The following is a 55642-nucleotide window of genomic DNA, read 5'->3' on the forward strand; positions in this document are numbered from 1 at the left end:
GCCTCGTGCGCATCGAGCTTGGAGCGTGACGGCTGGCCCTGCTTGCGAGCCTCCGTCTCGCCGGTCTCGCGATAGCGGCGATACCAGGCCCCGGCCGTCGAGATCCCGATGCAAAAGCGCCGCGCCGCCTCGCGCGTCGAAACTCCATCCTCAATCGCCGCGATCACACGGCCGCGAAGGTCGCCGCTCAGGCTCCTCGACATCTTCACCTCCTGGCAAATCACCAGCAGCATCGAATCAGACAAGCCAGACCGCGTGAAGCCTCAAACCGACTCTAAGTTCATCGAAGATGCTCTAGCTGAGCTTTGCCTGCGCGTCGGCCCTATCCGCCGAGCGGGTCGATGACATGCAGGAAGGAGCCCACGACGGAGCCGCGGCGCAGGCCCGCCTCGCCGAGATCGGCGCCGGAAGCGTCCCGCACGCCAAAGAGCCGCTCGGCGGCGCCTTCCACGACGATGGAGGCGTAGTGGAATTCGTGGGCGGCGAGCGGGCCGGCGAAGGGCAGGTCGACGAGCGGGGCAAGACGGCGATAGCCCAGATGCAGCTTCGGATGCTGGAACGAGGTGACGAGCGGCAGGAGCCCGGCCATTTCGTGCGAAACCCCCTGCGCATCGATCAGCGCCTCGCCGAGCGCCATGAAGCCCCCGCATTCGCCATAGACGAGGGTGCCGCGCTCCGCCGCGCGGCGCAGCCCCTGCCGGAAAGAGGTGGCGGCGGCGAGGCGGTCGGCATAGAGCTCCGGATAGCCGCCGGGCAGAAAGACGGCGCCGACGCCCTGCGGCGGGCCCTCGCCGGCGAGCGGGGAGAAGAAGGAAATCTCCGTCCCGTCCGCGCGCCAGCCCTCAAGAAGATGCGGATAGGCGAAACGGAAGGCGATATCGTTTGCAACCGCGATCCTCTGGGCCGGCGGGGGCAGGCCGGGGGCGGGGCTTGCAGGCCCGGCAACCGGCGCGGCGGCTTTGAAGATGGCGTCGAGCGCGGTGTGGCGCTCCATCAATTCGCCGGCGCGCGAAATCGCCTCCAACAGCCCGCGCTGTTCCTCCGCCTGGACGAGGCCGAGATGGCGCGAGGGCAGGGCAAGGTCCTTCTGGCGCGGGATAAGGCCGAGAAGCGGCACCTGCGTGCGCTCAAAGCCTTCGCGGATAAGGCCGGCATGGCGCTCCGAGCCGACGCGGTTGACGAGGGCGCCGATGAGCGGAAAGCCCTCGGCGAGACGCGAAAAACCTTCCGCCACCGCCGCCACCGATTGCGACATGCCGTCGGCTGCGACGACCAGGAGCACCGGCAGGCCAAGGGCACGCGCGAGCGCGGCGGTGGCGCCGAGGCCTTCGGCACCGCCGTCGTAAAGGCCCATCACCCCTTCCACCACGAGAAGGTCGGCGCCCTCTGCCTGGCGCGCGGCGAGCGTTGCCAGCCGCTCGGGGCCCATGGCGAAGGCATCGAGATTGACGGCCGGCGCGGCGCTCGCCGCCTCCAGAAAGCGCGGATCGATGTAGTCGGGGCCGGCCTTGGCGGCGCGCACGGCAAGCCCGCGCCGCTTGAGCGCCGCGATCAGCCCGGCCGTCAGCAGCGTCTTGCCGGAATGGCTGGAGGCGGCGGCGATGAGGATGGCGCGTGCAGGCGTGCTCAAGCCGTCCTGCCGGTGCCGTCCGCTTCGCGGCGAAGGGGATCGGGGTCAAGCGCGCGGCCGCAGAGCGCGCCGAGCCAGTCGAGGCCGGCGCGCAGCCTCACCACCTCGCCGAGGACGACGAGGGCGGGCGGCGTCAGGCCGGCGGCGGCGCAATCGGCGGCGGCGCGGCCAAGGCTCGTCTCCAGGACGCGCTGGCGCGAGGTGGTGGCGTCGCAGACGATAGCCACCGGCTCCTCGGCGCCGCGCCCGGCGCAAAGGAGCGCATCGGCGATCGTCTCAAGATGCTTGATCGCCATGTACATGACGATGACCGGAGAGGATTTCGCCAGGGAAGCCCAGTCGATGGAGGAGGGCGTCAGGCCGGTCTGGTCGTGGCCGGTCAGGAAGGTGACGGCGTGGTTGATGTCGCGGTGCGTCGACGGGATGCCGGCATAGGCGAGGCCGCCGACGCCGGCGGTGACGCCCGGCACGATGCGGAAGGCGATGTTGTGGGCGACCAGCGTCAGGGCCTCCTCGCCGCCGCGGCCGAAGAGAAGGGGATCGCCGCCCTTCAGCCGGCAGACGCGCTTGCCGGCGCGGGCGAGCTCGACCAGCCGCAGCGAGATGTCGCGCTGCTTGGGCGAGGGCTTGCCGCCGCGCTTGCCGGCATATTCGATGACCGCGCCGGAACGGGCGTAGGTCAGCACATCCGGATCGACGAGGGCGTCGTAGACGACATGGTCGGCCTGGGCGAGGGCGCTCGCCGCAAGCAGCGTCATCAGGCCGGGATCGCCCGGCCCGGCCCCGACCAGCCAGACGGAGCCCGGCTCAAAGACCGGCAGACCGGCAAGGAGGTTTCGACGCGCATCGTCCATCTGCCTCTTCTGGCAAGCGCCGGGCGCCAAGACAAGCCGTCTTGGCAAGCCGCGTTTGGCGGGTGCCGAAGGGCGGTCTATAGAGCGCGTTGAAGATCGGGGGAGCGGCTTCATGCCCAAGGTGATGATCCTCGGGGGAACGGCGGAAGCGGGCGAGCTGGCGGCAAGGCTCGCCGGGGACAAGCGCCTTGACACGGTGACCTCGCTCGCCGGGCTGACGCGGCTGCCGAATGTCGCCGGGCATGTGCGCCGCGGCGGCTTCGGCGGGCCGGACGGCCTTGCCCAGATGCTGCGCGAGGAGGGCTACGACGCGCTCGTCGATGCCACGCATCCCTTCGCCGCGCAGATCGCCCGCCATGCCGCGGAAGCGGCGGAGGCGGCCGGCGTGCCGCGCATCAAGCTGATGCGCCCGGCTTTCGAGCGGCGTCCGGGAGACGCATTTCTGGAAGTCTCCGACATGGCGGAAGCGGCCGCCGCGATCCCGCAGGGCGCCCGCGTTTTCCTGGCGGCGGGGCGACGGGAAATCCGGCCCTTCGCCGAACGGGCGGATCTGTGGTGCCTTGTGCGCATGCTGGAGCCGCCGGTGCCGGGCGAGAAGCTGCCGGCGGGCGAGCTTGTTCTCGGCCTGCCGCCGAGCGAGGCGGAGGAAGAGGCGGCGCTGCTCACGAAGCACGGCATCGGCTGGATCGTGTCGAAGGATTCCGGCGGGCGGGCGAGCGCCAAGATCGAGGCGGCGCGAAGGCTCGGCCTCAAGGTGGTGCTGGTGAAGCGGCCGGAGCCGCCGCCCGGCCCGCAGGCGGCTCAGCTGGAGGCGATTCTCGCCTGGCTGGAGGCGACGCTTTTCCCGCCGGCCGGGCAGGGCTGAGGCTTCGCCTGCCTGCGGCCGTCGCTCGCCAGCCAGCGGTCGAGAAAGACGCTCAGCCAGCGGCGCACCGGCGGATCGTAGCAGAACCATTTGGCCATGTGCTCAGAGCGCGGCTGCGCTCCCGGCAGGGCGAAGCGGGCGGCGCCGCGCACGGTCCAGCGGCAGGCCATGGCGTAGGTCAGCTCGGAATGGAACTGCACGGCGAAGGCCGCCGGGCCGAAGGAAAAAGCCTGGTTCTCAAAAAGCTCGCCGCGGGCGAGGAGCGTTGCGCCCCGCGGCAGATCGAAGCCCTCGCGGTGCCATTGATAGACATGGCTCGGCCAGTCCATCAACGCCCTGCCCTCGGGTGTCGGTGACAACGGGTAGAAGCCTATTTCGGCGCAGCCCTCGCCATGGCTCTTCACCTCGCCGCCGAGCTGCTTCACCAGCATCTGGGCGCCGAGGCAGATGCCGAGGAAGGGCGCTTTCTCCTTCAGGGCGACGCCGATCCAGTCGATCTCGCGCTTGACGAAATCGTCCGTGTCGTTGGCGCTCATCGGGCCGCCGAAGATGACGGCGCCGGCATGGCCGGCCATCGTCTCAGGCAGCGTGTCGCCGAAGCGCGGGCGGCGGATGTCGAGCGGATAGCCTTTCGCCTGAAGCATCTGGCCGAGCTTGCCGGGGCTGGAGGTCTCCTGATGCAGGATGACGAGGACGGGGCGGCGTCCCGGCGCGGATGGACCGGCGGGAGCCGCGTTCACGAGGCGTAGGGGATGGGCAAGGTCGCTCATCCGATCTTAGCCGGGTTCCTCTGCGATGCGGCGCTCGGCGACGGCGTGTTTGAGGGCAATGCGGACATTGCGGTCCACGCCGAGAAGCTCGGCGACCCGCCAGACGAGATTGTCTTCGAACTCATGGACTTCGCCATCGACATAGACGATTTCCCACAGCCGTTCCACCGCGCGGATGCGTTCCTCGATGCTCATCTGGCGTTTCAGGACGGAGGTGAAGCGGTAAAGGTCTATCGCCTCCGCATCGACCCGCTTCGCTTCCTCGATCAGCTCTTCGAGCGCGGCGCCGGAAAGCCCGTATTCCGCTTTCAGGATGGCGCGAACCTTGGCGAGCTCGCCCGCGCCGGCAACGCCGTCGACGGCCACGCAATGCACCATCAGCGCGGCGAAGGCGAGGCGCTTGTCGTCATCGGTGAAGGTCGGCGTGTCGTCGTCGGAGCCGACCGAGTTGAGAAGCTGACGCAATCTTTGCAGCATGATTCCGATCCGTTTGTGCCCAAAAGCTAGGGCAGGTTGGGCCCGCTTGCCAATGACGCTCCGGTAAGGTCCCGGCGAAGATGCGGCCGGAACTGCGTCAAAAGGGTGATCGCCGGCTTCCGGAGCGGCCACCCGTCGGAACGACTGGTCGCGGGCACGGGAAGCGGCCGGCCGGCTTTCGCTTGGGCGTAGGCGCCTTGTGGTCCATGATGAGACGGCGCTCCGGCGTGTCGCCGGGGCGGAGTTTGCTGAAACGAAGGGAAGGACGACGTGATGGCGAAACGGCTATCCTTCCTTGCCGCCCTCTTGCTGGCGGCGATGGCTGGCCATGCCGGAGGCCAGGAACTGGCCGGCTGCAGCGCGGCGGCGGCGGACGAACCACCACGCACCGTCTATCGCTGCGAGGGCGGTCTGGTGATCGAGGCGGAGGCCGCCACGGAGCTTCGCGCGGTTGCCGGCGCAGGCGGGCCGCAGCCGGCGGTCGTGGAGGTTGAGGGCAATGCCGTCCTCATTGAGGCCGGCAGCGGGCGCGGCGCCTTTCAGATACTCACCCCCCATGCCATCGCCTCGGTGCGCGGTACGGTCTATGCCGTGGAGGTGAGCGCGGGCTCCACGGCGGTCTTCGTCGTTGAAGGCCTTGTCGGGGTCAGCCGTCGCGACGGCGCCGAGGGGGTGCAGCTTGAAGCCGGTGAGGGCGTCGACGTGGTGCCGGGCGAAGCCTTGACCGTGCGCGAATGGGGTCAAGGCAGGGTCGACGAGCTCCTCGCCCGTTTCGGGCGTTGACGGCGAGGGCGCGGACGCGCCTGCCGTTGTGGGCGGCCGGCCTTGCGGCCCTCCTGTCGGTAGCGTGGACGTTTCTGGTCGGCTCGCCGCATCTTGCCGGAACGCGCAGCCTGCTCGACCGTCTGGAAGCGCCGCTCGCCGATCTGAGGCTCGTCCTGGCCGGGCCGCGGCCGGCGCCTTCGCAGGTCGTCATCGTGGCCATCGACGACCGCACCGTGGCCAGCGAAGGCGGATATCCGCTCAGCCGCGCCCGCATCGCGGAAATCGTCCGCAGATTGTCGGCCGTGGGAGCGAAGGTCGTCGCTATCGATCTTCTGTTTCTCGAACCGAGCGAAGAGGAGGCGGATAGGCGCCTCGTGGAAGCGGTCTCGGAGGTGCCGACGGTGCTTGCCGCAGCGGCGCGCTTTTCCCGGCCGCACATGCAGGCAAACGGACCTCCCCAGAGCACGCAGGAGCTCTGGCCACTGCCTTCGCTGCGCGCGGCCGCTTCGGTCGGCCTCGTCAACGTCTCGGCGGATGCGGGCGGCACGCCGCGGCACTTGCCGATGGTGTTCGTCACCTCGCAAGGCCCGGCGCCGGCCTTCTCGCTGCGCGCGGCGGCGCTCTTCCTGGGCGCCGAGCCGGTGATCGGCAAGGCGGCGCTGACGCTCGGCGGCCAAAGCGTGCGTCTCGATCTCGGCGAGCACCTGCCGCTGCGTTTCTACGGACCGGCCGGGTCTGTGGAGACGCTGAGCGCCGCCGATATCCTGGCCGAGGATGGCTTCAAGGCGCGGTTGGCCGGCCGGCTCGCCGTGCTCGGCGTGACGGCGACGGCCGTCGGCGACACCTTCAGCACGCCCTTCGATCCGGTCACGCCGGGCGTTGAGGTTCTCGCCACCGGTATCGGCAACCTTCTGGCGGGCGATGCGCTCATCCGCGACGCAGCGATACGGCGGATCGACCTTGTCATCTCAGCGGGGCTGGCGGCTGCGAGCGCCGTTGCCCTGGCGATCATGCCGCCGAGCCTCGGCATCCCGCTGGTCCTTCTCATCACCGGAGCCTGGCTCGGCGCGCTGGCGTTCTTTTTCGCCGAGGGATGGTGGCTGAGCGCGGCCCTGCCGATTGCGGCCGTCATCCCCTCCGCCACATTGGTGACGCTGGCAAGGCAGATACACGAGCGCCGGCAGGCCGGAGCGTTGGCGCGGGCGCAGGATGCGCTCGCCCGCCTGCAGCCGCCCGCCCTGGCGGCGGAGATTGCGCAAAACCCCTCCTTCCTGCGCCATCCGGTGGAGCGCAGCGTTGCCATTCTGTTTCTCGACCTTTCCGGCTTCTCGCGCCTCAGCGAATTCATCGGCCCGGCCAAGACGGGCGACTTCCTGAAAGAGTTCCATGCGCTGATCGAGAACGAAGTGGTCGCCCATGAGGGCATGGTGCTCGGCTTCATGGGCGACGGGGCGATGATCGTGTTCGGGGTTCTGGGCGAGCGCGCCGACGATGCGAGCCGGGCTCAGGCGGCGGCCTTGGCGTTGGTGACCGGCGTGCGCGGCTGGATCGGACAGACCGAGGGTGCGGGCGGGGCCGTCGATGTGCGCGTCGGCGCGCATTTCGGGCCCGTCGTTCTCTCGCGCCTCGGCTCGCAGACGCATGAGCACATCACCGCGGCGGGCGACAGCGTCAACCTGGCGAGCCGGCTGATGGAAGTCGCCAAGGAGGCCGGGGCCCAAGTGGCGGTCTCGGCGGAGCTTCTCGCCGCGATGGGGCCGCAAGGAGCCGAAGCCCGGCAGCCGGACGAAATGCGCGATGTCGATATTCGCGGACGAAGCCGGAAGGCGCGGGTCGGCCTTTATCGTTGGGAGCGCCGATGACGGTATGAGACGCCGGCACCGATGGCGGCGTGGGCGGGCAAGACCCGCGACAGGCATCCGGGCCGCGTGCCGGATTTGGGCCAGCGCTCAGTGCTGAAGGCAGGCGTTGCTCTGCCAACCGGCCCAACGCGGCTTCACAGATGCGGTGCGAATTCCGCTAATGTACGCCGGCACCGCCACTTTTTCCCGACCGAGATGGATACCTCCTACGCCTATTTCGCCGAAGTCGCCCGCCAGGGCTCCATCCGCCAGGCGGCGGAGCGGCTCAACATCTCCGCCTCCTCCATCAGCCGGCAGATCATCAAGCTGGAGCACGATCTCGGCGTGCCGCTGCTCGCCCGTCACGCCCAGGGCGTGAAGCTGACGGCGGCGGGCGAGATCGTGGCGGAGTTCGTCCATAGCCGGCATCGCGAGCTTGCCCGGCTGCGCGCGAGGGTCGACGAATTGAAGCGGCTGGAGCGCGGCCATGTCTCGCTCTACACGGTGGAAGGCATGCTCGGCGGCTTCCTGCCGCGCGCGATCGCCGATTTCTCCCGGCGCCATCCCGCCCTCACCTACGAGGTGGTGATCGCCGGGGCCGACGACGTGATGCGGGCCGTGGCCGACGACCGCTGCGACCTCGGCATCGCCTTCCAGCCGAAGCCGCGGGCGGATGTGGAAATCGTCGGGCATATGGCGCAGCCCGTGCTCGCGGTGGTGACGCCAGAGCATCCGCTGGCGCGGGAGGAATCGCTCAGCATCGCCGATCTCGTCGCCTATCCGGTCGGCCTGCCAGATCCGAGCTTCGGCATCCGCCATATCGTCGATCTGGCGACGGAAAGGGCTGCGATCGAGTTGCAGCTTCGTCTGGAAACCAACTCCATCGAGATGGTGCGCCAGTTCGCTCTCTTCGGCATGGGTGTCGCCTTCCTGCCGGAATTTGCCTTTCAGCGCGAGGCCGCCGCCGGCTCGCTGATCGGCATACGCCTCATCGAAACGGAGCTCGCCTCCGCCACGACACAGTTCTGCAAGCATGGCGAGTTCGATCTGACCTGGGCGGCGCGCAGTGTGCTGGAAGCTCTGGTGGAGGCGAGCGATCAGATGCTGGTGTTGCGCTGAACGCAACGCTCTGTGCCGCTCTTTGCGCTTCCTTCGCGCAGCCCGATTGCGCCACACTCTCCCGATACGCACCAACAGGGAGGGGTTACGATGAAAAAACAAAACACCACCACAAGGCCGCTATGGGGCGGCGCTGCCGGAAGACTGACCGCTCTGGCCTTGCTCGCCGGCGCGGCCGGCCTGACGCAGTCAGCCGCGGCGCAGGAAACGATGAAGGTCGGCGCGCCGCTGCCGCTGACGGGGGCGCTTTCCCCGGAAGGTCTGAAGCAGCAGCGCGGCTACGATCTGTGGGCCAAGACGGTCAACGAGGCGGGCGGGATCACCGTCGGCAACAAGACCTACAATGTCGAAATCGTCTATGTCGACTACGAGTCGCAAACCCCGCGCGCCGTCCAGTCGGCAGAGCGCCTCATCACCGAGGATGGCGTAAGCTTCCTCTTCTCGCCCTTCGGCTCAGGCGCCGCGAAGGCGGCGAGCAGCGTCTCGGAGCGCTACCAGATCCCGACCGTGGCGCCCACCGCCTCCTCGCCCTCGGTTTACGATCAGGGCTACCAATATCTCTTCGGCACCTTCACGCCGAATTCCACCCTGACGACGCCGCTTGCAGATATCGTCGCCAATTCCGGCGAGGAGATTAAGACGGTCGCGATCTATGCGCGCAACGACCTGTTTCCGCTCGCCATCGCCCAGGAAATGGAAGCCTCCGCCAAGGCGCAAGGGCTGGAGGTCATCTCCTTCGACGAATACGCCATCGGCACGATGGACCACGGCTCCGCCTTCACGCTGATGCGTCAGTCGCAGCCCGATTGGGTCTTCGCCACCGGCTACATCAACGACCTCATCCTCATCCGCAAGCAGATGGCCGATCTGGGCATCACTCCGAAAGTGCTGACGATGATCGCCGGACCGGCCTACAAGGAGTTCATCGAAGCTTCCGGCCCGCTGGCGGAGAACGTCTCCAGCGCCGCCTGGTGGCATCCGGCCGTCTCCTATGAGGGCGAGGACATTTTCGGCGCCACCACCGATTACGTCGCGGCCTTTGAGGCCGAGTACGGCTCCACGCCCGATTATGCCGAAGCCTCAGCCTCGGCCGCCGGCGCCATCCTGCAGGTCGCCATCGAGAAAGCGGGCACGATCGAGCCGCAGGCGGTGCGCGACGCGCTGGCCGGCCTCGACATCGTCACCTTCTACGGCCCCGTCCGCTTCAGCGAGACCGGCCAGATCAACTCGCTTGAGCCGCCCGTCTTCCAGATCCAGGACGGCACCGCCAAGGTCGTCTTTCCCGAAGACGTGAAGCAGGCCGATATGCGCTACGGCGACATCAACTAGGCCCTCACCGCAGCCCGCAAAGCTCCCGCGGAAGCCGCCGCGGGAGACCCTCCGGCACGACGAGCGAGACATGCTTTACGCGCAGATTCTGATCAACGGCCTCGTGCTGGGCGGCCTCTACGCCTGTATCGCGGTCGGCTTCTCCCTGGTTTGGGGCGTCCTCAACGTCATCAATATCCTGCACGGCACCTTCGTCGTGCTCGGCTCCTATATCGCCTATTTCTGCTACGTTCATCTCGGCATCCATCCCTTCCTGTCCATCATCGTCTCCGGCGGCATCCTCTTCGTCCTGGGCTTTTTGGTGCAGGCGGGGCTAATCAACCGGGTGATGGGGGCGCCGGTGCTGACGACGCTGGTTCTGACCTTCGGGCTGGAGCTCCTGCTCAACAACGGCATCCTCCTCGCCTTCTCCGCCGATTACCGCACCGTCCAGCTTGCCAATCCTCTCGGCAGCACCATCATCGGTGGCCTCGTCTTCCCGCTGGAGCGGGTGGTGGCGACGGCGCTGGCGCTCGGGCTCACCGTGCTGCTCTACGTCATGCTGGCGAAATCGCGGATCGGCCGCGCCATCGTGGCCGTGCGCATGGATGCAGAGGCGGCGGCGCTGATGGGCGTCAACGTCAAGCGCATCTACGCCGTCACCTTCGGCGTCGGTGCGCTCATGGCGGGTGCGGCCGGCAGCCTGCTTGCCATCGTCTTCCCGATCTCGCCGCTCAATTCCACCGAGTTCCTCGGCATCGCCTTCGTGGTCTGTGTGCTCGGCGGGCTCGGCTCGGTCGCCGGCGCCATGGTGGGCGGGCTCGCCCTTGGCGTCATCGAAAGCTTCGGGGCGCTGTTCATCGGGCCGGAGCACGGGCTCACCATCGCCTTCACGCTGCTCATCCTGCTGCTCATCTTCAGGCCGACCGGCATTATGGGGCGGAGGGGCTACGAATGACCCGCGTCCTGCCCGTCGTTCTCGTCATCGCCCTTGTCGCAGCGCTGCCTCTCCTTGGCGACAATTACCTGCTGCGCCTCGGCACGATGGGGGCCATGTATGCGGTGATGGCGCTCTCCTGGAACGTCATCGGCGGCTTTGCCGGCTATCCTTCCTTCGCCACCGCCGCCTTCTTCGGCCTGGGAGCCTATACCGGGGCCATCCTGCAGGGCGCGGGGGTCTATATGCCGCTCGCCTGGGTGGCGGCCTGTCTCGCCGCGGCGCTGTTTGCCGGCCTGCTCGGCCTCGCCATCCTGCATCTGAAAGGCCATTACTTCGCCATCGCCAGCCTCGTCGTCGCCGAGGTTCTGTTGGAGATCACCACCTCCTGGACCAGCCTCACCGGTGGCGGCATGGGGCTCAACCTGCCGATCCTGCGCATCTCCGTCGACGCGCAGGCGCGCCTGTTCTTCTGGGCGATGCTGGCGCTGGCGAGCCTGACCCTGGCGATGAACTGGATCGTCGCCAACCATCGGCTCGGCTTCGGGCTCAGATGCATCCGCCAGAACGAAGACGCCTCCGGCATGGTCGGCATCAACACCACCCTCTACAAGGTGATCGCCTTCATCCTCTCGGCCGTCTTCGTCGGCGGCGCGGGGGCGCTTTACGCCTCCTGGGTGTTCTATATCGAGCCGCCGGACGTCTTCGCGACGCTGACCTCGGTGAAACCGATCGTCATGGCGCTTCTCGGCGGCGCGGGCACGGTCCTCGGACCGGTGATCGGCGCCGTCCTCTTCCTCGTCATGGAAGAGCTCGTCTGGCGCAACCTCCTGGAAATCCACGCGGCGGCGCTCGGCATCCTCATCGTCATCCTGATCTTCTTCCTGCCCGGCGGCGTGCTCGGCCTGTTCAAGCGGCGGCGCAAGCCGGCCGCGCCGAGCCGGCCGCTGGCCAGCGCGGAGGCTGGACGATGACGGCGATCCTGAGCCTCGACAACGTCACCCAGCGCTTCGGCGGCCTGACGGCGCTCGATGCCGTCAGCCTCGACATCGCGCCCGGCGAGGTGGTCGGCCTCATCGGCCCGAACGGCGCCGGCAAGACGACGCTCGTCAACATGGTGAGCGGCGTCTACAAGCCCTCCACCGGCACGATCACCTTCGATGGCAAGCGCATCGACGGGCTCAAATCCTATCAGATCGCCCGGCTCGGCGTGGCGCGCACCTACCAGGTCGTGCAGCCCTTCCCGGAAATGACGGTGCTGGAGAACGTCATGTCGCCGGCGACCTTCGCCGCCGGCAATCTCGGCGTGGAGGCCGCGCAGGAGAAGGCGCTGGAGGCGCTGCGCTTCTGCGGCCTTGATGAGCAGGCGCAGATGCGCGCCTCGGAATTGACGCTGGCCGGGCGCAAGCGGCTGGAGCTCGCCAAGAGCCTCGCGATGGACCCGAAGGTGCTCCTCCTCGACGAGGTGAATGCCGGCCTCAACCCGGCCGAGATCGACCTGGCGCTCGATCTCATCCGACGCATTTCGGCAAAGGGCGTCACCATCGTCATCATCGAGCATTTGATGAAGGTGGTGATGAACCTTTGCAGCCGCATCGTCGTCCTCCACCACGGTGCCAAGATCGCCGAGGGCACGCCGGCCGAGGTGACCTCCGACCCGCATGTCATCGAGGCCTATCTGGGCAATCGCTACGCCAGGAAGCAGGCCGGCGAGGCGAAGGAGGGTGCCGATGGCTAAGCCGCTTCTGAGCGTTGCCGGGCTGGAGGCCGGCTATGGCGACATCCAGGTCCTTTGGGGCGTCGATCTGGAGGTGGCCGAAGGCGACATCGTCTGTCTCGTCGGCTCCAACGGCGCCGGCAAGACGACGCTGCTGAAGACGATTTCCGGCCTGGTGAAGCCGAGCGCGGGCTCGGTCCGCTTCGCCGGCGAAGAGCTCGCCGGCAGCGGTCCGGGCGCCATCCTGGGCGCCGGCATCGCGCAGGTGCCGGAGGGGCGGCGCCTCTTTCGCACGATGAGCGTGCGCGACAACCTTCTGATGGGCGCCTATCTGCGCAAACCGAGCGATCCTTCCGTGGGCGAGGATCTCGACCGGGTGATGCAGATGTTCCCGCGGCTTGCGGAGCGCGCGCGCCAGGATGCCGGCACCCTGTCGGGCGGCGAACAGCAGATGTGCGCTATCGGCCGGGGTATCATGAGCCGGCCGAAGCTCTTGATGATCGACGAATTGTCGCTCGGCCTCGCGCCGCGGGCGGTCGAGCTCCTCTCCGAATCGCTCCTGGAAATCAACCGGGCCGGCACCACGGTGCTGCTTATCGAGCAAGACGTGCTGACGGCGCTGGAGATCGCTTCACGCGGCTATGTGCTCGACCGGGGCCGGGTGCTGATGAGCGGACCCTCGGCCGTTCTCGCCGAGGCTCCCGAGGTGCGCGAAGCCTATATCGGCGCCTGAGACGACGGACACGTAAAGAGATGAAAGGTGATCCGAATGAGCGCGATTGAAAGCGCCCGCCCGCAGCGGCTGGAGAAGATCCTGGCGCCCTATGACGGTGCCGTCGTCGGCGAGATGGAGGTGGCTGGCGCCCAGGAGGTGGAAGCGGCGCTCGCCGGCGCGCTCGCCGCCTTCAAGGTGATGAAGCGGCTGCCACGCTTCGTGCGCGCCGATATTCTCGACCGGACGGCCGATATCATCGAGGCCCGGCGCGCCGAATTTGAGCGGCTGATCGCGGCGGAGGCCGGCAAGCCGCTCTACGATGCGCGCGGGGAGATGTCGCGCTCGCTGTTCAACCTCAGAAACGCGGCGCGCGAGGCGCGGGCCTTTTGCGGCCACGAAGTGCCGCTCGACGTCGATGGCGGGGTGTTTGAGTATCAGACGGCGACGCCGGACGGACGGGCGCTCGACCTCGGCAAGACCGATATCGACATGCTCGCCAATCTCGGCCGGCGTTTCGGCGTCGCCCGGCGCTTCCCGATCGGGCCGGTGCTCGCCATCACCCCGTTCAACTTCCCGCTCAACCTCGTCCTGCACAAAGTGGCACCGGCGATCGCGGTCGGCAATTCCGTCGTCCTGAAGCCGGCGCCGCAGACGCCGCTGACCAGCCGGCTGATGGCGGAGGCCTTCGCCGAGGCCGGCCTGCCGGAAGGGGCGCTTACCGTCGTGCATTGCGACGTTCCGCTGGCGGAGAAGATGGTGCGCGACGAGCGGCTGAAGATGGTCACCTTCACCGGCAGCGCGAAGGTCGGCTGGCACATCAAGGACATCGCCGGCAAGAAGAAGGTGGCGCTGGAGCTCGGCGGCAATGGCGCCGTGGTGGTGGCGCCGGATGCCGACCTGGAATTCGCGGCCGCCCGCTGCGTGCGCGGCGGCGTCGTCTATGGCGGCCAATACTGCATCGGCGTGCAGCGCATCTATGCCCATGCCGGGATCTACGAGCGCTTCAAGGCGCTGTTGGTGGAGAAGGTTGCGGCCTGCCGTACCGGCGATCCACTGCAGGAGGGCGTCGATGTCGGCCCGGTCATCGACGAGGGGGCGGCCAAGCGCATCGAAAGCTGGATCGAAGAGGCCGTTGCCGGCGGGGCGAAGCTGCTTACCGGCGGCAAGCGCGAGGGCGCGCTCATCCATCCGACGGTCATCACCGATACCCGCCCCGACATGAAGGTGGAGTGCGAGGAGATCTTCGGGCCGGTCATCACCCTGACGAAGGTGGAGACGGTGGAGGAGGGCGTGCGCCGCGCCGCCAATTCCCGCTACGGGCTGCAGGGCGGCTTTTTCACCAACGATCTGCGCGCCGCCTTCCGCTCGCTGGAGGATTGGGACGTCGGCGGGCTGATGATCAACGACGTGCCGATCTACCGGATCGACAACATGCCCTTCGGCGGCTGGGGGGATTCCGGCTTCGGCCGCGAAGGCACCCGCTACGCCATGGAGAGCATGAGCGACATCAAGTTCCTTGTCGTCAATTACGGGTGAGGGTGTGACGGGTCCCGCCAAGGTGGCCGTCGCCGGGCTCGGTGCCATCGGCTCCAAGGTCGCGGCCGCGCTTGACGCCGGTCTGCCGGGGCTGAAGCTCGTCGCCGTGGCAGCCGGCGAGGAGGCGGCGGCGCGCCGGCTCATCGCCTCCTTTCGCGAGGAGGTGCCGATCCTGGCTCTCGGCGAGCTGGCGGGCCTCGCCGATATCGTGGTGGAATGCCTGCCGCCGGAGCTTTTCGCCGAGCTTGCCGGCCCGACGCTCGCCGCCGGGCGCACATTGATCGCGGCGAGCGCGGGAGCGCTGCTGGCCAACGAGGCGCTGGTGAAGATGGCCGCGGCGCATGGCGGGCGCATCGTGGTGCCTTCCGGGGCGCTTGCCGGTCTGGACGGGCTTTCCGCCGCCGCGGAGGCGGGGCTCTTGAGCGTGCGCCTCGTCACCCGCAAGCCGCTTCGCTCCCTGGCGCAGCGGGTCGAGGTCGGCGGCGAGACCATCGATCTTCGAGATCTTGCCGCGCCGAAGCGTCTTTACGCCGGCTCGGTGCGTGAGGCCGTCGCCGCCTTTCCCGTCAACGTCAACGTCGCCGCCTCCGTCGCCTTCGCCGGGCTCGGGCCGGAGCAGACGCAGATCGAGGTCTGGGCCGATCCGGGGGCGAGCCGCAACCGCCATACCCTCTTCGTCACGTCGCGCGCGGGCGCCTTCACCGTGGAGGTGGAGAATCTGCCCGACCCGGCGAACCCCAAGACCAGCAGCCTCACCGCTTACAGCCTCATCGCCTGTCTGCGCCGGCTCCGCGCCCCTTTCGCGGTCGGTAGCTGACGGGCCAGTATCCAAGGAGAGAGACGATGACTTCGACTGCCGAAATGGCCGCCGGCGGCTATGCCTATATCCCGGGCGTCTTCCAATATTCAGCCGGCGTTGCCGCGCTGCCGGGCCACGCCATTGTGCGCGTGCGCTTTTCGGAGGTGGTGCCGCTGGAAGAGGGCTTCCGGCGCATCGCCGAGACGCTGGATGCGGCGGGGCGGCCGCGGACGGCCTTCTGCGCCTGCGAGTTGCGCTCGCCCGGCCAGTTTTCCGAAGAGGGCTTTACCGCCTTCAACGAGGCCTATGTGGGTACGCTCAAGTCCTGGGGCATCTTCAAGGACGGCGCCAACCCGGTGGCGCGCGCCAATGTGTGCCCGGAGATCGACCCGCCGGGCGTACCGGGCTTTCACGCCTTCTCCTATACGGTGGAGAGCGCGGCGGCGGAGCGAAGCTTCGTCATCGCCGGCTCGGGCGAGGCGCCTGAAGGCAAGGGCAATTATCACGACCAGATCGTGCGGTGCGGCGAGACCGGTCCGGAGGCGATGCGCGAGAAGGCGCGCTGGGTGCTCGGCGAGATGGAGCGGCGGATGGCGGCCTTCGGCGTTTCCTGGGCGGATACGACCGGGGCGCAGCTCTATACGGTGCACAATGTCCACGGCTTCCTCGCCGAGGAGATCGTCGCCCGCGGCGCCGCCCGGCACGGCCTCACCTGGCACTATCACCGCCCGCCGGTGGTCGGGCTGGAATACGAGATGGATTGTCGCCGGGTGCTGAAGGAGCGGGTGCAACCGGTCTGAGGGCCGCCGAGGCCCGGCGCGGCTGACATCGCAATGATTGCCCGGCCGCCCTGTGGGGCGGCGGGCGCCACTGGCGGCTCAACTGTCTTTGGAACGGCGATGGCCGGCTCGACCGCGGAACCGCTCGCGCGGGATATCACCGCGCCCGCTACGCCACCGAGGGCCGGTGAGGCAAGGCCTGGTGGGGAAGCGGGCGAGAAGGTTCAACGCCAACTTAGAGCGTGTCATGGGAAGGGAAGAGGCACCCAGCCGCTGATTTCCGGCCGTTAATTGGCGGCCATCGGCACGGTCGGAAAGGGCACCCGCCGCCGCCCGGGATGTCAGCCATCAATGGGGTTTGAGCGCTTGGCGCGGGGTGCGGCGCCGGCCGTCTGGAGGCTCTCAGGCATCGATGGGCGCTACCGCGAGGATCGTGGGGAAACACGCGGACGCGGTGACATGGAGCCTGCCGAACGTTCCGGCGGGCGGAAGACCAGGCGAGCCCGCTTACGGGCCTGATAAACCGAGGTATCGGAGAGTTGGGTGGTGCCGCATGCCGGACTCGAACCAGCGACCCACGCATTACGAATGCGTTGCTCTACCAACTGAGCTAATGCGGCTTCCCAGATGCAAGGCCCATCCTAGCGATCGCCCGCAGCTTCTGCCACCCGGCCGGGCCGGCTTGAAGGCTCAGCGCGGGGCGGAGCGCACCTCTTAGCGAAATCGGCCCTTCCCGGCAAGCGCGGCAATCGCGCCGCCGGCCTCGATGCGGGCAGGAGATGGCCAAGGCGGCGGCGCCGGTCAGAAGAGCCGGAAACGGCTCTTCTTCGCCTCGTCCTTGCCCGCCTCCGGACCCGGATCGTCGGGCGGGTGCAGATGGCCGTTCTTGGCGCCGTTGAGCTTCGGCGCGTGCCCGGTCTCGTGCGCGCCGGCGAAGGCCTTGCGGGCGGCAAGCTCGTCGCTTTCCGCCGCTTCCTCCTTTTGGCCCGCGCGGGCGGGCTTGGCGCTTTCGGGCCTGGAAGCGTCGCGCCCGGCGGTCTCGGCAAAGGCGGCTCCGGAAGGCGTTGCCTCCGGCGGCTTGGTCGCCGGCGAGGGCTTTGCGGGCGCAACGGAAGCGGGTGTGGCGGAAGCGGGTGTGGCCGAAGCGGGTGTGGCCGAAGCGGGTGTGGCCGAAGCGGGTGTGGCGGAAGCGGGTGTGGCGGAAGCGGGCGCGCCGGACCTTGCCTCGTCAGGCTTGGAAAGGGACACCTCGCCCGTCGCGCCCGTCGCGCCCGTCGCGCCCGTCGCGCCCGTCGCGCCCGTTTGCGGCTTGGGGTTCGGCGGAGCGGAGGCTGGCGCCACGGCAGTGTCCGGGGTCGCCGCTGCGGGTGCGGCAGCCGCCTGCGGCGGCGTTGAGGATGCGGCAGAAGCCGTCTGCCCCCTCCCCGCTTTCTCGGCCGCTGGTGCGCCCGGGGTCGGTGGCGCGGTTTCGGTGGGGCGCCCGTCCTTGACGGTGGACAGCTCCAGCGGCTTGAAGCTCTCCTCGTCGATATCGATCATCTTGCGGCTTTGCGGCTCCTCCACGGGAACGCGCCATTCCACCGCGTCGAGACGGCCGGTGACCGGCGAGATCGGCGCCCATTCCTCCAGGACGACGCCGTCGGCCGTCCAGGCCGGGTCGCGCGGCGCGTGCACGGCGCGCGACAGCCATTCGCGCATGCGGCCGCGATCGCCGTGCTCGCCCTCCTCGATCTCGGCCATCAGCAGCAGCGCGTTCTGCGTCGGATGCGTCCTCACCAGCGGGGTCAGCGCCTCGCGGGCGAGCGCCCAGTCGCGGGCATTGATGGCCGCCCTCGCCATGACCAGGCGGGCCGCGTCCTCGTTCGGGCGCAGCTTCATCAAGGTCTCGATGCGCTGGAAACGGTCGCGCGCGGAATCGCCGGGCCGTACATGGGCATAGGCCTCGGCGATATCGGGGTGCGGATTGGCCTTCCAGGTCGTCTCCAGGATCCTGGTGGCGCGGCGGATGTCGCCAAGGCGCGACAGAAGCCGCCCGGCGACCACCGCGGCCGGGACCAGACTAGGCTCCAGCCCATGCGCCTCGATGGCCGCTTCCTTGGCCTTGTCGGGCTCTGAATCCTCGCGCGACAGCGCCTCGGCGGTAAGAATGACGGCGCGCAGCCGGCGGGCGCTCTTGCGGTCGATCGCCTTGGATTCGGTGTAGCGCGACAAGGTCTTCAGCGCCCCGCCCCATTCGCCCTCGGCGGCCTGATAGCGCAGCAGCGCCTTGGAGGCCCAAGGCGTGGAGGCGGAAAGGTCGCGCGCCCGCTCCGCAAAGGCGCGCGCCGCATCGTGATCGCCGTCGCGCGCCGCCTCGATAAAGAGGCCACGCAGACCGACGATGCGCGTCGGCTCGTGCTCCAACATCGCCTGGAAGGCGGCGCGGGCGGCGCCGTGGTCGCCCTTCAGCTGCGCCGTCTGGGCCTTCAGGAGCAGCGTCAAAGGGTCGTCGCCGCGCCGGGCAAGCTCGTGGGTTGCCCGCTCGGCGGTGGCGATATCGCCGGCGGCAATGGCCAACAAACCGGTGGTGACGGCCTCGCGCTGGCGCTTGTCGCGCCGCTGGCGGAAGGCCTGGCGGGCGCGCAAGGGCATGCGCAGGACGAAGAGCGCAAGGCCGATGAGAAGAAGCGCAGCCGCCAGAAGGAGGACGGCGGCCAGCACGGCGCGGGCGAGGCCCAACGTATAGGCGGTGCCGTCCAGCACCAACGTTACCTCGCCCGGCGCGCCCTTCAGCCAGGCGAAGCCGAAGACGATGGCGAAGAGGGCGGCGATCAGAAGCAGGAAACGGATCATCTTGCGTCCTCAGCCGGCGGCGTTGAGGCGGGTCAGCGATTCATCGCGCAGGCGCGCCGCCAGCTCCTCGCCGGCCGCGCGCGCTTCCAGCCTGCTGGCCCATTCGGCCGAGGCCAGGCGCGCCGCCTCCGGCAGGCCCTGCCATTCGGAGAGCGCCTCGGCGAAGGCGCCGGCGCGCAAAGCCGCGGCGATGCGCGAGGTGATGGCGATGATGTCGTCGCCCTCGCGCGGCTCGGCCGGGCGGATCTCCACCAGATTGCGGGCGCTCGCGGTCAGCCGGTCGACAAGGCTGGCATCGGGGGCGGGCTTGCGCGCCACCTCCGTCAGCCGGCCGGAAAGATCACGGAAATCGGCGAGAAGCGCCTGGCGGGAGGGAAGCCCCTCCTCGGCGAAAGCCTCCAAGGGAGGGGGTATCTGAACGCCGAACGCCGCCGCCGTATCGAGCTCGGAGCGATAGGGGCGACCCGATTCCAGCGCCGTGTTGAGGGCTTGCGCGGCGACGGCCGGGGCGAGGGCGGAAGCGCGATCGCTCGCCGCCTGCACCTCGCGCATGCGCTCGGTGATCTCGCCGATCGCCGTGCGCAGGGTCTCCACCTCGGCGGCGGTGGCGGCGCCGGCAAGGGCACTCTCAAGCTGCGTCAGGCTCGCCGCGTTGGCGGCGATCGTGTCCTGGAGCGGGGAAAGGTCGACGGGCTCGGCGCCCTCCACGGCCGAGATGCGGCCGGCCAGATCCTCAAGCCGCGTCGACAGCGCCGTCAGGTCGCCCTCGCTGCCGGGGGCAAGGGTGCCCGGCCGATCCCTCAAGGCCGCGATCTCGCCGGAAAGGGCCTGAAGACGCTCGTCGACATCGCTGCCGGGCTCCGTGCCGGCGGCGACGGTCGCCTCCAGCTTGCTGAGACGCGACCATACCTCGTCGAGCGCTGCCGGGGCAGCGCCGCTGCCGGCTGCGGCATTTGAGGAAAGGGCGTCGACATAGGCTTCAAGACCTTCGATCTGCTGGCGCAGATCGGCGGGCACGCCGTCGGCGACCTGGCCCGCCAGCGCATCGAGGCGCTCACGCAGATCGCTCTGTGTGGCGTTGAGCGTCGCCGTCTGCGCGCCGATGCGTTCCTCCAGCGCGGCAAGGCGGGCCGCAGCGTCCGGGCCGCCCCCGCCGCCGGAAGTCCCGACGAGGCCGATGGCCCAGGCGCCGCCAAGCGCCAGGCCCGCGCCGAGGATGCCGGCGCCAAGGAGCGAGACGAAACCCGCGCCGCCGTTCTTGGGGGACGGCGCGGACGTGGGCGGTGGCGCGGTATCGCGCGCGGCGGCGGCAGGGCGTTCGCCTTCCGGCCCCTTGCCGGCGGGCTTTTGCGCGGCGGAGGCCGCCTTATCGGGCGCCTTTTGCGACCCTGCCGGCTTGTCGGCGGGGCCAGCCTCGTCCGCCGCCGTCTTGGCGGCGCCGGAGGGCCGCGTATCCGGCCCGCGGCTCGCCGCCCCGGTCTTCACGGCGTCTTCCTGATGCGGCTTGTCGGCGGACTTGTCGGCGCCCGCCTTCTCGGCAGCCGGGCCGGATGGCTTGGCTTGCCCATGGCTGGCCGAAGCGCCCGTCTTGGCCGGCTCTTCGGGGATATGCGAGGCGCCGGGCTTGTCCGGCTTGTTTTCGGCGGCAGCCGTCTGCGCCTTCTTGACCTCTTCCGCCTTCAGGTCGAGGGTGACGGGCTTGCGCTTTCCTGGTGAGGTGGTGCCGCCCTTGTCCTCAGGATTCTTGGCCAAATAACCCTCCTGCACCGAAATCGGGCCGCCGCGAGCGGCAGAGCCCTGTTATGCCCCAAGCTGGGCGTCGGCGAAACGCCTTGCCGCAACGGCGGTCCATCCGTCGCAAGATTCCTCGGCGTCGCAAGATTATTGGCGACCTTCGATCAGCTCAAAAAGCGACGCTTCGGTGGGGCGATTCGCCACTAGGATCGGACCCTCGGCGAGGTTTCGCAAGGGGGCGGCTACCGGCTCGGCCAGGCAAAACAGCGTAGCGGACTGTTTTAGCGGAAGAAGCCGCGCCGTTTCGGCGGCGCGGGCGAAGGCGGCGGCGCTGCGGGCCGAATAGAGGAGAATGCCGAGCGGGTCGGCATCCGCCAGGGCGGCCTCGGCCGCCTGCGTCAGCGTGTGCACGGCAAGCGAGCGGTAGATCTCCTTCAGGATGACGGAAAAGCCGAACTCGGCGAGCTCCTCGTCCAGCGGCGCGGCGCGGCGATCGGCAGCGAGATAGAGAAGGGGCCCGCCGGCCGGATCGAGCCGATCGCGGATGAGGCGGGTCAGGTCGGCAGCGGCGCCATCGGCGCTCTCCACCGAGGCGAAGCCGAGATGATGCGCCTCCAAAGCGGTACGGTCGCCGACGGAAAAGAGCGGCAGATGCTGCAGCGAGGCCAGCTCGTGATGCACCGCCAGGGCGCGCACGGCATTGGCGCTGGTGACGATGACAGCCTGCAGGCCTTCCCGCGGCAGGCAGACATCGATCGTCTCGATGCGGATCGCCGGCGACAGGATCACCTCATGGTCGCGCAGCCTCAAAGCGCGCGCGGTGCGGCTTGCATCCGGCTCGGGCCTGGTGACGAGGAAACGCATCTGGGCAGGCTCAGCCGATGCCGAGACGGGCAAGAAGCTCCTTGGAGGTTCGCCCGCGCACATCCCGGCCGATATCGCGGCCGATCTCTTCGGCCGAGGCGGCATCGCCGTTGCCGGCGCCTTCCACCACTTCCGTGCCGTCCGGGGAAAGAAGCAGGCCGCGGAAGGAAAGCGCGCCGTCTTCGATCTGCGCCCAGCCGGCGATCGGCGTGCGACAGGAGCCGTCGAGCGTGTCGAGGAAAGCGCGCTCGCAGGTCACGGCCGCGCCCGTCTCGCGATGATCGATCTTGGCCATGAGCTCGCGAACCGGGGCATCGTCCTCGCGGCATTCGATGAGCACGGCGCCCTGACCGCAGGCGGGCGGGAAGTCGAACGGGTCGAGCAGCGCGGTCGCATGCTCGTGCAGGCCGAGGCGCCTCAGCCCCGCATGGGCGAGGAGCGTGGCGTCAAGCTCGCCCTCCTCAACCTTGCGGAGGCGGGTCGGCACGTTGCCGCGCAGAAGCGCGATCTCAAGGTCCGGCCGCGCCCGGCGCATCAGCGCCTCGCGGCGCAGCGAGGCGGTGCCGAGCTTCGCCCCCTGCGGCAGCGAATCGAGGCCCCCGCCATGGCGCGAGATCAGCGCGTCGCGAATGTCGGCGCGGGGCAGATAGCCGGCAACCGCCAGCCCGTCGGGCAGGCGCGTGGGCATGTCCTTGGCCGAATGCACGGCGATATCGATGGTCTTGTCGAGGAGCGCTTCCTCGATCTCCTTGGTGAAGAGCCCCTTGCCGCCGGCCTCCAGGAGCGCGCGGTCGGTGATGCGGTCGCCGGTGGTCTTGATGACGACGATCTCAATCGCCGCTTCCTGAAAGCCGGCCGCCACCAGCGCGTCGCGCGTGGCGTGGGCCTGCCACAAAGCGAGGTCGCTGCCGCGTGTTCCAATCCTGAGCTGTTCCATTGCCCGTTCTGCCTGCCCGATGCTACAGCCGTGCGGTCTAACCAGCCAGCGGGACAAGTGCAATGGAGCGGGGCGAGGGGTGCGCCAGTCTGACCGTGCTCGGCATCGAAACGAGCTGCGATGAGACCGCGGCAGCCGTGGTCTCGCGCCATGCCGACGGGTCCGGCGCGATCCTCAGCAGCGTCGTTTTGAGCCAGGTGGCGGCGCATCAGGCCTTCGGCGGCGTGGTGCCGGAGATCGCCGCGCGCGCCCATGTGGAGGCGCTCGACGAGGTCGTCGCCGCGTCGCTCAGGCAAGCGGAAGTCTCGCTCGCCGAGCTCGACGGTATCGCGGTGACGGCCGGGCCCGGCCTTATCGGTTGCCTTCTCGTCGGCGTGACGACGGCGCGGGCGCTCGCCGCGGCGAGCGGCGTGCCGCTTCTCGGCGTCAACCATCTGGAAGGCCATGCGCTGACGCCGGCGCTGGCGGAGGGCGCGGCCTTTCCCTATCTTCTGCTGCTTGTCTCCGGCGGGCATACGCAGCTCATCGGCGTCGACGGCTTTTCCCGCTATCGCCGTCTCGGCTCCACCATCGACGACGCGCTCGGCGAGGCCTTCGACAAGACCGCCAAGCTCCTTGGGCTTGGCTATCCGGGCGGCCCGGAAGTGGAGAAGGCGGCGGCGGGCGGCGATGCCGGCCGCTTCGATCTGCCGCGCCCGCTTCTTGGCACGCCCGGCTGCGACTTCTCCTTCTCCGGCCTGAAGACGGCGCTGCGGCTCAAGGCGGAAGCGGCGGCGCCTCTCTCGGAGCAAGACGTCGCCGATCTGTGCGCCGGCTTCCAGGCCGCCGTCGCCGAGGTCGTGGCGGAGCGCACGGCGCACGCGCTGGCGGAGGGAGAGTGGACCGCTCTCGTCGCCGCGGGCGGGGTCGCCGCCAACAAGGCGATCCGACGGGCCCTTCAGGAGACGGCGGAAAGGGCGGGGGTGCCCTTCCTGGTGCCGCCGCCGGAGCTTTGCACCGACAATGCGGTGATGATCGCCTGGGCGGGGCTCATGCAGCTCGCCGAGGGCGCGATTACGGAAGAGGTGGTGGCGCGCCCGCGCTGGCCGCTCGATAGGGACGCGGAGCCGCTGCTCGGCTCCGGCCGGCTGGGAGCGCGGGTATGACGGGAGCTTCGACATGACGGCGAGCGCGCGCGGAAAGGTGGCGGTCGCCGGGGCCGGGGCTTTCGGCACGGCGCTCGCCCTCGTCGCCCACCGGGCCGGGGCCGAGGTGATCCTGTGGAACATCGATGCCGACATCGCCGCCAAGATCGCCGCCAGCCGTGAGAACAGCTTCTTCCTGCCAGGGCCAAAGCTTCCGGCCGAAATCGATGTGACCGGCGAGACGGCGCGTATCGGCGAGGCGGGCTATGTGCTTCTGGCCGCGCCGGCGCAGGCGACGCGTTCGCTGCTTACCACCATCGGGCCGCATGTCGCGGCCGACGCGGTGCTGGTCGCCTGCGCCAAGGGCATTGAACGCGAAAGCGGCGCGCTGCAGAGCGAGATCGTCGCCGCCGCCGCGCCGGGCCACGCCGTCGCGGCCCTGTCGGGGCCGGGCTATGCGGGCGAGATCGCGCGCGGCCTGCCGACGGCGGTGACGGTGGCCGCCGCGAAGATGGCACTGGCGGAGGAGGTGGCGGCGCGCCTCTCCTCGGCAAGCTTTCGCGGTTATGCCAGCGACGACCCGGTGGGCGCGGAGCTGGGCGGGGCCTTGAAGAACGTCATCGCGATCGCCGCCGGCATCGTGGAGGGCAAGCGGCTCGGCGAAAGCGCCCGCGCGGCGCTGGTGACGCGCGGGCTTGCCGAAATGCGCCGGCTCGGGGCGAAAATGGGCGCGCGGGCGGAGACCTTCATGGGGCTTTCCGGGCTCGGCGATTTGATGCTGACGGCGATGAGCCGGCAATCGCGCAACACCAGCTTCGGCATCGCGCTCGCCGAGGGCGCCTCGGTGGCGGAGCTGACGGCGCCGGACAAGCCGCTGGCGGAGGGCGCCTTCACCGCCGAAATCGCCGCGGCGCTGGCAAAGCGGCATGGCGTGGAGATGCCGATCACGGCCGCCGTGGCGGCGGTGCTGGCCGGCCGGCTGACGGTGGAGGAGGCGATCGCGGCGCTGGTGTCGCGGCCGCTGAAGCACGAGACCGCTTGAACGAGGCCGCGGCCCGGGCGGGGCAGGGGAAGACGATGGCGTATTGGCTGTTCAAATCGGAGCCGCATACCTGGTCATGGGAGGATCAGGTGAAGGTCGGCGAGAAGGGACAGGAATGGGACGGGGTGCGCAACTTCCAGGCGCGCAATAATATGCGCGCCATGAAGGTGGGCGAGCGCGGCTTCTTCTATCATTCGGTCAACGAGAAGGCCGTCGTCGGCATCGTGGAGGTGAGCGCGGAGGCGCATGCCGATTCCACCGACAAGACGGGCAAGTGGGAATGCGTCGATATCAAAGCCGTCAAACCGCTAAAGAAGCCGGTGACGCTTGCCGACATCAAGGCGGACGGGCGGCTTGACGACATGGTGCTGGTGAAGAATTCCCGCCTTTCGGTGCAGCCGGTGAGCTGGAACGAGTTCCAGATCATCTGCGCGCTCGGCGGGCTCGACGCCAACGAGGTAAAGGCGGGTTGAGCGGGCGCCGGCACGGTTCCGGCCGCCGCGTAGAGCTAGAGGAGGAGATTTAGATGGCCTTTGCTGGCATCAACTACATCGCCGTCTTCCTCGCGGGTATCGCCTCCTTCATCTTCGGCGCCGTCTGGTACATGACGCTTTCCAAGCTGTGGATGCATGCGACGGGGCTGACCGCCGACGAGATCCGCGGTGAGCACGGCCGGCTCGACCGCTCGCCCTTCCTCATCTCCCTCAGCGGCGAGCTCTTCCTCGCCCTGATGCTGGCCGGGCTTATCGGCCATATCGGCCCCGTGACCATCGTCAATTCCCTCGCTTCTGCCTTCTTCGTCTGGTCCAGCTTCACCCTGGTGCCTCTCGCCATCAACCACCGCTACCAGCTCCTGCCCTGGTCGCTGACTTTCATAGATGCCGGCCATTGGCTCGGCGTGATGATGCTTCAGGGGCTGATCATCGGCGCCTTCGGGGTGTAGGGAGGGCGGCAAGCCGGCCTTGGGCGGCGGCAGCTCCCGCCTGAGGCGAGGCTCCGCCGAAAGTGCGAGGTTGGCGGCATGGACAGGCGGGCCGGCCTCAGCATAATGCCGGTCCACGAGCCGGGGCGTGCGCCCCGCCGAACGACATTCTGGGGAGGCTTCTCATGTCGGACGCGAAAGTTTATCCCGTCAGCTCGGACTGGGCCGAGCGCGCCTTTATCGACAAGGCGAGGTACGAGGAGATGTATGCGCGCTCGCTGAAGGACCCGGAAGGGTTCTGGGCCGAGCATGCCGAGCGCATCGACTGGATGAAGCCCTTCACCAAGGTGAAGAACACCAGCTACGACTATCACAACGTCTCCATCAAATGGTTCGAGGACGGCACCCTCAACGCCTCGGCCAATTGCATCGACCGGCACCTTGCCAGCCGGGCCGACCAGGTGGCGATCATCTGGGAGGGCGACGAGCCCGCCGACGACAAGCACATCACCTATCGCGAGCTCCACGAGCATGTGTGCCGGCTCGCCAATGTGATGAAGGCGCGCGGCGTGAAGAAGGGCGACCGGGTGACGATCTATATGCCGATGATCCCTGAGGCGGCCTATGCCATGCTCGCCTCAGCGCGCATCGGCGCCATCCATTCGGTCGTCTTCGGCGGCTTCTCGCCCGATTCGCTGGCCAACCGCATCGAGGATTGCCGCTCCGATTTCGTCATCACCGCCGATGAGGGCTTGCGCGGCGGGCGCAAAATCCCGCTGAAAGCCAATACCGACAAGGCGATCGAGCGGGCCGAGAAGGACGGCGCCTCGGTCCGCCACGTCCTGGTGGTGCGCCGCACCGGTGGCGACGTCGCCATGCAGGAAGGTCGCGATCTTTGGTATCACGAGGAGGTGGAGAAGGTCTCCGCCGAGTGCCCGGCGGAGGAGATGAGCGCGGAGGACCCGCTGTTCATCCTCTATACCTCCGGCTCCACCGGCAAGCCGAAGGGCGTCCTGCACACGACCGGCGGCTATCTCGTCTATACGTCGATGACCCACCAATACGTCTTCGACTACCATGACGGCGACATCTATTGGTGCACGGCCGATGTCGGCTGGGTGACGGGCCATTCCTATATCGTCTACGGGCCGCTGGCGAACGGGGCGACGACGCTGATGTTCGAGGGCGTGCCGAACTATCCTTCCGGCTCGCGCTTCTGGGAGGTGGTCGACAAGCACGGCGTCAACATCTTCTACACCGCGCCGACGGCGATTCGCGCCCTGATGGGGGCAGGCGACGAGGCGGTGACGAAGACCTCGCGCAAATCCCTGCGGCTGCTCGGCACGGTGGGCGAGCCGATCAACCCGGAAGCCTGGGAATGGTATTACCGTGTCGTCGGCGACGAGCGCTGCCCGGTGGTCGATACCTGGTGGCAGACGGAGACCGGCGGCATCCTGATCACGCCGCTGCCGGGCGCCATCGATCAGAAGCCGGGCTCGGCCACCAAGCCCTTCTTCGGTGTGGAACCGGCCCTGGTCGACAACGAAGGCAACCTCCTGCAAGGCGCGGGGGAGGGCAACCTCGTCATCCTCGATTCCTGGCCGGGGCAGATGCGCACCGTCTATGGCGACCACGAGCGCTTCGTGCAGACCTATTTCACCACCTATAAGGGCATGTACTTCACCGGCGATGGCTGCCGGCGCGACGAGGACGGCTATTACTGGATCACCGGCCGCGTCGACGACGTGCTCAACGTCTCCGGCCATCGCATGGGCACGGCGGAGGTGGAATCGGCGCTGGTCGCCCATCCGAAGGTCTCCGAGGCGGCCGTCGTCGGCTATCCGCACAACATCAAGGGGCAGGGCATCTACTGCTATGTGACGCTGATGGCGGGCGAGGAGCCGACCGAGGAATTGAAGAAGGAGCTGCGGGACTGGGTGCGCTCCGAAATCGGACCGATCGCCTCGCCGGACCTCATCCAGTTCGCGCCGGGTCTGCCGAAGACCCGCTCCGGCAAGATCATGCGCCGCATCTTGAGGAAGATCGCGGAGGACGATTTCTCCAATCTCGGCGATACTTCCACGCTGGCCGAGCCGGCCGTCGTCGAGGATTTGGTGGAGCACCGGCAGAACCGCGCCGGCTGAGCGGGCCGCAAGCGCGGCTGAAGAAGGGCGGGCCTCGTCCCGCCCTTGATTGCTGGCGCTCACCGCCTTTTGCCCGCCGCGTTGCTCACGCTTTTCGGCGTCGTCCCTTTCCGGGTCAGGCGGGCCGATGCAATTTACTTAGATTCTAAACCAAACCCGGAGGATTTGCTGCCGCCACGGAAGGTGCCGAGGCATAATTGCCGAAAACAGGGCATCTCTGGGGGAAGGCGATGCAAAGGGGATGGACGATCGCCGCCGTATCGGCGGTGGCGGCAGGCATGCTTGCGGCGCTGGTGTCGACCGGGGCGCAGGCCCGCGAGACGGTGAGCTTCGCCGACAGCTATCGGCCGGGAACCATCGTCATCAAGACCGGCGAGCGGCGGCTCTACCTCGTCATGACGGGCGGCAAGGCGGTGCGCTACCGGGTCGGGGTCGGCCGGCGCGGCAAGCAATGGTCGGGCCGCACCCGCATCACCCGCAAGGTCGTCGATCCCATCTTCTCGCCGCCGGCCGAGGTGAAACGCGACATTCCCACCCTGCCCGACCTTATCCCGCCGGGGCCGCGCAACCCGCTCGGGCCGCGGGCGATGACGCTGGCGCGCGGCTCCTACGCCATCCACGGCACCAACCGGCCCGGCTCGGTCGGCGGCTACGTCTCCTATGGCTGCATCCGCATGTACAATCGCGATATCGTCGACCTCTTCGAGCGGGTGCGCGTGGGAACGCCGGTGGTGGTGCTGCCTTAGCGCGGATCTTCGAGCTTCGCGCGCGCCACGCACCACGGCGCGCGGCTGCCGCCGCCATAGGGGCGGGCATGGCCGGCCGCGAGCAACAGCGCGGCCAGATCCGCCCCGTCGGCCCTGGCGACATCGGCGACGACGCGGCCGCCATATTTATCGGCGTCGATGCTTGAAAGCGTCACGGCGCCCTCGCCCAGAAGCTCCGCCAAGGCCGCCTTGGAGGCCTTCGCCATCGCCCGCTCCCTGGCGCAGGCGGCGCGCAGCTCCGGCGCGTCGACGCCGCGCAGGCGCACCAGCACCCTCACCTCCTGGCCGAGCCATATGGTGGCGCGAACCGCCAGCGTGTCGCCGTCGACGACCCGCTCGACGAAAGCGCGGTAAGGGCCGGGCAGCTCGGCCGCCGGCGAGGGCGGGGCGAGCATGGCAGCCAAAACAAGCGCAAGGACCGGCCGAATCGTGGGTGACAGGAACATATTCCTATCATAGCGTGCGCCCCGCCGCCGGGGAAGGGCACGCTTATACCCTCAGGAGAGGCGCGCGGTCCGGTCCCGCCAGGGCGGCCGGTTCAGGCATGCACCGGGCAAGGCTCAGAAATCGACCGCCTTGCCCTTGCGCTCCCAGTCGCCGTAGCGCACCGGCTCCGGACCGGTCGGCCCGTGGAACTCCGTCAGCGGGGCCGCCTCGCGGGCGCGCTCGGTGAGTTCGGCGCGGCGCTCCTCCGCTTCCGCGAGCGCCCTCTTGGCGGCTTCGGCGATACGGCTTTGCCTTTCGGCGGGAGCCATGCCTTCCTCCTCGCTGTCTGTCGCAGACGAGCGGATATCGCCGGTCGCCCCGTAGACGTGCCGATCGGCTGCGCCGCCCGCCAAGCTGTGACGTGAAAGCTCGCTCATCGTCTTTCCCCCCTTCTGCGCGGCGCCCCCCAAGCCGTTCTCGCCGACTTGTTATTGAAGGCGGGCCGGCCGCACACAAGATAAAGGCGAGCATAACGCATTTTTTCTGCGGAGCCCAAGAGCATGAACATGATGAAGACCGCCATGCTTCTCGCCGCGATGACGGCGATCTTCATGGGTGTCGGTTACCTGATCGGCGGATCGGGCGGCGCGGTGATCGCTCTCATCGTCGCCGCGGCGATGAACCTTTTCTCCTTCTGGAACGCCGACAAGCTCGTTCTCAGAATGCACAATGCGCACGAGGTCGACGAGCGCTCGGCGCCCCAATTCTACGCAATGGTGCGGGATTTGGCGGCCCGCGCCGAGCTGCCGATGCCCAAGGTCTACCTCATCGACAGCGACCAGCCGAACGCCTTCGCCACCGGCCGCAACCCGGACAACGCGGCGGTCGCCGCGACCACCGGCCTGTTGCGCGAACTCAGCCCCGAGGAGGTCGCCGGGGTCATGGCGCACGAGCTAGCGCATGTGAAGAACCGCGACACTTTGACCATGACGATTACCGCAACGCTCGCCGGCGCCATCGCCATGCTGGGCAATTTCGCCCTCTTTTTCGGCGGCTCGCGCGACAACAACTCGCCCTTCGGCTTCATCGGCGTGCTGCTTGCGGCGCTGACGGCGCCATTCGCGGCGATGCTGGTGCAGATGGCCATCTCGCGCACGCGCGAATATTCAGCCGACCGCGACGGCGCGGCGATCGCCGGCAACCCCTTGTGGCTTTCCTCCGCCCTTGCCAAGATCGCCGGCGCCGTGAAGCGCCGTCCGATGATGAGCGCGGAGCAAAATCCCGCCTCGGCGCATATGTTCATCATCAACCCCCTGACCGGCGAGCGCATGGACAATCTCTTCTCCACCCATCCGGCGACGGAGAACCGCATCGCGGCGCTGGAGGAGATCGCCCGCTCCGGCGGTATCTCGGCCGGGCCGCAGCTTTCGCGCGGAGCGCCAACCGGCTCCGGCGGCACCGGTCCCTGGGGCGCCTCCGGCGGGGCGCGCCGGCGCGCAGGGCCCTGGGGATGACGCGCTTCTCGGCTGAACTATCTTGAGCGAGGAAAAGGCGCGCGGCGCCGGTTTGAAAGAGCGGCAAGGCGCGCGCGCCAAGCCTCAGCGGCCGGGTAAGGGGCGCGCGGCGCCGCGTTCACGCGGCCGCGGCGAAAAGACCGGCACCAGGCCGCAGGCGGCGGCGCCGGGCCTGGCGGCACGCGAGGCGGCGCTCGCCATTTTCCTCAAGGTCGTCCGCGACGGGGCGCCGCTGCCGGCGCTGCTGGAGTCCGCGCCTCCGGGCTTCAAGGCGCTGTCGGCGCCCGATAAGGCGCTGGTGCGGGCCATGCTGGAGGCGGCGTTGCGCCATCGCGGCGAAATCGAGACGGCGGTCGCCCGCCGCCTGGAACGCCCGCTGGACGAAAAGGCGCACAGGCTCTCCGCGCTCCTCCATCTCGGCGCGGCGCAGATCCTTTTTCTCGACGTGCCCGACCATGCGGCGATCAATCTTGCCGTCACCGCCGCCGGCCGCGATCGGCGCACGGCGCGCACCAAGGGTCTCGTCAATTCGGTGCTGCGGCGCATCGCCCGCGAACGCCAGGAGGTGCTGCGCGCGGCAGATGCCTCCGACAACGCGCCCGCATGGCTCAAGGCGCGCTGGCTCGCCCATTGGGGCGAGGCGCGCGCTGAAGCGATCTTTCAAGCCCATGGCGAGACGCCGCCCCTCGACCTTTCCGCGCGCGGCGCGCCGCAGGAGGTCGCGGCGCTCGTCGGCGGCAGGGTCCTGCCGACCGGTACCGTGCGGCTTGAGCGCGGCGGCGCCGTCTCGGCTCTGCCCGGCTACGACGACGGGCTTTGGTGGGTGCAGGACGCGGCCGCTTCCATCCCGGCGCGGCTTCTCGGCGATGTGCGCGGCAAGCGCGTCGCCGATCTGTGCGCCGCGCCCGGGGGCAAGACGGCGCAGCTCGCGGCCGCGGGGGCGAAGGTGACGGCCATCGAAAAATCCGCCGCGCGCCTGAAGCGGCTTGCCGGCAACCTCTCGCGCCTTGGCCTTTCGGCCGAGCTGGTGGAGGCCGATATTCTCGCCTATCGGCCGGCCGAGCCCTTCGACGCCATCCTTCTCGACGCGCCCTGCACGGCGACGGGCACGGCGCGGCGCCATCCCGATCTTGTGTGGACCAAGCGCCCGGATGAAATCGGCGCGCTCGCTGCGTTGCAGGCGACAATGCTCGCGCGCGTCGGCGGCTGGCTGAAGCCCGGCGGCGTTCTCGTCTATGCCACCTGCTCGCTGGAGCCGGAGGAGGGCGAGGCGCAGGCGCGAGCCTTCTCGGCGGCGCAGCAGGAGCTGCGCGCCTTGCCGCTGAACGAGGCCGAGTTTCCCTGGCTTGACGGCTTTCTCACGCCGGAAGGCTATTTCCGCAGCCTGCCGGGCATGCCGATCGGCGAGGGCGAGGGCGAGGCGGGCCGGGCCGGCATGGACGGCTTTTTCGCGGCGCGCTGGCGAAGGCTCTAGACGCTGGATAACGGGGCGGCGCCGCTTGCCGCCGCGCGCACACTTGCTTGCCACGAATCACAAAGCACTATAGCGCCAAAACATGGCACAGATTGCGCCGGGTGACAGATGGCGGCTGAACCGTTCGCGTGCCGAGCGGATGGGGCGTCGGCTTCGCCTGACGACGCTGATCGGCCTGCCGGGCTGGGCAGGCGGCGGGGCGCGGTCGCAATTGCTGATCGCGCCGCCGGATCTGAGAACCGCCGATCCGACCATCGCGGAGGAAATCTATTCCGGCCGCTTCGCCTTTGCCGGTCAATCGGTCGAGACGGAAGGCAGCTCGCCTTTCGACGTGGTGCCGCCGAGCAGCGATTGGGAAGCGGTCCTGCACGGCTTCGGCTGGCTGAGGCATCTGAAGGCGGCTGCGACGCCCGTGGCGCGCTCCAACGCCAAGGCCATCGTCGTCGACTGGCTCGACAGGGAGCGGCGGCACGGCGCCGTCGCCTGGCGCCCGGAAATCGCCGCAAGGCGGCTCATCTCCTTCCTGTCGCAGTCCAATCTCATCCTGGAAGGTGCCGATCACGATCTCTACCGTTCCTTCGTGCGCGCCCTTAGCAAGCACGCCGCTTATCTCAGAAAATCCTACCTCGCCGCCGAGCCGGGGCTGAAGCGGTTGCAGGTGGCGGTGGCGCTCGCCATGGCCGGGCTGTGCCTGTCGCGCCAGGAGCGGCTCGCCAAGCGCGGGCTGGAGCGAGTGGAGCAGGAGATCACCGCCCAGTTCCTTACCGATGGCGGGCATGTGACGCGCAACCCGGCGGCGATCCTGGAAGCGCTGCTGGATTTGCTGCCGCTGCGCCAGACCATCGTGGCGCGCGGCCAGAACCCGCCGGCAGCGCTGCTCGGTGCCGTCGACCGGGCCATGCCCATGCTGCGCTTCTTCCGCCATAGCGACGGCGCCGTCGCCCAGTTCAACGGCGCCTCGGCGGGCGCGCGCGACCAGCTCTCCACCGTGCTCGCCTATGACGAGGCGCTCGGCAAGCCCGTCGCCTCGGCGCCCTATTCAGGCTTCGAGCGCCTGGAGGCCGGCGACAGCGTTCTCATCGTCGATGCCGGCCCGCCGCCGCCGCTCGACTTCAGCGGCGAGGCGCATGCCGGCACGCTCGCCTTCGAGTTCTCGCATGGCAACCACCGCCTGGTGATCAATTGCGGCGTGCCGCAAGCCCGCTACGAGGCGCTGCGCCAGGCGGCGCGCCAGACGGCCGCGCATTCCACGGCAACGCTCGCCGATACCTCCTCCAGCCATCTGCAGGCGGAAGGCGACCGGGTTCTCATCGTCGGCGGGCCGCGCAAGGTGGAGCGCGAGCGCCGTGCCGAACCAGACGGAACCATCCGTCTGCAGCTCTCCCATGACGGCTATTCCAAGAGCCTCGGCTTCGTGCATCGCCGCCGCCTGGTTCTGGCGGCGGACGGGCTCGCCCTTGCCGGGCAGGACGTCTTCGAGGGCAGCGGTCCGCCGCACACGCCCTACGACATCCGTTTCCATCTGGAGCCTGGCGTCACCGCCGAATTCGCGGAGGAGGAAGAGGCCGGCCATATCGACCTCGTTCTCGGCGACGGCACGCATTGGCGCTTCACCGCGAACGCGCCATTGGCGATCGAGGAAAGCGCCATCTTCTCGCCCTCGCGCGGGGCGCAGCGCAGCCTGCAGATCGTGCTTTCGGGGGAGGTGGGCGAGGCGCCTTGCGTCGAATGGAGGCTTGCGCGTCTCGCCTGAGGGGTTAAGAGCGGCCGAACCCTCCGATCTCTGACAGAAAGGCCGAGACGCTTCATGGCGGCTTCCTCTCACAAAGGCTCATCCGGACCCGCCAGGCTGGCGGTGAAACGCGCCCTCATCTCGCTCTCCGACAAGACCGGCGCTACCGACTTCGCCAAGGCGCTCGCGGCGGCGGGGGTGGAGCTTCTCTCCACCGGCGGCACGGCCAAGGCGCTGAAGGAGGCCGGCCTTGCCGTGACCGATGTCTCGGAGGTCACCGGTTTTCCAGAGATCATGGACGGGCGGGTGAAGACGCTGCATCCGGCGGTGCATGGCGGCATCCTGGCCGTGCGCGATGCGCCGGAGCATGTCGCGGCCATGCGCGAGCACGGTATCGCGCCGATCGATCTCGTCGCCATCAACCTCTATCCCTTCGAGGCGACGGCGCAGAGAAGCGACGATCCGCTGGAGATTATCGAGAATATCGATATCGGCGGGCCGGCGATGATCCGCGCCGCGGCGAAGAACGCCGCCTTCGTCGCCGTCGTCACCGATCCGGCCGATTACGGCCGCGTCGCCGAAGAGGTGGCGGCCGGCGGCGTGGAAAGGGCGCTGCGCCAGGAGCTGGCCGGCAAGGCCTTCGCGCGCACCGCGGCCTATGACGCGGCGATCGCCGGCTGGTTCGCCGAACGGGAAGGCACGCTCTTTCCGGAGCGTCTCAGCCTTTCGGCGGAGCGCGCCGCGGAGCTGCGCTACGGCGAGAACCCGCATCAAAAGGCGGCGCTTTATCGCCTCGACGGCGCGCGCCCCGGCGCCGCCAGCGCCAGGCTCGCCAACGGCAAGCCGCTCTCCTTCAACAATCTCGGCGATGCCGACGCGGCCTATCAGCTCGTCGCCGACCTCGATCCCGCCCGGCCGGCGATCGCCATCATCAAGCACGCCAATCCTTGCGGCGTGGCCAGCGGCGCGTCTCTTGCCGAGGCCCATCAGAAGGCGCTGCGCTGCGATCCGGTCTCCGCCTATGGTGGCGTCGTCGCGGCGAACCGTCCCCTCGACGCACAAGCGGCCAAGGCGATCACCGCGCTTTTCACCGAAGTGGTGATCGCGCCGGACGCCGACGAGGAGGCGCTGAACATCTTCGCGGCAAAGCCTAATCTGCGGCTGCTGCTGACAGGCGAGATGCGCCCGGCGGAGGGCATCATCCTGCGCTCCATCGCCGGCGGCCTGCTCGTTCAGGAGGCGGATGTGGCGCAGGTCAGCGAGGCGGATCTGAAGGTCGTCACCAAGCGGGCCCCGAGCCCGGGCGAGCTTGCCGACCTTCTCTTCGCCTTCCGCGTCGCCAAGCATGTGAAGTCGAACGCCATCGTCTACGCCAAGGACGGGGCGACCGTCGGCATCGGCGCCGGCCAGATGAGCCGCGTCGATTCGGCCAGGATCGCCGCCTGGAAGGCGGCCGAGGCGGCCCGTCAGGCGGGCGAGGAAGTGGCGCTCACGGAAGGTTCGGTGGTTGCCTCCGACGCCTTCTTTCCCTTCGCCGACGGGCTGATGGCGGCGGCGGAGGCCGGCGCCAGCGCCGTCATCCAGCCGGGCGGCTCACTGCGCGACGAAGAGGTGATCGCGGCCGCCGACGAGGCGGGGCTGGCCATGGTGCTAACTGGCCTTCGCCATTTCCGCCACTAGCCGCGGATCGGTGCAGGAGGCGGCGGCCTGCTGCTCGGCCAGCTCCATGAGAAGGCCGGCAGCGATCGTCGCCTTCGCCGTGGTGGCGCGGCCGTCGGCGAGGATGGAGGCGACGCGCGCCGCCGTGGCCTCCACGCGGCGGCCGGATTCCTCCTCCCAGTGCGCCAGGTCCGGCGCTGCGGAACCGGCATGGGCGAGCATGTCCGTGGCAAGGGCGCGATGGGCGGCCGACAGGCTGTCGCGCGCCTTCTCAATCGCCAGGAGCTCGTAGTAGTCCGACGTGTCGACATTGGCGATCATGGCATCGAGCTTGGCGAAGGAGAAGCGCTCGGCGATGGCGTAATAGGCGGCGGCCGCCGCTTCCAGATCGCGGCCGCAGCGCTCGGCCACCAGCGCCACGTCGGTGCCGCTCGCCAGCTCCGGCAGGAGCGCCAGCTCCGCCGCGAGCGAGGCCGGCACGCCCGCCCTGGAGAACGCCGCCTGGCGTGCGGCGACCGCTTCGGCAGCGAATTCCGGCAACAGGCCCGGCAGGATCGGGCGTAGCGCCGCCAGCGTGGCGCGGTAGCGCTCCACCACCGCGGCGATGCCGGCGGATAGATCGACATTGTGCAGGAACCAGCCGATGCGGTCGATGAGGACATCCTGGACATCGCGATAGAGCTCCAGCTGAAGCTGGCCGCAGATGCGGTTGTCGAGCCCGTCGATGCCGGCATGCAGGCCCTGCATCGAAAAAGCGTCGCGCACGGCGGTGTAGGAACGGGCGACCATGGCCGCGGAGGCGCCGGTGCGGTCGCGCAGACGCACCAGCACGGTTGGCCCGCCGCGGTTGATCAGCGAATTGGCGACCTGCGTGGCGATGATCTCGCGGCGCAGGCGATGGCCGGCGATCTCCTCGGTGAAAGGCGCCTGCATGCGCTCGGGGAAATAGCGTGTCAGCTCGCGCAGAAGATAGGCGTCGTCCGGCAGGTCGCTTCTGACCAGATCGTCGAAGAGTGAGATCTTGGTGTAGGAGAGAAGGATGCCGATCTCGGCGCGCGTCAGCGGCTGGCCCTGCGCCCCGCGCTCGGCGAGGCGGGCATTGTCGGGCAGGAATTCCACCTCCCGGTCGAGATAGCCGTCCTCCTCCAGATCGTTCATCAGCCGCGCCTGATGGGCGAGATTTTCCCGCCCGCGCAAGGATTCCAGGCTGATGGCCAGGGTCTGCTGATAATTGTTCCTGAGAACCAGTTCGGCGACCTCGTCGGTCATCTCCGCCAGCAGCTTGTCGCGATCGGCGCGTTTCAGGCGGCCGGTGCGCAAGGCCGGCGCGAAGGCGATCTTGATGTTGACCTCAAGATCGGAGGAGTTGACGCCGCCGGAATTGTCGATGGCGTCGGAGTTGCAGCGTCCGCCGGCAAGGCCGTAGGCGACACGCGCCTGCGAGGTCATGGCAAGGTTCGCCCCCTCGCCGACGACCTTGGCGCCGAGCTCGGCGGCGGTGACGCGGATGGCGTCGTTGGCCTTGTCGCCGACCTCCGCGTCGCTCTCGTGCGGGGCGCGCACATAGGTGCCGATGCCGCCGAACCAGAGAAGATCGACCTGCATCTTCAAAATCGCGCGGATCACCTCGTTCGGCCGGGCCGAAGGGCCGGGCAGGCCTAAAAGCGCGGAGATTTGCGGCGACAGGGGTATCGACTTGCTCTTGCGGGAGAAGACGCCGCCGCCCTTGGAGATGAGTCTGGCGTCGTAATCCTGCCAGGAGGAGCGGCCCAAGGCGAAGAGACGGCGACGCTCCTTGTGGCTCGTCTGCGGGTCGGGATCGGGGTCGAGAAAGATGTCGCGGTGGTCGAAGGCGGCCAGCAGCCGGATCGCCTTGGACAGAAGCATGCCGTTGCCGAAGACGTCGCCCGACATGTCCCCGACGCCGGCGACGGTGAAGGGCTGTTCCTGGATATCGACATCCATCTCGCGGAAATGCCGCTTCACCGCCTCCCAGGCGCCCTTCGCGGTGATGCCCATCTGTTTGTGGTCGTAGCCGGCCGAGCCGCCGGAGGCGAAAGCGTCGCCGAGCCAGAAGCCGCGTGCCTCGGAGACGGCGTTGGCGGTGTCGGAGAAAGAGGCTGTGCCCTTATCGGCGGCGACGACGAGATACGGATCGTCCTCGTCGTGGCGCACGATGCGCTGCGGCGGCACCACGCCGTCGCCCTCAAGATCGTCGGTGACCGATAAGAGCCGGTCGACGAAGGCGATATAGGCCTCGCGGCCGGCCTCGAAGATTGCCTCGCGGGAACCTTCGGCCGGCAAGAGCCGCGGGAAGAAGCCGCCCTTGGCGCCGACCGGGACGATGACGGCGTTCTTCACCTGTTGCGCCTTGACCAGGCCGAGTACCTCGACGCGGAAATCCTGCGGCCGGTCGGACCATCTGAGGCCGCCGCGCGCCACCGGGCCGAAGCGCATATGCACGCCTTCCACCTGGGGCGAATGCACGAAAATCTCGCGGAAGGGTCGTGGTGGGGCGAGGAAGGGCAGATCGCGCGGCTTCAGCTTCAAGGTGATGGCGAGCGGCGGCTCGCCATCGGCGTCGAGCGTGTAATAGTCGGTGCGCTTGGTGGCGAGAATGACGGCGCGGCAGGCGCGCAGGATGGTGTCGTCGTCGAGGCTGACGACGGCGTTGAGCGCCTTGTCGAGCGCCTTGTCGGCATCCTCCTCGGCCTTTTCGCGCTCCTCGATCGCCGGGTCGAAGCGGGCGGCGAAGCGCGCCACCAGGAGGCAGGCGATCTCGTCGTTGCGGCACAGCGTGTCCCAGATGTAGTCGAGCGAATAGGGAAGCTGCGTCTGCCTCAGATAGCGGCCTACGGTGCGCAGGAGCGCCGCCTCGCGCCAGGTGACACCGGCCTCGAGCACCAGGGCGTTGAAGCCGTCATTGTCGGCGCGTCCGTTCCAGATGGCGCGGATCGCCTTCTCCAGGCGCGGCGCGGCCGGGCCGATGGCTTCATGCCTGCCGCTCTTGGGGCTCAGCGTCATGTCGTGGATATAGACGGCAGGCCGGGTGGCGGGCCGCACCAGATAGGTGCGCTCGTTGACGACGGCGAAGCCGAGATTTTCCAGCAGCGGCACCCGGCGCGACAGCGGGATCGGCGTTTCCAGATGGTGAAAGCGCAACAGCGTGCGCTCCAGCCCGCCCTCCACGCGGCTGCGGAAATGTGCCGCGATCATCGACTGACCGGCAAGGCCGCGGCCGATATGAATGTCCTTGACCGCATCCTCGGCGGTGTAGGTGGCCCGGTATTCGCGCCCGAAGGCCTCGCGGTATTCGGCGAAAAGGCCGGTCTCATGCGGGAAGGCGTTCGCCAATGCCTCGCGCAGATCGTCCTCGAAGGTGCGGGTGATGTCGCGGATGCGCGTCTCCACATCGCCCTGGCTCGGATCGGCGCTCTCGGCGCCATCCTCCGGCACCGGGTTGCGGCCGATGATGAAATGGACGCGCGCCAGATGTCCCCCCGGGAAGGAGGGGAAGGCGGCGGAGACATGGCCGGCGAACATCTCGGCGAGCGCCTCGCCGATCTCCGCGCGGATATCAGAGGAATAGCGCTCGCGCGGCACGTAGACGAGGACGGAGACGAAGCGGCCGAAACGGTCGGCGCGGATGAGGGCGCGCACGCGCGGCCGCTCCTGCAGATGCAAGACCGCCATCGCCTGGTCGAAGAGCGTTTCCACGTCCGCCTGGAAGAGCTCGGTGCGCGGGAAGCTCTCCAGGATGTTCAACAGCGTCTTGCCGGAATGGCTGAGGGGATCGAAGCCGGCCCTGGCGATGATCCGCTCGGCCTTGCGGCGGATGAAGGGGATCGACTGGACGGAGCGGGTGAAGGCGGTGGCGGTGAACAGGCCCACCACCCTTAATTCGCCGGTTACACGATTTTCCTCGTCGAAAATCTTGACGCCGATATAGTCCATGTAGTCGCGGCGGTGGACGCGCGAGACGACGTTCGCCTTGATGATGATCAGCGGTTCGGGGCTGAGGAGGAACTCGCGGATCTGCGGCGTCATGGTCACCAGTTCACCGCCGCGGCGCAAAATCTTCATCTGCGGATCGCGCAGCAGGCCGAGCCCTTCGCCATCGTTCGCCTCAAGGCTCTCGCCGGTGCTGGTGTCGTAGGAGAGCTCGCGCATGCCGAGGAAGGTGAAGTTGTCGTCCTCCAGCCATTCCAGCAGCGCGATCGCTTCCTCAAGCTCCTCCTCGTCCAGCTGCGGCGGGTCCTTGCGGTAGTCGCGGATCGCCATGCGCAGACGGGCGCGCATGGCCCGCCAATCGGTGGTGACGACGCGCACCTCCTGCAGGAGGCTTTTCAGCGAGGCCTCCAGGGCGGCCTTGGCCTCCTCGTCGGGCAGACGGGCGATCTCGATATGCAGATAGCTCTCGCGCTCCGTCTTGGGCTTGGTTTCCCGGCCGGCCTGGGAAAAGTGCGTCAGCCTGCCGGCCTCGTCGCGCTCCACCTCCACGATGGGGTGCAGAACGAGGCGGATCGGCTGGCCGGTCGCCTGGATCTCGCCGATGACGGAATCGAAGATGAAGGGACGGTTCCTGCCGATGATATCGATGGCGGTCACCGGCCGGCCCTTCTCGTCGGCGGCGTCGATGTCGCGCAGCGCCACCTTGGGTACCTCCGGATCGCGCTCGGCGATGAAGCCGAAGGCCGCCTTGACGATGCCGGCGAGGCTGTCAGGCGGATAGAGCGCGATATCCTCGCCGGCGGAATGGGCGAAGAAGATGTCCGCAAAGCGCTGCAGCGTCTTGCCGTCCGGCTCCTGGCCGAGGAGCTTCTTGGTCGCCTGGATGCGTTTCTTCTTCTCAGGCTCGTAGCGATCCGGCATCGGCTTCCTCTTTGTCGCCCGCTCGTGGGCTTGTGCAGCGGCGCTCGGCAGGATCACATGGAGCGCGGATGACCTTCAAGACTGGAGACGTTCTATGGAAAAGGCTTGCGGCGGGCGTGTGACGGCGCTCGATCTGCCGATGGCCGAACCGCTCAGCGCGGAGACGACGGCCTATTTCGCCAAATGCGAGGAAAAGCTCGGCCTCGTCCCCAACGTTCTGAAGGCCTACGCCTTCGACGAGAAGAAGCTGCGCGCCTTCACCGATTTCTACAACGACCTGATGCTCGGCGACAGCGGGCTCTCCAAGCTGGAGCGGGAGATGATCGCCGTCGTCGTCTCCTCGGTGAACCATTGCTATTACTGCCTGACGGCGCATGGCGCGGCGGTGCGGGCGCTTTCCGGCGATCCGGCGCTGGGCGAGATGATGGCGATGAATTATCGCGCCGCCGAGCTCTCGGAAAGGCAGAAGGCGATGCTCGATTTCGCCGTGCTCCTGACCGAGCAGCCGGAGGCGATCGAGGAGGATGACAGGCAGGGGCTGCGCGATGCCGGGTTTTCCGACCGCGACATCTGGGACATCGCCGCGGTGGCGGCCTTCTTCAACATGTCGAACCGGCTCGCGGCGGCGAGCGATATGCGCCCGAATCCGGAGTATCATGGTCAGGCGCGGTAAGCGTTTGCCATCGCCGCCTCAGAGCTCGACGAGGTTGTCGGGCAGCTCGTTCGGATTGCCTCTGCTCGCCGGAACGTGCTCGGCGAGAATGTCGCCGCAGCTGGCGACGGCGGCAAGCAGTCCCTCGGCGATATCGCCGGCGCGGATATCGGCGATCAGCCGCTCCACGAGCTCGTCCCACACCGCCTGATCGACCTTGGCGTTGATGCCCTCGTCGGCGATCACCGCGGCGTAGCGCTCGGCGAGCGAAACGAAGATGAGGATGCCGGTGCGCTGCGACGTGCCGTGCAGATTGTGCGACAGAAACTGCTGCATGGCATGGCGCTCGGCGCGCTGGCGGCGCACGAAGCCGGGGATGAGCCAGGGCCGCAGCCCCGGCAGGGAGGCGAGAAGGGCAAGGGAGAGGAAGAGGACGATCTGGCCGGCGGCGAGGGTGCGCGCATCGAGCCCCTCGCCCCAGTAATCCTGCGCCTGGGCGAGCCATTCGCCGCCCGGCGGGGGCGCGGCGAGGAAGCCCTCCACAAGCGGGTAGAGGAAGGCGGCGGCGATGCCGGCGAAGAGGGTGGCGAGCGCCGCCCATAGGAGCGGGATGAAACGGTAGGAATCGCTCGATGCGGCGAGCACGGCGAAGATTTCGCCGGCGGTGCGCGATTCGGCGTCGCGGATGGCATCGGCGATGCGCGCGTGCTCGGCCTCGGTCAAAATGCCCATTGCCTTTCCCTACCAGCTTCCGGAGGAGCCGCCGCCGCCGAAGGAGCCGCCGCCGCCGGAAAAGCCGCCACCGCCGGAGGACCAGCCGCCGCCCGAAGGCCCGCCCAGAACCACCGGGCCGCGCCTGCCGCGCCGTCCGGCGCCGCCGAAGAGGCCGGAGAACACCATCATGAAGAAGACCGCGAAGAAGATGAGGGTGAAGATCGTGGCGCCGATATCCTCTTCCGGCACGCGGCTCTTGGCGCGCTCCAGCCAGGCCTCGCGATCGCCGCCGAGGACGGCGACGATATCCTCCGCGCCGCGCTTGATGCCGCCGGGAAAATCGCCCGCCTTGAAACGCGGAATGATGGAACCCTCGATGATGAGCTTGGCGATGGCGTCGGTCAGCACCGGCTCAAGGCCGTAGCCGACCTCGATCCTGACCTGCCGCTCGTTGGGGGCGACGAGGAGGAGGACGCCGTTGTCCTTGTCCTTCTGGCCGATCTGCCAGGCGCGGCCGAGCGCGACGCCGTATTCCTCGATGGAGCGGCCATCGAGCGAGGCGACGGTGACGACGACGAACTGGTCGGTGGTCTGGCTTTCCAGCCCTTCCGACAGGCTCGTCAGCTCCGCTTCCTCCTCCGGCGTCAAAAGCTCCGCCTGGTCGACGACGCGACCGGTGAGGGCCGGGAAATCCTGCGCCGCCGCCGGCACGGCGAGGACGAGAAGCAGGAAAAGGGCAGGAAGAAAGCGCAATTTTCCGGGCAGAAGCTCAGTTGGCCGGCTGGCCGGCGGGGGCCGCGCCGGTGCCGAAATCGACCTGCGGCGGGGCGGCGTTCTCCGGCGCCGTCTCGAAATTGGCCATCGGTTCGTTGCCGGAATAGAGCGTCATCGCCCAGAGCCGGCCCGGGAAGGTCTTCAGCTCGGTGTTATATTGGCGCACCGCCTCGATATAGTCGCGCCGGGCGACGGCGATGCGGTTCTCCGTGCCTTCCAGCTGCGACTGCAGGGCGAGGAAGTTCTGGTTGGATTTCAGGTCCGGATAGTTCTCGGTAATAGCGAGGAGCCGGCCGAGCGCGGCTCCGAGCTCGCCCTGCGCCTCCTGGTAGCGGCGCATCGCCTCCGCATCGGTCGGGTCGACCTGAAGATTGGTCTGCGTCGCCTTGGAGCGCGCTTCCACCACGGCGGTCAAGACCTCGCGCTCCTGGGCGGCGAAGCCTTTGACGGTCTCCACCAGGTTCGGCACCAGATCGGCGCGGCGCTGGTATTGGTTCTCCACCTGGCTCCAGGCGGCCTTGGCCTGTTCCTCATAGGTGGGGATGGCGTTGATGCCGCAGGATGCAAGGAATGTCGCCGCGACGAAGAGCACGGCAAAACGAAGGGCAAGTACGGGGCGCATCGTCGAATCCTCCGGAAGATGCCGGGCGCAAGGTAATGCCGCCGCCGCGCCGCGCAAGCGGCAAGACGCCGGCGAAACGCCTCAGCGGCCCGCCCGCCGTCCGGCGAGAAGCCAATAGACGAAGCCGCCGACGGCGCCGGCGGCGGCGAAGACGGTGACTTCGCGCGCGCTCGCCGGCGGCTCGGCGGCGATGCCGAGGAGGATCGCGGCGGCGCCGAGGCCCGCACCGAAGAGAAGGTGCAGAAGGAGCGAGCGCCAGCCGAAGCTCTCGGCGAAGAGAATCATCAAGAGCGCGGGAATGCCGGCGACGGCGCCGACGACGAAGGCGGCGACGAAGGAGATGAGCCCCGCCTTGGCGAGGTAGTCGAGCACGGTCTCGCCCGGCTGCAACGCCGGCGGCACGGAAAAGAAAAGCACGGCCGCGGCAGCCCAGCAGGCGAGGACGAAGCCGAGCGGAACGAGGATGAGAATGCGCCAGAGGCGGGACATGCGAATGGGCTCAGGCGCCGGCTTCCACGAGCCCCTGCGTCTCGCGTTCGCGCCTTGTCAGTCGCTCGCTGGCGCTCTTGAGCTGGCCGCAGGCGGCGAAGATGTCGCGCCCGCGCGGCGTGCGGATCGGCGAGGCGTAGCCAGCCCGGTTCACCACCTCGGCGAAGAGCTCGATCTGGTCCCAGTCGGAGCATTCGTAAGCGCTGCCCGGCCAGGGATTGAAGGGGATGAGGTTGATCTTGGCCGGAATGCCCTTCAGCAGCCGCACCAGCTCGCGCGCCTCGGCGAGTGAATCGTTGACGCCCTTCAGCATGACGTATTCGAAGGTGATGCGGCGCGCGTTGGAGAGGCCCGGATAGTTTCGGCAGGCCTGCAAAAGCTCGGCGATCGGCCATTTCTTGTTGATGGGCACCAGCTCGTCGCGGAGCTCGTCGCGCACCGCGTGCAGCGAGATCGCCAGCATGCAGCCGATCTCGGAGCCGGTGCGGGCAATCTCCGGCACCACGCCGGAAGTCGACAGGGTGATGCGGCGCTTCGACAGGGAAAGGCCCTCTCCGTCGGAGGCGATGCGCAAGGCCTCGCGCACATTGTCGAAATTGTAGAGCGGCTCGCCCATGCCCATCATGACGATGTTGGAGACAAGACGCCCCTCGGCGGGGACGATGGCGCCTTCCGGCGTCGCAAGATCGGGGAAGTCGCCGATGCGCTCGCGCGCGGCGATGATCTGGGCGACGATCTCGCCGGCGGTCAGATTGCGCACCAGGCGCTGGGTGCCGGTATGGCAGAAGCGGCAGGTGAGCGTGCAGCCGACCTGGCTGGAGACGCACAGCGTGCCGCGGCCTTCCTCCGGAATGTAGACCGTCTCCACCTCGACCGGCCGGCCGGCGCCTTCGGGCGGGAAGCGGAAAAGCCATTTGCGCGTGCCGTCGACCGAAATCTGCTCGGAGACGATCTCCGGTCGCAGGATGGAATAATGCTCCGCCAGCGCCTGGCGCAGATCGCGGCCGACATTGCTCATGGCGTCGAAGGAGGCGGCGCCGCGCAGATATAGCCAGTGCCAGAGCTGGGCGCTGCGCATCTTCTGCTGACGCTGCGGCACGCCGATGGCGCCGAGCGCCGCGGCGAGCGCGGCGCGGTCCATGCCGATCAGCGACGGCTTGGCGGAGGTGGAGGGATGCGCGGTCGGCTCCCGTCGCTCCGCGGCGAGGGTGTCAAGGCTCATGGCGTTCATCTGGTATCTTCGCGCCGCTCCTACCATAGGCGCGGCGGAACGAAAACGGGCCACGCCCCGGCGCGTTCCGGGGATGGCCCGTCAGATCAGGCCGCTATCCGGCCAAGGCCGGGCGGCGGCGTCAATTGCAGGTGGCGCTGACCTTGTTGCTCGCGGCGGTGACGCCGGAGAGCGAATATTCGTAGGTCGTCTCGTTGCCGCGACGCGACTTGCCGCTGATCTTCATCGACTTGCCGGCCTTCATGGCGGCGAAGAGCTCAGGCTCCTCGGCGGCGTTCAACAGCCAGGCGCTGTCGCCCTTGGTGAACATGGTGAACTTCTTGCCGTCGATATCGACCGTCACCGTCGACTTCTCCTCGAAGGGATAGCCGACGACGAAATTGGCCTCGTTGGAGATGTTCTCCGACGGGCTGGTGCGCACGAAGAAGGCAACCTTGCCATGATTGAGGTCGGACGGCATCTCCCTCTTCGGGACCGAATGGATGAAGCAGACCGTGCCATTCTCGCCGGGATAGCTCCAGGCGGTCCAGTCGTTGAACTGGCCGAGGGAGTTCGGCGTCTGAGCGAAGGCTGTCGTCGCAGCGAGCAGAAAAGCGCTGGTGAGGAGTGTCCGTAGCATGCCTGTCCCGCATCAGATGGTTTGCAGTCGTTGACCCCGCGCCCAAGCAAGGCCGAGGCCCTTGCACCCTTCACACATGGGTCGTCAGGGTTACTAAATCATGAACGCCAGCATCTTGACGCACAAGAGCGTTCACATGCCGTCCCGTTGCCGGCCAGTTTGGCGCGCGCGGTGCGGCTGGGCACGGTTTGTTACGCCAAAAGCGGCCAGATTTTGACGTCGGGGCCGGAAAGCGGCGGCCAGGCTCAGGCATGCTCAGCCGCCGCCCCGTCCGTCTCCTGCGCAAGCGCCCTGCGCGCCGCCTCGCGATGCTCCTCGCGGATGGAGGAGGAGACGGCGGCAAGCGCGGCGGCAAGGACGGAGGCGTCGTCGAGAAAGCCGACGCCGAGAAGAATGTCGGGCACCATGTCGAAGGGGGCGACGAAATAGGCGAGCGCGCCGACGACCGTCAGCTTGGCGCGCATCGGCGTTCTGGGATCGAGCATGGCGTAATAGGCGGCCACCACCTCCGGCATGAACGGGATGGCGCGCAGCGCCTTTCTGACCGTCGGCCAGAAGGCGCGGCGGATGCGCGCCTCCTTCTCGGCGGCGTCTTCCGGACCCAAAATTTCCATCTCCGGCACGCTGCGGGCCATCACGTCTCCTGTCGCTGCAACGTCAGGTAAGCGCAGGTAGGGCCCGAAGGCGACTTTCGCAAGCGGCGCGGCCCGGCTATGAGCCTTGGCCGAGACCATTTGCGGGGAGCCCAAGCATGAAGTTGAACAGCGATCTGGCCGCCATCGTCACCGGCGGCGCCTCCGGCCTCGGCGAAGCCACGGCGCGCATGCTGGCGCGCGAAGGCGTGCGGGTGGCCATCCTCGACATGAACGAGGAGCGCGGCGAGCTGACCGCGGGCGACATCGGAGGCGTCTTCGCCAAGGTGGACGTGACCGACGAGGACAGCGTCAAGGCCGGGATCGCGAAGGTGCGCGAGGCGCATGGCGTGGAGCGCATCCTGGTCAATTGCGCCGGTATCGCCATCGGCCGCAAGACCGTCTCCACCGACCGCAAGACCGGCGAGATGAAGACGCATGACATGGAATCCTTCTCCAAGGTGGTGGAGGTCAATCTCCTCGGCACCTATCGGATGATCCGCCATTCGGCCCTGGGCATGGCCGAGGAGAAGCCGATTACCGAGGATGGGGGGCGCGGCGTCATCGTGGTGACGGCTTCCGTCGCGGCGACGGACGGGCAGATCGGCCAGGCGGCCTACGCCGCTTCCAAGGGCGGCGTGCTCGGCATGACGCTGCCGGTGGCGCGCGATCTCACCGAGTTCGGCATCCGCGTCTGCTGCATCCAGCCGGGCGTGTTCATGACGCCGATGGTTTCGGGCATGCCGGAAAAGGTGCAGGAGGCGCTGGCCGCCGGCGTGCCCTTCCCCAAGCGCCTCGGGCGGGCGGATGAATACGCCCATCTCGTCAAGTTCATCTGCGAGAGCGACTATATGAACGGCGAATCGGTCCGGCTCGACGGCGCCATACGCCTGCCGCCGAAATAGGCAGTAGAAGGGGGCGGTCGCTCCGGGGAGGGCTGGCAGGCGCGGCCGCCTGCCAGCCATCTGCCGGCCCGTGGGGCCGGTCAGTAGACGCGTTGCTTCGGCTCGATATAGGGCACGTCGTTCGACATGGTGTAGGTGTGCACCGGCCGCTCGTCGAGGCTGACGCGGTAGGCCGCCTCGTCGACGAAGGCGAGGGTGTGCTTCATCCAGTTCTCGTCGTCGCGATCGGGATAATCCTCGCGCGCATGGGCGCCGCGGCTTTCGGTGCGGTTCGCCGCCGATTCCATGGTCACCACCGCCTGGGTGATGAGGTTCTGGAACTCCAGCGTCTCGACGAGATCGGTGTTCCAGATCAAGGAGCGGTCGGTGACGGCGATGTCTTCTGCGCCGCGCCAAAGCTCGTTGATGAGCGTCCTACCTTCTTCCAGAACTTCGCCGGTGCGGAAGACGGAGCAGTTGGACTGCATGATCTTCTGCATGCGGGCGCGCAGCGCCGCCGTCGGCGTGCCGCCATCGGCGTAGCGGGCCCGGTCGAGACGGGTCAGCGCCATCTCGTCGGCATCCTTGGGCAGCTCCGGATGGCGCTCGCCGGCAGGCACCGTCTCGGCGCAGCGCTCGCCGGCGGCGCGTCCGAAGACGACGAGATCGATCAAGGAATTGGAGCCGAGACGGTTGGCGCCGTGGACGGAAACGCAGGCCGCCTCGCCGACCGCCATCAGCCCCGGCACGACGCTGTCGGGATCGCCGCCGACCTTGGTCAGCACCTCGCCGTGATAATTGGTCGGGATGCCGCCCATATTGTAATGCACGGTCGGCAGCACCGGGATCGGCTCGCGGGTCACGTCGACGCCGCAGAAGATCTTCGCCGTCTCCGAAATCCCCGGCAGGCGCTCATGCAGCACCGCCGGTTCCAGATGCTCCAGATGCAGTTCGATATGGTCGCCCTCGCGGCCGATGCCGCGGCCCTCGCGGATCTCGATGGTCATGGCGCGCGAGACGACATCGCGCGAGGCCAGATCCTTGGCGGAGGGGGCGTAGCGCTCCATGAAGCGCTCACCTTCGGAATTGGTGAGATAGCCGCCCTCGCCGCGGGCGCCCTCGGTGATGAGGCAGCCGGCGCCGTAGATGCCGGTCGGGTGGAACTGCACGAATTCCATGTCCTGCAAGGGCAGGCCGGCGCGCAGTACCATGGCGTTGCCGTCGCCGGTGCAGATATGCGCCGAGGTGCAGGAGAAATAGGTGCGCCCGTAGCCGCCCGTCGCCAGGATGGTCTTGTGGGCGCGGAAGCGGTGGATGCTGCCGTCCTCCAGGCAGAGCGCGACGACGCCGCGGCAATGGCCCTCGTCCATGATGAGGTCGAGGGCGAAATACTCGATGTAGAACTGCGTGGAATGCTTCAGGGCCTGGCCGTACATGGTGTGCAGCATGGCATGGCCGGTGCGGTCGGCGGCGGCGCAGGTGCGCTGCGCCGTGCCCTCGCCGAAATGCGTGGTCATGCCGCCGAAGGGCCGCTGGTAGATCCTGCCTTCGGCGGTGCGCGAGAAGGGCACGCCCCAATGCTCCAGCTCGTAGACGGCGTCGGGGGCGTTGCGGCACAGATATTCGATGGCGTCCTGGTCGCCGAGCCAGTCGGAGCCCTTGACGGTGTCGTACATGTGCCAGCGCCAATCGTCCTCGCCCATATTGCCGAGCGCGGCGGAGATGCCGCCCTGCGCCGCCACGGTGTGCGAGCGGGTGGGGAAGACCTTCGTCAGGCAGGCGGTCCTGAGGCCGGCTTCGGCGGCGCCGAGCGCGGCCCTGAGGCCAGCGCCGCCGGCGCCCACCACGACGACGTCGAAGCTGTGATCGACGAGCGGATAGGCCTTGCCGTTCTGTCCGGGGGCGCGTTGCGGCGCGCCCGCGCCCTTTGAGGTTCCGTTCTGGCCGTTGAACGCCACGTCAGCCTCCCAGGGCGATGATCAGGATGGAAAGAATGCCGACGACGGCGAGGCCGGCGGTATAGAGCCAGTTGGCGATCCAGCTTGCCGCCTTCAGCCCTTCGTGATGCACGTAATCCTCAATCACCGACTGCATGCCGAGGCGCATATGGATGGTGACGTTGAGGATCAGCGCGACCAGCAGCGCGGCGACGAGCGGATTGGACAGGCGCTGGCGCGCCGTTTCGTAATCGGCGCCGATCAGCGAGACGACGACGAGGATGGCGCCGACGATGAGAGGAATGTTGGCGTAGGCGGTGATCCGCTGGCGGATGAGATGGCTGTCGGTGCCTATCCCGGCGGAACCGAGGCCGCGGACCTGCGAGAGCATTGTGCGCATGAGATGCCTCTATAGGGCGAGAAGAACGGCGACCCAGAGAACGAGAGCAAGGGCGATGCCGCCGACGATGCTTGCCCAGGCGAGATGGTTGATCCCCGGCTTGTCGAGGCCCTTCGCCGTGTCCCAGATGAAATGGCGGATGCCGCCCATGATATGCTGCATCAGTACCCAGGTGAAGGCGAACAGCACCAGCCAGCCGAGCCAGGAGCCGAAGAGCATCACGGCGAAGTCGTAAGCGCCCGGACCCCAGGCCAGCGCCACCAGCCAGAACACGAACAGGATGGCGCCGCCGTAAAGCGCGATCGCGGTGACGCGATGCAGGATGGAGGCGACCATCGTGATGGGCCAGCGGAAGATCTGGACGAAGGGCGAGAGCGGCCGCCTGTCCGCGGGGGATTGCATCATTGAACGCTCCTTGTGCTCTTCTTAACGCGCCGATGCCGCAATGCAAACGCTTGCCTGGCGGTTTGTTGCATTGCGTGAAGGGATTGGGATCGTTGTCATTGCGCGGAAAGGGAGAAACCGTCGCGACTGCTTTCGCTCTCCCAGTCGCCAGGCACTTCCTTGACGATCGCCTGGGCGCAGACGGCGCGCCTGGCTTGCGGATCCCAGGTGAGGGCCGGCGAGCCGTGCAGGTCCCAGCCCTGGTTGAGGGCGGCGGAGACGCGCTTGCAGAAGGCGGCGTCGTCGGGGCCGGTGAGGAGGCGGTAGAGCTTCATGAGCGTTCCCTCTCGGCGATTAGCGCGGCTTGCGCAAGTAGCCTTTCGGCGGTCGCCAGGTGCAGCCGCTCCACCATGCGCCCGTTGACGGCGAGCGCGCCCTTGCCGGCATTGGCGGGATCGGCGAAGGCGGCGCGGATCGCCTCCGCCTCGGCGATAGCCTCCGGCGCCGGGGCGAAGGCGGCGTTGGCGGTATCGATCTGGGCCGGATGGATGAGGCTCTTGCCGTCGAAGCCGAGCCGGCGCGCCTGGCGGCATTCGCCGGTCAGAAGCTCCTCATCGGCAAGAACGTTGCAGACGCCGTCGATGGCGAGGAGGCCATAGGCCCTGGCGGCGGCGACGGCCGATACCATCCAGGGCACGAGCTCGCTGCGATCGGGCGAGGGATCGAGACCGGTCTCCTTGGCAAGGTCGTTGAGGCCGAGGACGAGGCCGGCGAGTGGCAGCTTGCCGGAAAGGGCGGCGATCTCGCGCAGATAGAGGATCGCCATCGGCGTCTCGATCATCGCCCAGATGCGCATGCGTGGCAGCGCGTCCGCCTCCTCCAGCGCCGAGGCGAGGGCAAGAAGGGTCTGGGGCCCCTCCACCTTGGGCAGGAGGATGTCTTGGGCTTTGGCGGCGAGCGCGGCGAGAAGATCCTCCGTCCCCCATTCGCTGCCGAGGGCGTTGATGCGCACGATGCGCGGCTTGTCGGACGGCCCGGCGAGCGCGGCGCGCAGATGTTCGCGCGCGGCCTCCTTGGCCTGTGGCGCTACGGCGTCCTCCAGATCGAGGATGAAGCCGTCGGCGACAAGGGTCGGCGCCTTGGCCAGGGCGCGCTCCTTGTCGGCGGGGACATAGAGGAGCGAGCGGGACAGGCGGGGCGGATGAGAGGTTTCTGGCACGGAGGTTGCGGGGTGTCGGCGCGGCCCGATCTCAGCGGGTCGGCACCGGCGTCTCGCCGCGATAATCGTAGAAGCCGCGGCCGGTCTTGCGGCCAAGCCAGCCGGCCTCGACGTATTTCACCAGGAGCGGGCATGGCCGGTATTTGGAATCGGCGAGGCCCTCATAGAGCATCTGCATGATCGACAGGCAGGTATCGAGGCCGACGAAATCGGCGAGCTGCAAGGGGCCCATGGGATGATGGGCGCCAAGACGCATCGCCGTGTCGATGGCGTCGACGGTGCCGACGCCCTCATAGAGGGTGTAGATCGCCTCGTTGATCATCGGCATGAGGATGCGGTTGACCATGAAGGCGGGAAAATCCTCCGCCACCGCCACCACCTTGCCGAGCGAGGTGACGAACGTCTTCGCCTTCGTAAAGGTGGTGTCCTCCGTGGCGATGCCGCGTACCAGCTCCACCACCTCCATGACCGGCACCGGGTTCATGAAATGGATGCCCATGAAGCGTTCGGGCCGGTCGGTGGCGGAGGCGAGCCGGGTGATGGAGATGGAGGAGGTATTGGTGGCGAGCAGCGTCTCCGGATCGAGGATCGGGCAAAGCTCGGCGTAGATCTTGCGCTTGACGGTCTCGTCCTCGGTCGCCGATTCGATGACGAGGTCGGCCTCGGCCAGTTTCTCCAGCCCCAGAGTGGCGTTGATACGCGCCAGCGCCTCTTTGCGGTCTTCGTCGCTGATGCGGCCGGAGGCGACCTGGCGTGCAAGGTTGCCCTCCACGGTGGCGAGGGACGCCTTCAGCCGATCCTCCGAAATGTCGTTGAGGATGACCTTGTAGCCCGAAAGGGCGCAGACATGGGCGATGCCGGAGCCCATCTGTCCCGCGCCTACCACGCCGACCGTCTTAATCTCATCCGCCATACAATTTCTCTCTTCACGCGCGGTGCCGATCGCATCTGTCGATGCGTGCTGCCACGGGTTCTAGAGTATTGAGCAGGCGCGGGAAAAGGGGAAGCGTGCGGCGCAACAAAATCGCTCCCGGCGCGGACCATGTTGCCGCGCCGGAAACGCGCATTCAGCCGGCCTGCTTGTCGAGCTCGGCGGAAAGCTCCGGCAGGGCGGTGAAGAGGTCGGCGACGAGGCCGTAATCGGCGACCTGGAAGATCGGCGCCTCCTCGTCCTTGTTGATGGCCACGATCACCTTGGAATCCTTCATCCCGGCGAGATGCTGGATGGCGCCGGAGATGCCGCAGGCGATGTAAAGATCGGGGGCGACGATCTTGCCGGTCTGGCCGACCTGCCAGTCGTTCGGCGCATAGCCGGCATCGACGGCGGCGCGGCTGGCGCCGACGGCGGCACCGAGCTTGTCGGCGATGGGCAGCATCACCTCGTCGAACTTCTCCTTGGAGCCGAGAGCGCGGCCGCCGGAAATGATGACCTTGGCGGCGGCGAGCTCGGGGCGTTCGCTCTCGTGGATCTTGGCGCCGAGATAACTCGACAGGCCGGGATCGGCCGGAGCCTCCACGGCCTCGATGGCGGCCGAGCCGCCCGCTTCGGCGGCGGCGAAGGAGGCCGTGCGCACGGTGATCACCTTCTTGGCGTCGCCAGATTGCACCGTCTGGATGGCGTTGCCGGCGTAGATCGGCCGGCGGTAGGTGTCCGGCTCCACCACCTCCAGAATGTCGGAGACCTGCATGACGTCCATAAGCGCGGCGACGCGCGGCATGACGTTCTTGCCGTCGGTCGTCGCCGGCGCGATGAGGACGTCGTAGCCCTCGGCAAGCGAGACGATGAGGGCGGCGAGCGGCTCGGCGAGGCGATGCTCCAAAGCCTCGCTCTCGGCCAGCAGAACCTTGCGCACGCCGGCAAGCCCGGCGGCCGCCTCGGCGGCGGGACGGGCGTTCTTGCCGGCAACGAGGATGTCGATATCGCCGCCGATCGCCTTGGCCGCTGAAAGGGTCTTGGCCGTCGCCTCGTTGAGGCTCTGGTTGTCGTGTTCGGCAACAAGAAGGATGGTCATGTTTTCTGCGATCCTCTTCAGAGCACGCCGGCTTCGTTCTTCAGTTTGTCGACGAGTTCGGCGACCGAGCCGACCTTGACGCCTGCCTGCCGCCCGGCCGGCTCGCGCGTCTCAAGCACCTTCAGCCGCGGCGCGGCGTCGACGCCGAAATCCTCGACCTTCTTCATGTCGATGGGTTTCTTCTTGGCCTTCATGATGTTGGGCAGCGAAGCGTAGCGGGGCTGATTGAGGCGCAGATCGGCGGTGACGACGGCCGGCAGGGCGATGGAGATCGATTGCAGGCCGCCATCGACCTCGCGGGTGACCTCGGCCTTGCCCTCTTCCAGCTTCAGTTCTTTCAGGAAGGTGCCCTGCGACCAGCCCAGAAGGGCGGCGAGCATCTGGCCGGTCTGGTTGCAATCGTCGTCGATCGCCTGCTTGCCCATGATGACGAGGCCGGGGGATTCGGCCTCCACGATGGCTTTCAGGATCTTGGCGACGGCGAGCGGCTCCGTGCCCTGATCGGCCTCCACCAGGATGCCGCGATCGGCGCCCATCGCAAGCGCGGTGCGGATGGTCTCCTGCGAGGCGGTCGGGCCCACGGAAACGACGACGATTTCCTCGGCACTGCCCGCCTCCTTCAAGCGGATAGCTTCCTCAACGGCGATCTCGTCGAAGGGGTTCATGGACATCTTCACATTGGCAAGATCGACGCCGGAGCCGTCGGCCTTGACGCGCGCCTTGACGTTGTAATCGAGGACCCGTTTGACCGGGACGAGAAGTTTCATAGGGCATTCTCCGCAAAGTCGGGCTCTCGGTTAGCCTCGCCATTCGGCGCTGGCAAGAGGCGCAAAACCAGAGACCGGCCGATGCCGTAACGGAAAGGCGCATGCGCACACACAGGCTCAAACCGGTGTGAGCCACCTCGCAGGTGCGTGCAGAGATGCCATATCGCAGACAACGGTCACGTCGGGCGGATCCCGGGAGGAAAAGGATATGGCAATGAATAGGATATTGGCGAGCAGGATATCGGTGCGGTTCGGCATGGCGCTCGCAGCCTGTGGCGCGGCGTTTGTGCTCGCACTTACCGTCACGGGAGCCACCGCGCAGGACAAGGCGGGCGAAGCTTCAGGCGATCTCGCCAAGGCGATCTTCGCCGGCGGTTGCTTCTGGTGCGTGGAGGCCGATTTCGACAAGGTGCCGGGCGTGCAGGAGACGATTTCGGGTTATATCGGCGGCAATGTCGACAATCCGAGCTACCGGCAGGTCGTCTCCGGCGGCACCGGCCACAAGGAGGCGGTGGAGATCACCTACGATCCTGCCGTCGTCTCCTACGAAGAGCTTCTGGAGGCCTTCTGGCATTCCGTCGATCCGGTCGATGCAGGCGGGCAGTTCTGCGATCGCGGCGAGAGCTACACGACCGGCATTTTCGCGGTGAACGAGGAGCAGCTGGAACAGGCGAAGGCTTCCAAGGGGGCGATCTCCGAAAAGCTCGGCCAAGAGGTGGCGACGACGATCGAGATGGCGGACACCTTCTGGCCGGCCGAGGATTACCATCAGAATTACTATCGCAGCGAGGAGCGCATCCTGTCGCGCTTCGGCTACGTGACCAAGGCCTATGCCTATAAGGGCTATCGGGAAGGCTGCCGGCGCGACGCGCGTCTGAAAGAGCTCTGGGGCGAGGATTACATGCGCGGCATTCCGCAGAGCTGAGGCGATCAGCTTCCGGCCGGTGGCTGGCCTTCCGGCAGGCCCCGGTCGAAGAGCGGCACGCCGCGCCGGCGCAGCGGCACGACGAGAGCGGCGCCGATGGCGAAGCCGCCGATATGCGCCCACCAGGCGATGTCGGCGGTTTCGGGCGTGGCCATGAGGAGATTGCCGAGCTGGAAGAGGATCCAGGCGCCAAGAACCCAATAGGCGCGAAGGCGCAGCGGGATGCGGCCGAAGGCCAGGACCCACAATTTCACCTTCGGATGCAGGACGAGGTAGGCGCCGACCACCGCCGCCACGGCGCCGGAGGCGCCGATCAGCGGCGATTGCGAGGCCGGATCGGAGAGCGTGTAGATATAGCCCGCGCCGGCGGCGCCGAGGAGATAGAAGAGAAGATAGCGCAGATGCCCGAGCGCATCCTCGATATTGTCGCCGAAGACCCAGAGGAACAGCATGTTGCCGCCGAGATGCACGATGTTGCCGTGCAGGAAGGCGTAGGTGAGATAGCTGAGGTCTTCGGGGATGACGATGAAGCGCGGCGGCAGCTCGGCGATATCGTTGACGACGGAGGGAATGAGGCCGAAGGAAAGCGCGTTCGCCTCCACCAGCTGAAGGTCGAAGCCGCCGGTGAGGAAGAAGATCGCGGTGGTGAACAGGATCAGCGCGACATTGACATAAGGCCGCGCCACATGGGCGAGCGGGTTGTCGTCGTGGAGCGGCAGGAACACCGAAACGCGCCTCTAGAAAGCTCTCACCTGTTGCGGCCCGGAACCCACAGCACATCCGCCTCGCCCTTGCCGTTCACCCAGCGGCTGGCGACGAAGAGGAAGTCGGAGAGGCGGTTGAGGTAGTGCAGGGCCGGGCCGCCGACCTTCTCCGGCTCGCGGCTTGCGAGCCCCACGGCGAGCCGCCGGGCAGAACGAAGGAGCGCAGGGGCTGAAGCTCGCCGTTCAAGCGGTCGATGTCGCGCTCCAGCCGCTCCACCTGGCTCGGCACGATGCGCAACGGCTCGTAGTCGAGTTCGCCGCCCTCGTCGGGGCTGGCAAGGTCGGCGCCGAGGTCGAAGAGATCGTTCTGGATGCGCGCCAGCATGGCGTCGAGCTGGGCCACTGGCTCGCCAAGCGCGAGATCGAGATGCGCGCGGGCAAGGCCGATGGCGGCGTTCGCCTCGTCCACGGTGCCGTAGGCCTCCACGCGCAAATCGTCCTTGGGACGGCGCTCGCCGGTGC

At 68.1% G+C, this 55642-nt stretch carries 53 protein-coding genes, 1 tRNA gene and 1 pseudogene (1 of these 55 cut by a window edge); 25 read left to right on the forward strand and 30 right to left on the reverse strand.

Annotation, left to right across the window (positions count from 1 at the left end; genetic code table 11):
• The 3 genes from Q331_RS0108150 to cobA all read right to left on the reverse strand — a co-directional run.
• On the reverse strand, positions 1-203 hold a 203-nt coding region (locus tag Q331_RS0108150), incomplete at its 3' end, for a helix-turn-helix domain-containing protein (RefSeq protein WP_026380364.1).
• Positions 204-322: 119 nt separating this feature from the next.
• Positions 323-1630 carry a cobyrinate a,c-diamide synthase gene (locus Q331_RS0108155; protein WP_026380276.1) on the reverse strand — a complete coding sequence of 436 codons (1308 nt, stop codon included), beginning with the start codon at positions 1628-1630 and terminating at the stop codon, positions 323-325.
• Complete coding sequence (cobA, locus tag Q331_RS0108160; protein ID WP_026380277.1) at positions 1627-2484, reverse strand: uroporphyrinogen-III C-methyltransferase; 858 nt, start codon at positions 2482-2484, stop codon at positions 1627-1629. The genes Q331_RS0108155 and cobA overlap by 4 nt, the downstream gene beginning before the upstream one ends.
• Before the next feature lie 112 nt (positions 2485-2596).
• Between cobA and Q331_RS0108165 the strand changes: the two genes are divergently transcribed.
• Complete coding sequence (locus Q331_RS0108165) at positions 2597-3349, forward strand: cobalt-precorrin-6A reductase (RefSeq protein WP_026380278.1); 753 nt, start codon at positions 2597-2599, stop codon at positions 3347-3349.
• Here the strand turns inward: Q331_RS0108165 and Q331_RS20615 are convergent.
• Complete coding sequence (locus tag Q331_RS20615; protein WP_156953292.1) at positions 3286-4119, reverse strand: glutamine amidotransferase; 834 nt, start codon at positions 4117-4119, stop codon at positions 3286-3288. The two genes, Q331_RS0108165 and Q331_RS20615, sit on opposite strands and share 64 nt — an antisense overlap.
• A 6-nt stretch (positions 4120-4125) precedes the next feature.
• Positions 4126-4596 carry a tellurite resistance TerB family protein gene (locus Q331_RS0108175; RefSeq protein ID WP_026380279.1) on the reverse strand — a complete coding sequence of 157 codons (471 nt, stop codon included), beginning with the start codon at positions 4594-4596 and terminating at the stop codon, positions 4126-4128.
• Positions 4597-4869: 273 nt separating this feature from the next.
• Here Q331_RS0108175 and Q331_RS0108180 point away from each other — a divergent pair, with 273 nt between their 5' ends.
• The 11 genes from Q331_RS0108180 (at position 4870) to cnbZ (ending at position 16133) form a co-directional block, all read left to right on the forward strand.
• The gene (locus Q331_RS0108180; RefSeq protein WP_051630837.1) at positions 4870-5379 is read left to right on the forward strand and encodes a FecR domain-containing protein; all 510 of its coding nucleotides are present in this window, start codon (positions 4870-4872) and stop codon (positions 5377-5379) included.
• Between the two features lie 26 nt (positions 5380-5405).
• Positions 5406-7223: a CHASE2 domain-containing protein gene (locus Q331_RS0108185; RefSeq protein ID WP_169738478.1), complete on the forward strand. Its 1818-nt coding sequence runs from the start codon at positions 5406-5408 to the stop codon at positions 7221-7223.
• Positions 7224-7418: 195 nt separating this feature from the next.
• Entirely contained in the window at positions 7419-8321 is a 903-nt protein-coding gene (locus Q331_RS0108190; protein ID WP_026380282.1) for a LysR family transcriptional regulator, read from the forward strand.
• A 90-nt stretch (positions 8322-8411) separates the two neighbouring features.
• Entirely contained in the window at positions 8412-9650 is a 1239-nt protein-coding gene (locus Q331_RS0108195) for an amino acid ABC transporter substrate-binding protein (protein WP_084174904.1), read from the forward strand.
• A gap of 70 nt (positions 9651-9720) precedes the next feature.
• Positions 9721-10587: a branched-chain amino acid ABC transporter permease gene (locus Q331_RS0108200; RefSeq protein ID WP_026380284.1), complete on the forward strand. Its 867-nt coding sequence runs from the start codon at positions 9721-9723 to the stop codon at positions 10585-10587.
• The gene (locus Q331_RS20620) at positions 10584-11540 is read left to right on the forward strand and encodes a branched-chain amino acid ABC transporter permease (RefSeq protein WP_034491538.1); all 957 of its coding nucleotides are present in this window, start codon (positions 10584-10586) and stop codon (positions 11538-11540) included. The genes Q331_RS0108200 and Q331_RS20620 overlap by 4 nt, the downstream gene beginning before the upstream one ends.
• Complete coding sequence (locus tag Q331_RS0108210; RefSeq protein ID WP_026380285.1) at positions 11537-12304, forward strand: ABC transporter ATP-binding protein; 768 nt, start codon at positions 11537-11539, stop codon at positions 12302-12304. Before Q331_RS20620 ends, Q331_RS0108210 begins: the two co-directional genes overlap by 4 nt.
• Positions 12297-13016 carry an ABC transporter ATP-binding protein gene (locus Q331_RS0108215; protein ID WP_026380286.1) on the forward strand — a complete coding sequence of 240 codons (720 nt, stop codon included), beginning with the start codon at positions 12297-12299 and terminating at the stop codon, positions 13014-13016. Before Q331_RS0108210 ends, Q331_RS0108215 begins: the two co-directional genes overlap by 8 nt.
• Before the next feature lie 36 nt (positions 13017-13052).
• Positions 13053-14534, forward strand: coding sequence for an aldehyde dehydrogenase family protein (locus Q331_RS0108220; RefSeq protein WP_026380287.1), 1482 nt, complete (start codon positions 13053-13055; stop codon positions 14532-14534).
• 4 nt (positions 14535-14538) lie between these two features.
• Positions 14539-15351, forward strand: coding sequence for an aspartate dehydrogenase (locus tag Q331_RS0108225; protein WP_034491539.1), 813 nt, complete (start codon positions 14539-14541; stop codon positions 15349-15351).
• Positions 15352-15377: 26 nt separating this feature from the next.
• Complete coding sequence (gene cnbZ, locus Q331_RS0108230; protein WP_026380289.1) at positions 15378-16133, forward strand: 2-amino-5-chloromuconate deaminase CnbZ; 756 nt, start codon at positions 15378-15380, stop codon at positions 16131-16133.
• Positions 16134-16656: 523 nt separating this feature from the next.
• On the opposite strand, the gene Q331_RS0108235 is transcribed toward cnbZ, so the two are convergent.
• From Q331_RS0108235 to hemC, 5 genes are all read right to left on the reverse strand, one after another.
• A tRNA-Thr gene (locus tag Q331_RS0108235) sits at positions 16657-16732 on the reverse strand.
• 181 nt (positions 16733-16913) lie between these two features.
• On the reverse strand, positions 16914-18944 hold the full coding sequence (locus Q331_RS20625) for a heme biosynthesis protein HemY (RefSeq protein WP_051630839.1): 2031 nt from the start codon (positions 18942-18944) through the stop codon (positions 16914-16916).
• Positions 18945-18953: 9 nt separating this feature from the next.
• Positions 18954-20696, reverse strand: a complete 1743-nt coding sequence (locus Q331_RS0108245) for a COG4223 family protein (protein ID WP_034491540.1) — start codon at positions 20694-20696, stop codon at positions 18954-18956.
• Between the two features lie 129 nt (positions 20697-20825).
• Positions 20826-21542, reverse strand: coding sequence for a uroporphyrinogen-III synthase (locus tag Q331_RS22960; protein WP_169738479.1), 717 nt, complete (start codon positions 21540-21542; stop codon positions 20826-20828).
• Between the two features lie 10 nt (positions 21543-21552).
• Positions 21553-22479 carry a hydroxymethylbilane synthase gene (gene hemC, locus Q331_RS0108255; protein WP_034491541.1) on the reverse strand — a complete coding sequence of 309 codons (927 nt, stop codon included), beginning with the start codon at positions 22477-22479 and terminating at the stop codon, positions 21553-21555.
• A 62-nt stretch (positions 22480-22541) separates the two neighbouring features.
• Between hemC and tsaD the strand changes: the two genes are divergently transcribed.
• The 6 genes from tsaD to Q331_RS0108285 all read left to right on the forward strand — a co-directional run bounded on the left by tsaD (position 22542) and on the right by Q331_RS0108285 (position 28457).
• Positions 22542-23624, forward strand: coding sequence for a tRNA (adenosine(37)-N6)-threonylcarbamoyltransferase complex transferase subunit TsaD (gene tsaD, locus Q331_RS0108260; RefSeq protein WP_034491543.1), 1083 nt, complete (start codon positions 22542-22544; stop codon positions 23622-23624).
• Positions 23625-23637: 13 nt separating this feature from the next.
• Positions 23638-24645 carry an NAD(P)H-dependent glycerol-3-phosphate dehydrogenase gene (locus Q331_RS0108265; RefSeq protein ID WP_026380293.1) on the forward strand — a complete coding sequence of 336 codons (1008 nt, stop codon included), beginning with the start codon at positions 23638-23640 and terminating at the stop codon, positions 24643-24645.
• A gap of 35 nt (positions 24646-24680) precedes the next feature.
• A complete protein-coding gene (locus tag Q331_RS0108270; protein WP_026380294.1) occupies positions 24681-25118 on the forward strand; it encodes an EVE domain-containing protein in 438 nt (145 codons plus the stop codon).
• Positions 25119-25171: 53 nt separating this feature from the next.
• Complete coding sequence (locus Q331_RS0108275; protein WP_026380295.1) at positions 25172-25588, forward strand: DUF1761 domain-containing protein; 417 nt, start codon at positions 25172-25174, stop codon at positions 25586-25588.
• A 164-nt stretch (positions 25589-25752) separates the two neighbouring features.
• The gene (acs, locus tag Q331_RS0108280; RefSeq protein WP_026380296.1) at positions 25753-27711 is read left to right on the forward strand and encodes an acetate--CoA ligase; all 1959 of its coding nucleotides are present in this window, start codon (positions 25753-25755) and stop codon (positions 27709-27711) included.
• A gap of 230 nt (positions 27712-27941) precedes the next feature.
• The gene (locus Q331_RS0108285) at positions 27942-28457 is read left to right on the forward strand and encodes a L,D-transpeptidase (RefSeq protein ID WP_026380297.1); all 516 of its coding nucleotides are present in this window, start codon (positions 27942-27944) and stop codon (positions 28455-28457) included.
• Here the strand turns inward: Q331_RS0108285 and Q331_RS0108290 are convergent.
• Positions 28454-28873: a thermonuclease family protein gene (locus Q331_RS0108290; RefSeq protein ID WP_245615562.1), complete on the reverse strand. Its 420-nt coding sequence runs from the start codon at positions 28871-28873 to the stop codon at positions 28454-28456. The genes Q331_RS0108285 and Q331_RS0108290 overlap by 4 nt on opposite strands.
• A gap of 165 nt (positions 28874-29038) precedes the next feature.
• The gene (locus tag Q331_RS24390; RefSeq protein WP_407637769.1) at positions 29039-29341 is read right to left on the reverse strand and encodes a DUF1674 domain-containing protein; all 303 of its coding nucleotides are present in this window, start codon (positions 29339-29341) and stop codon (positions 29039-29041) included.
• Positions 29342-29464: 123 nt separating this feature from the next.
• Between Q331_RS24390 and htpX the strand changes: the two genes are divergently transcribed.
• The 4 genes from htpX (at position 29465) to purH (ending at position 35304) form a co-directional block, all read left to right on the forward strand.
• Positions 29465-30418 (forward strand): zinc metalloprotease HtpX, encoded by a 954-nt coding sequence (gene htpX, locus Q331_RS0108300; RefSeq protein ID WP_026380300.1) that lies wholly within the window; start codon positions 29465-29467, stop codon positions 30416-30418.
• Between the two features lie 22 nt (positions 30419-30440).
• Positions 30441-31892 (forward strand): transcription antitermination factor NusB, encoded by a 1452-nt coding sequence (locus Q331_RS0108305; RefSeq protein WP_084174910.1) that lies wholly within the window; start codon positions 30441-30443, stop codon positions 31890-31892.
• Between the two features lie 82 nt (positions 31893-31974).
• Positions 31975-33645 carry a heparinase II/III family protein gene (locus tag Q331_RS20635; RefSeq protein WP_084174912.1) on the forward strand — a complete coding sequence of 557 codons (1671 nt, stop codon included), beginning with the start codon at positions 31975-31977 and terminating at the stop codon, positions 33643-33645.
• A 54-nt stretch (positions 33646-33699) separates the two neighbouring features.
• The gene (gene purH, locus Q331_RS0108315; protein ID WP_051630844.1) at positions 33700-35304 is read left to right on the forward strand and encodes a bifunctional phosphoribosylaminoimidazolecarboxamide formyltransferase/IMP cyclohydrolase; all 1605 of its coding nucleotides are present in this window, start codon (positions 33700-33702) and stop codon (positions 35302-35304) included.
• Here the strand turns inward: purH and Q331_RS20640 are convergent.
• The gene (locus tag Q331_RS20640; protein WP_051630848.1) at positions 35275-40155 is read right to left on the reverse strand and encodes an NAD-glutamate dehydrogenase; all 4881 of its coding nucleotides are present in this window, start codon (positions 40153-40155) and stop codon (positions 35275-35277) included. The genes purH and Q331_RS20640 overlap by 30 nt on opposite strands.
• A 94-nt stretch (positions 40156-40249) precedes the next feature.
• On the opposite strand from Q331_RS20640, the gene Q331_RS0108325 reads away from it, so the two are divergent.
• Entirely contained in the window at positions 40250-40828 is a 579-nt protein-coding gene (locus Q331_RS0108325; RefSeq protein ID WP_026380303.1) for a peroxidase-related enzyme, read from the forward strand.
• A gap of 18 nt (positions 40829-40846) precedes the next feature.
• On the opposite strand, the gene Q331_RS0108330 is transcribed toward Q331_RS0108325, so the two are convergent.
• The 7 genes from Q331_RS0108330 to Q331_RS0108360 all read right to left on the reverse strand — a co-directional run bounded on the left by Q331_RS0108330 (position 40847) and on the right by Q331_RS0108360 (position 45891).
• Positions 40847-41539, reverse strand: a complete 693-nt coding sequence (locus tag Q331_RS0108330) for a TPM domain-containing protein (RefSeq protein WP_034491546.1) — start codon at positions 41537-41539, stop codon at positions 40847-40849.
• Positions 41540-41548: 9 nt separating this feature from the next.
• Complete coding sequence (locus Q331_RS0108335; RefSeq protein ID WP_034491548.1) at positions 41549-42274, reverse strand: TPM domain-containing protein; 726 nt, start codon at positions 42272-42274, stop codon at positions 41549-41551.
• 16 nt (positions 42275-42290) lie between these two features.
• Positions 42291-42917: a LemA family protein gene (locus Q331_RS0108340; protein ID WP_034491550.1), complete on the reverse strand. Its 627-nt coding sequence runs from the start codon at positions 42915-42917 to the stop codon at positions 42291-42293.
• 81 nt (positions 42918-42998) lie between these two features.
• On the reverse strand, positions 42999-43406 hold the full coding sequence (locus Q331_RS20645) for a hypothetical protein (protein WP_034491551.1): 408 nt from the start codon (positions 43404-43406) through the stop codon (positions 42999-43001).
• 10 nt (positions 43407-43416) lie between these two features.
• Positions 43417-44628, reverse strand: a complete 1212-nt coding sequence (gene rlmN, locus Q331_RS20650; RefSeq protein WP_084174928.1) for a 23S rRNA (adenine(2503)-C(2))-methyltransferase RlmN — start codon at positions 44626-44628, stop codon at positions 43417-43419.
• A gap of 130 nt (positions 44629-44758) precedes the next feature.
• A complete protein-coding gene (locus Q331_RS0108355) occupies positions 44759-45256 on the reverse strand; it encodes an invasion associated locus B family protein (protein WP_026380307.1) in 498 nt (165 codons plus the stop codon).
• 245 nt (positions 45257-45501) lie between these two features.
• Positions 45502-45891 carry a YkvA family protein gene (locus Q331_RS0108360; protein WP_245615557.1) on the reverse strand — a complete coding sequence of 130 codons (390 nt, stop codon included), beginning with the start codon at positions 45889-45891 and terminating at the stop codon, positions 45502-45504.
• Positions 45892-46007: 116 nt separating this feature from the next.
• On the opposite strand from Q331_RS0108360, the gene Q331_RS0108365 reads away from it, so the two are divergent.
• Positions 46008-46793, forward strand: coding sequence for an SDR family NAD(P)-dependent oxidoreductase (locus Q331_RS0108365; protein WP_026380309.1), 786 nt, complete (start codon positions 46008-46010; stop codon positions 46791-46793).
• Positions 46794-46873: 80 nt separating this feature from the next.
• On the opposite strand, the gene sdhA is transcribed toward Q331_RS0108365, so the two are convergent.
• From sdhA to Q331_RS0108405, 8 genes are all read right to left on the reverse strand, one after another.
• A complete protein-coding gene (gene sdhA / locus Q331_RS0108370) occupies positions 46874-48730 on the reverse strand; it encodes a succinate dehydrogenase flavoprotein subunit (protein WP_026380310.1) in 1857 nt (618 codons plus the stop codon).
• Position 48731: 1 nt separating this feature from the next.
• A complete protein-coding gene (gene sdhD / locus Q331_RS0108375; RefSeq protein WP_026380311.1) occupies positions 48732-49109 on the reverse strand; it encodes a succinate dehydrogenase, hydrophobic membrane anchor protein in 378 nt (125 codons plus the stop codon).
• 9 nt (positions 49110-49118) lie between these two features.
• Positions 49119-49514 (reverse strand): succinate dehydrogenase, cytochrome b556 subunit, encoded by a 396-nt coding sequence (gene sdhC / locus Q331_RS0108380; protein ID WP_026380312.1) that lies wholly within the window; start codon positions 49512-49514, stop codon positions 49119-49121.
• 95 nt (positions 49515-49609) lie between these two features.
• Positions 49610-49828: a DUF1737 domain-containing protein gene (locus Q331_RS0108385; protein ID WP_026380313.1), complete on the reverse strand. Its 219-nt coding sequence runs from the start codon at positions 49826-49828 to the stop codon at positions 49610-49612.
• On the reverse strand, positions 49825-50712 hold the full coding sequence (locus Q331_RS0108390) for an HpcH/HpaI aldolase/citrate lyase family protein (protein ID WP_026380314.1): 888 nt from the start codon (positions 50710-50712) through the stop codon (positions 49825-49827). The genes Q331_RS0108385 and Q331_RS0108390 overlap by 4 nt, the downstream gene beginning before the upstream one ends.
• Positions 50713-50743: 31 nt before the next feature.
• Positions 50744-51625 (reverse strand): 3-hydroxybutyryl-CoA dehydrogenase, encoded by an 882-nt coding sequence (locus Q331_RS0108395; protein ID WP_026380315.1) that lies wholly within the window; start codon positions 51623-51625, stop codon positions 50744-50746.
• A gap of 154 nt (positions 51626-51779) precedes the next feature.
• Positions 51780-52724, reverse strand: coding sequence for an electron transfer flavoprotein subunit alpha/FixB family protein (locus Q331_RS0108400; RefSeq protein WP_026380316.1), 945 nt, complete (start codon positions 52722-52724; stop codon positions 51780-51782).
• 17 nt (positions 52725-52741) lie between these two features.
• Complete coding sequence (locus Q331_RS0108405; protein WP_026380317.1) at positions 52742-53491, reverse strand: electron transfer flavoprotein subunit beta/FixA family protein; 750 nt, start codon at positions 53489-53491, stop codon at positions 52742-52744.
• Positions 53492-53705: 214 nt separating this feature from the next.
• Between Q331_RS0108405 and msrA the strand changes: the two genes are divergently transcribed.
• Entirely contained in the window at positions 53706-54416 is a 711-nt protein-coding gene (msrA, locus tag Q331_RS0108410; RefSeq protein ID WP_210164927.1) for a peptide-methionine (S)-S-oxide reductase MsrA, read from the forward strand.
• Positions 54417-54421: 5 nt separating this feature from the next.
• Here the strand turns inward: msrA and Q331_RS20655 are convergent, their stop codons facing one another.
• Positions 54422-55141 (reverse strand): rhomboid family intramembrane serine protease, encoded by a 720-nt coding sequence (locus Q331_RS20655; protein WP_034491555.1) that lies wholly within the window; start codon positions 55139-55141, stop codon positions 54422-54424.
• A 23-nt stretch (positions 55142-55164) separates the two neighbouring features.
• Positions 55165-55642: pseudogene (locus Q331_RS20660) on the reverse strand (cob(I)yrinic acid a,c-diamide adenosyltransferase) (it continues 58 nt past the right edge of the window).

The sequence above is a fragment of the Afifella pfennigii DSM 17143 genome (assembly GCF_000688515.1).
GTDB lineage: Bacteria > Pseudomonadota > Alphaproteobacteria > Rhizobiales > Afifellaceae > Afifella > Afifella pfennigii.

Bases quoted from the DNA above. Each gene is read 5' to 3' on its own strand.
- Q331_RS0108175 (WP_026380279.1), bottom strand. From the start codon at position 4,596: ATGCTGCAAAGATTGCGTCAGCTTCTCAACTCGGTCGGCTCCGACGAC.
- Q331_RS0108365 (WP_026380309.1), top strand. From the start codon at position 46,008: ATGAAGTTGAACAGCGATCTGGCCGCCATCGTCACCGGCGGCGCCTCC.
- Q331_RS0108180 (WP_051630837.1), top strand. From the start codon at position 4,870: ATGGCGAAACGGCTATCCTTCCTTGCCGCCCTCTTGCTGGCGGCGATG.
- Q331_RS0108195 (WP_084174904.1), top strand. From the start codon at position 8,412: ATGAAAAAACAAAACACCACCACAAGGCCGCTATGGGGCGGCGCTGCC.
- sdhD (WP_026380311.1), bottom strand. From the start codon at position 49,109: ATGCGCACAATGCTCTCGCAGGTCCGCGGCCTCGGTTCCGCCGGGATA.
- Q331_RS0108385 (WP_026380313.1), bottom strand. From the start codon at position 49,828: ATGAAGCTCTACCGCCTCCTCACCGGCCCCGACGACGCCGCCTTCTGC.
- purH (WP_051630844.1), top strand. From the start codon at position 33,700: ATGGCGGCTTCCTCTCACAAAGGCTCATCCGGACCCGCCAGGCTGGCG.
- Q331_RS0108200 (WP_026380284.1), top strand. From the start codon at position 9,721: ATGCTTTACGCGCAGATTCTGATCAACGGCCTCGTGCTGGGCGGCCTC.
- acs (WP_026380296.1), top strand. From the start codon at position 25,753: ATGTCGGACGCGAAAGTTTATCCCGTCAGCTCGGACTGGGCCGAGCGC.
- Q331_RS0108285 (WP_026380297.1), top strand. From the start codon at position 27,942: ATGCAAAGGGGATGGACGATCGCCGCCGTATCGGCGGTGGCGGCAGGC.
- Q331_RS0108215 (WP_026380286.1), top strand. From the start codon at position 12,297: ATGGCTAAGCCGCTTCTGAGCGTTGCCGGGCTGGAGGCCGGCTATGGC.
- Q331_RS0108405 (WP_026380317.1), bottom strand. From the start codon at position 53,491: ATGAAACTTCTCGTCCCGGTCAAACGGGTCCTCGATTACAACGTCAAG.
- Q331_RS0108210 (WP_026380285.1), top strand. From the start codon at position 11,537: ATGACGGCGATCCTGAGCCTCGACAACGTCACCCAGCGCTTCGGCGGC.
- Q331_RS0108265 (WP_026380293.1), top strand. From the start codon at position 23,638: ATGACGGCGAGCGCGCGCGGAAAGGTGGCGGTCGCCGGGGCCGGGGCT.
- Q331_RS20620 (WP_034491538.1), top strand. From the start codon at position 10,584: ATGACCCGCGTCCTGCCCGTCGTTCTCGTCATCGCCCTTGTCGCAGCG.
- rlmN (WP_084174928.1), bottom strand. From the start codon at position 44,628: ATGAGCCTTGACACCCTCGCCGCGGAGCGACGGGAGCCGACCGCGCAT.
- Q331_RS0108340 (WP_034491550.1), bottom strand. From the start codon at position 42,917: ATGCGCCCCGTACTTGCCCTTCGTTTTGCCGTGCTCTTCGTCGCGGCG.
- Q331_RS24390 (WP_407637769.1), bottom strand. From the start codon at position 29,341: ATGAGCGAGCTTTCACGTCACAGCTTGGCGGGCGGCGCAGCCGATCGG.
- Q331_RS20615 (WP_156953292.1), bottom strand. From the start codon at position 4,119: ATGAGCGACCTTGCCCATCCCCTACGCCTCGTGAACGCGGCTCCCGCC.
- Q331_RS0108360 (WP_245615557.1), bottom strand. From the start codon at position 45,891: ATGGCCCGCAGCGTGCCGGAGATGGAAATTTTGGGTCCGGAAGACGCC.
- Q331_RS0108220 (WP_026380287.1), top strand. From the start codon at position 13,053: ATGAGCGCGATTGAAAGCGCCCGCCCGCAGCGGCTGGAGAAGATCCTG.
- Q331_RS0108165 (WP_026380278.1), top strand. From the start codon at position 2,597: ATGCCCAAGGTGATGATCCTCGGGGGAACGGCGGAAGCGGGCGAGCTG.
- Q331_RS0108270 (WP_026380294.1), top strand. From the start codon at position 24,681: ATGGCGTATTGGCTGTTCAAATCGGAGCCGCATACCTGGTCATGGGAG.
- Q331_RS0108290 (WP_245615562.1), bottom strand. From the start codon at position 28,873: ATGCTCGCCCCGCCCTCGCCGGCGGCCGAGCTGCCCGGCCCTTACCGC.
- Q331_RS22960 (WP_169738479.1), bottom strand. From the start codon at position 21,542: ATGCGTTTCCTCGTCACCAGGCCCGAGCCGGATGCAAGCCGCACCGCG.
- Q331_RS0108330 (WP_034491546.1), bottom strand. From the start codon at position 41,539: ATGGGCATTTTGACCGAGGCCGAGCACGCGCGCATCGCCGATGCCATC.
- cnbZ (WP_026380289.1), top strand. From the start codon at position 15,378: ATGACTTCGACTGCCGAAATGGCCGCCGGCGGCTATGCCTATATCCCG.
- htpX (WP_026380300.1), top strand. From the start codon at position 29,465: ATGAACATGATGAAGACCGCCATGCTTCTCGCCGCGATGACGGCGATC.
- tsaD (WP_034491543.1), top strand. From the start codon at position 22,542: ATGGAGCGGGGCGAGGGGTGCGCCAGTCTGACCGTGCTCGGCATCGAA.
- Q331_RS20625 (WP_051630839.1), bottom strand. From the start codon at position 18,944: ATGATCCGTTTCCTGCTTCTGATCGCCGCCCTCTTCGCCATCGTCTTC.
- Q331_RS20645 (WP_034491551.1), bottom strand. From the start codon at position 43,406: ATGTCCCGCCTCTGGCGCATTCTCATCCTCGTTCCGCTCGGCTTCGTC.
- Q331_RS20640 (WP_051630848.1), bottom strand. From the start codon at position 40,155: ATGCCGGATCGCTACGAGCCTGAGAAGAAGAAACGCATCCAGGCGACC.
- Q331_RS0108275 (WP_026380295.1), top strand. From the start codon at position 25,172: ATGGCCTTTGCTGGCATCAACTACATCGCCGTCTTCCTCGCGGGTATC.
- Q331_RS0108190 (WP_026380282.1), top strand. From the start codon at position 7,419: ATGGATACCTCCTACGCCTATTTCGCCGAAGTCGCCCGCCAGGGCTCC.
- Q331_RS0108400 (WP_026380316.1), bottom strand. From the start codon at position 52,724: ATGACCATCCTTCTTGTTGCCGAACACGACAACCAGAGCCTCAACGAG.
- Q331_RS0108325 (WP_026380303.1), top strand. From the start codon at position 40,250: ATGGAAAAGGCTTGCGGCGGGCGTGTGACGGCGCTCGATCTGCCGATG.
- cobA (WP_026380277.1), bottom strand. From the start codon at position 2,484: ATGGACGATGCGCGTCGAAACCTCCTTGCCGGTCTGCCGGTCTTTGAG.
- Q331_RS20635 (WP_084174912.1), top strand. From the start codon at position 31,975: ATGGCACAGATTGCGCCGGGTGACAGATGGCGGCTGAACCGTTCGCGT.
- sdhC (WP_026380312.1), bottom strand. From the start codon at position 49,514: ATGATGCAATCCCCCGCGGACAGGCGGCCGCTCTCGCCCTTCGTCCAG.
- Q331_RS0108395 (WP_026380315.1), bottom strand. From the start codon at position 51,625: ATGGCGGATGAGATTAAGACGGTCGGCGTGGTAGGCGCGGGACAGATG.
- hemC (WP_034491541.1), bottom strand. From the start codon at position 22,479: ATGGAACAGCTCAGGATTGGAACACGCGGCAGCGACCTCGCTTTGTGG.
- msrA (WP_210164927.1), top strand. From the start codon at position 53,706: ATGAATAGGATATTGGCGAGCAGGATATCGGTGCGGTTCGGCATGGCG.
- Q331_RS0108355 (WP_026380307.1), bottom strand. From the start codon at position 45,256: ATGCTACGGACACTCCTCACCAGCGCTTTTCTGCTCGCTGCGACGACA.